The organism is Pseudomonas migulae NBRC 103157, from assembly GCF_002091715.1.
Taxonomy (GTDB): Bacteria; Pseudomonadota; Gammaproteobacteria; order Pseudomonadales; family Pseudomonadaceae; genus Aquipseudomonas; species Aquipseudomonas migulae_A.
Map to the genome: position 1 here is coordinate 398,708 of NZ_BDAG01000001.1, position 56,941 is coordinate 455,648.

Sequence of the window (56,941 nt, forward strand, 5' to 3'; positions counted from 1 at the left end):
GCTTCTCGAGCAACCACTTGCGTTCACCCGGCGTGAACGATGGCATTTCGTCCGCCTGCGCGGTGTTCACGGCTTGCAGAATCTCCATTTCCTTGCCCTTGCGAGCAAAGATCCAGGTGTTGCCCTGGCCGTTCTGTTGCAGCCACATGTTGTCGTTACCACTGCTCATCGACGCGCAATCGCCCGCCAGGCACAGTGCATAGCGATCCGCACCCGGCAGGCCGGTCACCTGGCCGTCGGCCTGGAATTGCACGGTGCTGCCTTCACCGGGGCCGCTGACGACTTTCCAGCTGCCACCCATGTAGGCCGAATACAGCGCGCGTTCGAAGCTCGCGCCCATCGGTGCGCCATCCGGCACGGGAATCAGCGCCCGGTCGAAGACCTGCTCTGGCTCATTCTCGCTGGCAGCCTGGGTCAATTGCTTGCCATCACGCTTCAGCTCGCTGGCAGAACTGCCATAAAAGTCGACTTTCCAGGCGCCGGACGCTTCGCCCAACAGCTTGCCTTCGACATTTTCAAAACCGTTGGTGTAGCGGGCCTGGCCGGCCTTGGTGTTGACGTCCCATTCCAGGTTCGGGCCATAAGCCTGGAGCGCTTCACGCAGGGGGCCGCCTTTGGACGCAGCGTCGATCGCCACCTGATTGATCCAGGTGCCGCTGATGTCACGGTCGGCAGGGTTGCTGGCACATCCGCCCAAGAGTAGGGCGACCAGCGAGAGGGCTAGCGCTTGGCGCATGGTGGAATCCTTTCAAGACAGAATCGGCGCAGCCCTGGGACTGCGCCGGACGTATTACTCGATGACCAGAATGGCATCCATTTCAACCTGCGAACCCTTTGGCAGGGCGGCTACGCCGATGGCGGCGCGGGCAGGGTAGGGTTGGTCAAAGTACTTGCCCATGATCTCGTTGACCTTGGCGAAGTGGCTCAGGTCGGTGAGGAAGATGTTCAGTTTGACGATGTCCTTGAACGAACCGCCAGCGGCTTCGGCCACGGCTTTCAGGTTTTCGAACACCTGAACGGTCTGGGCTTCGAAGCCTTCAACCAGTTCCATGGTTTTTGGGTCCAGAGGAATCTGACCGGACATATAAACGGTGTTACCCGCCTTGATCGCCTGGGAATATGTACCGATGGCGGCCGGGGCTTTGTCGCTGGTGATAACAGTCTTGGTCATGAATGACTCCTTGTAATAGGTTGGCTTAGGCACGCATGCGGGTGATGCGAATCACCCCGGTCAGTGCGCGCAGTTTCTTGATCACGCGGGCCAGATGCACGCGGTCGTGCACGCTGACCACCAGTTGGACCACGCTGATGCGACCGTCGCGTTCGTCCATGCTGATTTTTTCGATATTGCCGTCGGCCGCGTTGACGCTGCTGGCCAACAGAGCGATCAAGCCGCGCTGATGTTCCAGCTCGACGCGCAGCTCGACGTTGAATTCGCCGGTGACATCCTTGGCCCACGAGAGCTGGATGCATTTTTCCGGGTTGTGGCGGATTTCGCTGATGTTGCGGCAGTTGTCCAGGTGCACGACCATGCCTTTACCCGCGGACAAATGACCGACAATCGGGTCGCCCGGGATCGGTGTGCAGCATTTGGCGTAACTGAGGACCAGGCCTTCGGTGCCGCGAATCGCCAACGGCCCTTCCGCGCTTGGCAATTGTTCCCCTTCGCCGAGCAGGCGGCGGGCGACCACGTAAGCCATGCGATTGCCCAGGCCGATGTCTTCGAGCAGGTCTTCGATCAGTTCGAGGCGGTACTCGGTGAGCATCGCCTTGACGCGCTCGGCCGGGACTTTTTCCAGCGAGCTGTCGAAGCCATTCAGCACTTTGTTCAGCAGGCGTTCGCCCAGGCTGATGGATTCGGAGCGGCGTTGCAGTTTCAGCGCATGGCGGATATGGGTCCGCGCCTTGCCGGTGACCACGAAATTGAGCCACGCCGGGTTTGGCCGCGCACCGGGTGCGCTGACGATCTCGACCGTGGAGCCGCTTTGCAGCGGTTCGGACAGCGGTGCGAGGCGACGATTGATCCGACAGGCAATGCAGCTGTTGCCGACGTCTGTGTGGACCGCGTAAGCGAAATCGACCGCCGTGGAGCCTTTGGGCAGCTCCATGATCCGGCCTTTGGGTGTGAACACGTAGACCTCGTCCGGGAACAGGTCGATCTTCACGCTCTCGATGAATTCCAGCGAGTTGCCGGCGCGTTGCTGCATCTCCAGCACGCCTTTGACCCACTGGCGGGCGCGGGCGTGAGTGCCTTTGGGCTGCTCGTCACCGCTGGATTTGTACAGCCAATGGGCGGCGATGCCGTTGTTGGCCATCTCTTCCATTTCGCGGGTGCGGATCTGGATTTCGATCGGAACACCGTGCATGCCGAACAGCGTGGTGTGCAGCGACTGATAGCCGTTGGCCTTGGGGATCGCGATGTAATCCTTGAAGCGACCCGGCAACGGTTTGTACAAATTATGCACAGCACCCAGCACGCGATAGCAGGTATCGACCTTGTCGACGATGATCCGGAACGCGTAGACGTCCATGATCTCGTTGAAGGCCCGACGCTTGCCGCGCATTTTCTTGTAGATGCCGTAGAGGTGTTTCTGACGACCGCTGACCTCGCCCTGAATGCCGTCGATGGCCAGGCAGTGGCTGAGGGACTCTTCGATCTTGTTGACGATTTCCTTGCGGTTGCCCCGGGCGCGCTTGACCGCCTGGTTGATCCGCGCGGAGCGCATCGGGTGCATCGCCTTGAAGCCGAGGTCTTCGAATTCTATGCGGATGGCGTGCATGCCCAGCCGGTTGGCGATGGGCGCATAGATTTCCAGGGTTTCTTTGGCGATCCGTCGGCGTTTTTCGCCAGACAGGACTTCCAGCGTGCGCATGTTGTGCAGGCGGTCGGCGAGCTTGACCAGGATCACGCGAATATCGCGCGCCATGGCCATGGCCATTTTCTGGAAGTTTTCGGCCTGGGCTTCGGCTTTGGTCTCGAAGTTCATCTGGGTCAGCTTGCTGACGCCATCGACCAGTTCGGCCACGGTTTCGCCGAACTGCGCTTGCAGCGCTTCCTTGGCGATACCGGTGTCTTCGATCACGTCATGCAGCATCGCAGCCATCAAGCTCTGATGGTCCATGTGCATGTCGGCAAGAATATTCGCCACCGCAAGAGGATGCGTGACGTACGCCTCACCGCTACGGCGGCGTTGGCCGTCGTGAGCTTGTTCGGCGTAGAAGTACGCTCGGCGGACCAGATTGACCTGGTCCTTGCCGAGGTAGGTCGATAAGCGATCGGCGAGGGCGTCTATGCTCGGCATGATGAAACCTGCCGTTCGCTGTGACCCCGCGCCGTGCTACGTCGACCAGGCATGGCTTAGACGGCCTCGTTGGACTCGTCCTCGAACGCTGCGAACAGCGGTTCGTCTTCGACGATTTCAGCATTGGCGATGAACTCGTAGCTCATCAGGCCTTCAGCGATTTCACGCAGCGCTACGACGGTAGGCTTGTCGTTTTCCCACTGAACCAGGGGCTCTTTGCCGCCGGTGGCCAGTTGACGGGCACGCTTGGTAGAGAGCATGACCAGCTCAAAGCGGTTTTCCACGTGTTCTAGGCAATCTTCAACGGTTACGCGGGCCATGGTATTCCTCGGAGCGAATGCAATATGCGCGCTGCCCGGTTGGGCGAGCGGACTCAACAGTTTAAAAAATCACCAGCGATTAGGGAAGCGCTGATTTTTTGACCAGGCCCTTCAACGCGCTGCAAGTACCAATGTAAAGCCCTTGCAGCGGTTTTGGGAAGAGCTGTTTCAGCCCAGCAATTCAGCCAGCAACATGCCGAAACGCACCTGTTGGCGCTTCTGTTGCAATTGATTGGCACGGAAAATCGCCTTCAGGTCATCCAGTGCGTGGGAGAAATCGTCATTGATGATCAGGTAGTCGTACTCGACATAGTGGCTCATTTCGTTGACGGCTTCACGCATCCGGCCAGCAATGATCTCGTCGCTGTCCTGGCCACGGTGGGTCAGGCGCTGGTGCAAGGCTTGCAGCGATGGCGGCAGAATGAAGATCGAACGCGCCTGAGGCATCAGCTTTCGCACTTGTTCGGCGCCTTGCCAATCGATTTCCAGAATCAGGTCGTGACCTTCGTCCAGCGTTTGCTGCAGATGGCTTTGCGAGGTGCCGTAGAAGTTGCCGAATACTTCGGCGCGTTCCAGAAAATCGCCGTGTTCGCCCATCTTCACAAAGGCTTCGCGGCTCACGAAGTGGTAGTTCACGCCGTCTACTTCACCCGGGCGCATGGCACGGGTGGTGTGGGAAATCGATACGCGGATCTCCGGGTTGGTGTCGGTCAAGGCCTTGACCAGGCTGCTCTTGCCCGCGCCCGAAGGGGCGGAAATGATGTACAGGGTGCCGGTGCTGTGGGTCATGTCGGGTTTGCCTTACTCAATATTCTGCACTTGTTCGCGCATCTGCTCGATCAACACTTTGAGGTTGACCGCTGCCTGTGTGCTGCGCGGGTCGAAGGCTTTGGAGCCCAGTGTGTTGGCTTCGCGGTTGAGTTCCTGCATCAGGAAGTCCAGGCGCCGACCGGCAGCGCCACCGGACTTGAGCACCCGGCGAACTTCGATGATGTGAGTGCTCAGGCGATCCAGTTCTTCGGCGACGTCGCTCTTCTGAGCGAGCATGACCATTTCCTGTTCCAGGCGTTGCGGGTCCATCTCGGCTTTCATGTCGGCGAAGCGGTCGAGGACTTTCTGGCGCTGGGTGGCAAGCATCTGCGGGACCAGTTCGCGCAGGGTCACCACGTCTTCTTCAATGGAGGTCAGGCGATCATCGATCAACCGTGCCAGCTCCGCGCCTTCGCGCTCGCGACCGGCCTTGAGTTCTTTCAGGCCTTCGTTGAACAGTGACAGAGCTTCGGCATTCAAGGCTTGCGGGTCGGTGGCGTCGCCGACCAGTACGCCGGGCCAGGCCAACACTTCCAGCGGGTTCAGCGCCGCCGGATTCTTGATCAGGCTGGCGATGGTCTCGGCGGCTGCAACCAGTTGCGCGGCGCGCTCGCGATCCACTTGCAGGGGTTTGTCGGTGTTTTCTTCGGTGAAGCGCAGGGTGCACTCGAGTTTGCCTCGGGAGATGCCCTGACGCAGTGCCTCGCGGACCGCGCCTTCGAGGTCGCGAAACGACTCGGGCAGGCGCAAGTGCGGTTCCAGGTAGCGGCTGTTGACCGAGCGCAATTCCCAGCTCAGGGTGCCTTGGGCGCCGGCTTTTTCGACGCGGGCGAAGGCGGTCATGCTGTGCACCATGGAGGTACCTCGCAATGCAGGTTCATGCGTTACCAAAGGTTTCGCAGACCCGATCTATATGAATTAAAGCCAAGAGGCAGCAAAGGCGCAGGATTGTAGCGCAGTGGGGCGGATGCGCCCAAACACACGGTGTGACAAAGGGCTGCAGGCCGTCGGTTAGGCGCTGTTCCAGGCTCAAGCCAGGGCCTTCAATCGTCGGGCGGATTTTTTAGAAGTGCCCAGGCTCGACGCGCGGCTCTATAATGCTCGGCAGTTTTCCGTCCCCCGTACAGGTATTCCCTATGAAACGTCCAAGTGGTCGCGCTGCCGATCAGCTCCGCTCGATCCGCATTACCCGCAACTACACCAAACACGCCGAGGGATCCGTACTGGTCGAGTTCGGTGATACCAAAGTCATCTGCACCGTCAGCGTCGAAAACGGCGTACCGCGTTTCCTCAAAGGCCAGGGCCAGGGTTGGTTGACTGCCGAATACGGCATGCTGCCGCGCGCCACCGGCGAGCGTAACCAGCGTGAAGCAAGTCGCGGCAAGCAAGGCGGCCGGACCCTGGAAATCCAGCGTCTGATCGGTCGTTCGCTGCGCGCTTCGCTGGACATGTCCAAGCTGGGCGACGTCACCCTGTACGTCGACTGCGATGTGATCCAGGCAGATGGCGGCACCCGCACCGCGTCCATCACCGGCGCCATGGTTGCGCTGGTCGACGCCTTGAAAGTGATCAAGAAGCGTGGCGGCCTGAAAGGTGGCGACCCGCTCAAGCAAATGATCGCGGCCGTTTCGGTCGGCATGTATCAGGGCGAACCTGTGCTCGACCTCGACTACCTGGAAGACTCGGCTGCCGAGACCGACCTGAACGTGGTCATGACCAGCACCGGTGGCTTCATCGAAGTCCAGGGCACTGCCGAAGGCGCGCCGTTCCAGCCTGAAGAGTTGACCGCTATGCTGGAATTGGCGAAGAAAGGCATGAGCGAAATCTTCGAACTGCAGAAGGCTGCACTGGCCGACTGACCGGAACCAATCCAGGCAAGGAGGACATCATGAGTGACGAGCAAGAGCTGCTTCCCGTCCCGAGCAAAGAAGTTCGGCAGTGGGCGATGTTTTGTCACCTGTCCGCCTTGCTGGGGATATGGATTCCGTTCGGTACGCTGATCGGCCCGCTGATTCTCTGGCAGATGAAGCGCGAGATGGACCCGTTTGTCGATGCGCAGGGCAAGGAGGCGCTGAACTTCCAGATCACCGTCGCCATTGCCTCCGCCATCTGCTTCTTGCTGATGGTGGTGATCATCGGGTTTTTCCTGTTTGGTCTGGTGGCGATTGGTGCGTTGGTGTTGACGATCATTGCGGGCGTGAAAGCCAATGAGGGTGTGCCGTACCGGTATCCGTTCACGTGGCGGTTGATCAAGTAGCGAGCAGTGTGTAACTCGTGTGGGAGCGGGCTTGCTCGCGAAAGCGGTATGTCAGTCGACATCGTCGTCGGATGACACACCGTTTTCGCGAGCAAGCCCGCTCCCACATTGAAGTATCAGTGCGCATGACAATATCGACAGTCATCAGGCTTTGTGCAAAACGCAGTTCACCGAAACTTGTAATTAATTACCCTGCCTTGTAGGAATTTTCTTTTTAAAAGTTAGAACTTTCCCTCGCCCTAAAAGCTGAATGCCTGACAGCCTAAGCCACTGTTCAGATTCTCACTTGTACAATTTTTTCCTACACGTCTAGTCACAACTACACAGCCTCAGCGCGGTGTATGAGCTTGGCAATGAGACTTCGCGGTTGATAAAGTTGCCCCAAGTAATATTCCTTCAGAAATATTTCGATATATTCAGACCATTGAAGGTCCTTGAATTTAAAGCAAGTCAGTGTTGAGAAGATCAACCTGTTCAAGTGGCGTGTCCAGGTAAAAAGTTCGCCCCTGAATACATATCAAAGAACAATGCCTATGATTCAGCTCGATTTTTACGGAACACTTGTGGCCGCCTCGTTAGTGCTGTTACTGGGGCGCGGGCTGGTTGCACGAGTTGGTTTTTTACGTGCCTACAATATCCCTGAGCCAGTAGCCGGTGGTCTTGTCGTCGCCCTGGTTCTCTTGGCGTTGCGGGGGCTGGATATTGAAGTCCGCTTTGATACTTCCCTGCAGACGCCCTTGATGCTGGCTTTTTTTGCCACCATTGGCTTGAGTGCAGATTTCGCAAGTCTGAAGAAGGGCGGACGCGTAGTCGGGATTTTCCTGCTGGCGGTCATCGGGCTTTTGGTGGTTCAGAATGCCATGGGCATTGGGCTGGCGACGGCGTTGGGGCTTGATCCGTTGATGGGCTTGTTGACGGGTTCGATTACATTGTCTGGCGGTCACGGTACAGGCGCTGCGTGGGGATCGACGTTCAGTGAAAAGTACGGTCTGGCTTCCGCCTCTGAACTCGCTCTGGCCTCTGCGACCTTTGGCTTGGTGCTGGGTGGTTTGATTGGTGGTCCGGTCGCTCGCTTGCTAATCAAACGCGTCCAGGCGCCCGGCCTTGAGCAAGACAAGCCGAGGCTGCCGAAGGGCTTTGAACAGCCCAACAAAGAGCGCTCGATCACGCCATTTTCGTTTATCGAGACACTCGCCCTGATCGCCGTCAGTCTGATGGCTGGCTCCCTCTTGAATGGCCAGCTTCACGGAACTGCACTTGAGCTGCCGACGTTCGTTTGCGTCTTGTTCGTGGGGGTGATTTTACGGAACGGGCTTTCAGCGCTTGGCTTGTATCAGGTGTTTGAGCGTGAAGTTTCCGTGTTGGGGAATGTCAGCTTATCGCTGTTTCTGGCGATCGCCCTGATGTCGCTCAAGCTGTGGGATCTGGCAGCTCTGGCTTTGCCGATCTTCATCATCCTGGCTGCGCAAGCGTTGGTCATGGCGCTATTCGCGATTTTCGTGACCTTCAGAATGATGGGCAGCAACTACGACGCGGCGGTTCTGGCGGCAGGGCACTGCGGTTTCGGACTAGGTGCAACACCAACTGCCATTGCCAACATGCAAGCGGTGACACAACGTTACGGACCTTCGCAGATAGCGTTCCTGGTGGTGCCAATGGTGGGTGCTTTCTTCATCGACATCATTAATGTCGTCGTGATCAAGTTGTACCTTGCACTACCGTTTTTCGCAGCTGCTTGAGGGGATAGTCCATAAGAAAAATGCCCGTATCTTGCGATACGGGCATTTTCTTTAACTGACCAGTACAAATTAAATGGTCAGCGTCCAGTCATAATCCACGATCAGCGGAGCATGCTGCGAGAACCGTGGCTGACGTGGCAAGCGCGCACTGCGTACAAAGCGGCGCAGGCCCGGGGTCAGTATCTGGTAATCGAAGCGCCAGCCCAGGTTGAGCATCTCAGCCTGTTCGTTGTCCGGCCACCAGCTGTACTGGTCACCTTCACGGCTCACTTCGCGCAGGGCATCGACATAACCCATGTTACCGACAATCTCGTCCATCCAGGCACGCTCAGGTGCCAGGAAGCCCGGGGATTGCTGGCTGTCGCGCCAGTTCTTGATATCCAGCTTCTGTTGCGCCACGTACAGCGAGCCACAGTAAATGTACTCGCGACGTTTGCGCCGCTGTTTATCCAGATAACGGGCGAAGTCGTCCATTAGCTTGAACTTCTGGTTCAAGTCTTCATCGCCGTTCTGCCCCGAAGGGAGCAGCAAGGTCGCGATGCTGACCTTGTCGAAATCGGCTTGCAGGTAGCGCCCGTAGCGGTCGGCTGTCTCGAAGCCGAGACCGCTGATGACTGCCTTCGGTTGCAGCCGCGAATACAAAGCCACGCCACCTTGGGCGGGAACTTCGGCTTCGCAGGCATAAAGGAAGTAGCCATCCAGTTGGAAAGCTGGATCGTCCAGTTCAAAGGCGGAGGCGCGGGTGTCCTGCAGGCAGATGACGTCGGCATTCTGTGCTTGCAGCCAACTGAGCAAACCTCGCTCCACTGCAGCCTGAATACCATTGACGTTCACACTGATGATCCGCATAAATGGCCCCAAAAATCGCGTGCGTGTATGATACACGGCGTCAACCTAATTAGCTAAATCCGTGGTATTTGGGGTTTTTTTCATGCAAGCGTATCAGCGCGATTTCATTCGTTTTGCCATCGATCGCGGCGTTTTGCGCTTCGGTGAGTTCACCCTGAAGTCCGGGCGCACCAGTCCATACTTCTTCAATGCCGGCCTGTTCAACTCGGGTTCCGCCCTGGCGCAGCTGGGTCGATTCTATGCGGCGGCCATCGTCGAAAGCGGCATTTCGTTCGACGTTCTGTTCGGCCCGGCCTACAAAGGCATTCCGTTGGCGGCGACGACAGCAGTGGCTTTGGCTGAACATCACAACCGTGATTTGCCATGGTGCTTCAACCGTAAAGAGGCCAAGGCCCATGGCGAAGGCGGCAGCCTGGTTGGCGCGCCATTGACCGGCGAAGTGCTGATCATCGATGACGTGATCACCGCTGGCACTGCGATCCGCGAAGTGATGCAGATTATCGCTTCCCAGGAAGGCGCCAAGGCGGCGGGCGTGCTGATCGCCCTGAACCGTCAAGAGCGTGGCAACGGCGAGTTGTCGGCGATCCAGGAAGTGGAGCGTGACTTCGGCATTCCGGTGATCAGCATTGTTTCGCTGAATCAGGTGCTGGAATTCCTGGCTGACGATCCGCAGCTCAAGCAACACCTGCCAGCCGTAGAAGCCTACCGCGCCCAATTCGGCGTATGACCCTGTAGGAGCCGGCTTGCTGGCGATCAATGCCACACGGCATGTCAGGCACAACGAGTTGCGTATAAATAAAAAAGCCCCGTCCGGATCATCCGGGCGGGGCTTTTTTATTTCTGACGCCTGTTCACCGAGGCAGGCAAGTTGACGTAAAAGAGCGTCATGAATGCACTCGTCAGCGGCAGGGCGCAGCCGAACAATACGTTCCGTACGGTTTTGCGGCTGCGTTTCCTGGCCAGTACGCCTGACTTTTTCCCCCGTGGTTACTTGGAAGGCTCGTTCGGGTACGGATCTTCGACGGCGTCACCTTGGCCTGTCAGGATTTTCCAGCCATTGAGGGTGTGGGTGTCTGGTTTGAAGTCCGGGCACGGCGGAAGTGAAGTCTTCGACTGATTGGTGTATTCGCGTCCGCAGTCTGCGCACTCGTAAGTGCCTGCTGATACATCGCTGCCGTAGGGGACGTGGTCTTTTTGCATGGGGATGATCTCCAGTGGATTCACGGAAGATCCTAAGCGGATGGATGCTGGCGGGATGTCGGAAGTTTCGCTTAATCAGGTCAGGCATTTCCTTCGCGCATAAAAAAGATCGCAGGCTTCGTCAGCTCCTACGGAATATTCTTACATCCGTAGGTGCTGCTGAAGGCTGCGATCTTTGACGTTCTTGAATCAGTGACGCTTGCGGTTACTGATCAAAGTACCAACGCCGGTGTCGGTGAAGATTTCCAGCAGAATCGCATTCGGCACCCGACCATCGATGATCAACGAGCTGCCCACGCCGCCCTGAACCGCCTCCAGCGCGCAACGGATCTTGGGCAGCATGCCGCCGTAGATCGTACCGTCGGCAATCAGGTCGTCGACTTGCTGGGTACTCAGGCCGGTCAGGACCGTGCCCGACTTGTCCATCAGGCCGGCGATGTTGGTCAGCAGCATCAGCTTCTCGGCTTTCAGCGCTTCGGCGACCTTGCCGGCCACCAGGTCAGCATTGATGTTGTACGACTCGCCGTTCTCGCCGACGCCGATTGGCGCGATCACCGGGATGAAGTTGCCTTTGACCAGCAGGTTCAGCAGCTCGGTGTTGATCCCGACCACTTCGCCCACCTGACCGATGTCGATGATTTCCGGTTGGGTCATCTCCGGGGTCTGGCGGGTGACGGTCAGTTTTTTCGCACGAATCAGCCCGGCGTCTTTACCGGTCAGGCCGATGGCGCTGCCGCCATGACGGTTGATCAGGTTGACGATGTCCTTGTTCACCTGGCCGCCGAGGACCATTTCCACCACGTCCATGGTCTGTGCGTCAGTCACGCGCATGCCATCGATGAAGTGACTCTCGATCGACAGTCGTTTGAGCAAGTCGCCGATTTGCGGGCCGCCGCCGTGAACCACCACCGGGTTAATCCCGACGGCTTTCATCAGCACGATGTCGCGGGCGAAGCCGGTTTTCAGCTCCTCGCTTTCCATCGCGTTGCCGCCGTATTTGATCACCAGCGTCTTGCCGACATAGCGGCGGATGTAAGGCAGCGCTTCGGACAGGACCTTGGCGGTGTTGGCGGCGGCTTCGCGTTCGAGGGTCATTCAGGGCTCCGGGTGAATCAGAACGGTAGTTGGAGATCAGGTGCAACACGTTTCAACTGGACTTTGAAAACGTCCTTGATGCGCTGCAATTCAGCCTCGTCATCGGCCTCGAAGCGCAGCACCAGCACCGGTGTGGTGTTGGACGCGCGCACCAGGCCCCAGCCTTTGGCATAGTCGACTCGCACGCCGTCGATGGTGGTCAGGTCGGCGCCTTCGCCCCACTTCGCGTCGTGCAATGCATCAATGATGCTGAATTTGCTCTCTTCGGTCACATGGATATTGATTTCCGGCGTAGAAATATCATTCGGGAAGGTCGCAAACAGCTCTTCCGCGGTGGATTTTTCCTTGCTGAGGATTTCCAGCAGCCGTGCGGCGCTGTAAATGCCATCGTCGAAACCGAACCAGCGTTCCTTGAAGAAAATGTGCCCACTCATTTCGCCGGCCAACAGCGCGCCGGTCTGTTTCATTTTCTTTTTGATCAGCGAGTGACCGGTCTTCCACATTAACGGGCGACCGCCGTATTCCTTGATCAGCGGTGTCAGGCGACGGGTGCATTTGACGTCGAAGATGATTTCCGCGTCCGGGTTGCGCGCCACCACGTCACGGGCGAACAGCATCAGCAGGCGGTCCGGATAGACGATGCTGCCGGTGTTGGTCACCACGCCAACGCGGTCGCCGTCGCCGTCAAAGGCCAGGCCGATGTCGGCGTTGGTTTCCTTGACCTTGGCGATCAGGTCGACAAGGTTTTCAGGCTTGCCCGGGTCCGGGTGGTGGTTCGGGAAGTTGCCGTCGACGTCGCAGAACAGCGGGATGACTTCGCAGTTCAGCGCTTCGATCAGTTGTGGGGCGATCACGCCGGCCGCGCCGTTGCCGCAGTCGACCACGACTTTGAGGCGACGAGCGAGTTTGATGTCCTGGACGATTTCTGTGTTGTAGCGGTCAAGGATTTCTACTTTGGTGATGCTGCCCTTGCCACTGCTCAGGTCGTTGGTCTTGAGGCGGTCGTGCAAGGCCTGGATTTGTTCGTTGGCCAAGGTATCGCCGGCGATGACGATCTTGAAACCGTTGTAGTTCGACGGGTTGTGGCTGCCGGTCAGCATCACGCCCGATTTGCCGGCCAGTACGTTCGCGGCGTAATACAGCGCCGGCGTTGGCACCAGGCCCACATCACTGACATGGCAACCGGCGTCGGCCAAGCCTTTGATCAGTTGCTCGACCAGCTCCGGGCCGGACAGGCGGCCGTCGCGGCCAACAGAGACGTTGGGTTCGTCCTGGGCCAGGCTTTGGGCGCCGATGGCGCGACCGAGCCAGTAAGCGGTCTCAGCGTTCAGAAATTCCGGGACGGTACCGCGAATGTCATAGGCGCGGAAAATGCTGTCGGGAAACGTGGGTGCGACTTGGGCTGGGGTGTTCATCTGTAGGAATGCTCCATCTCGAAAGTGGCTGGACCTGCACGCGAAGAACGCTTCGGCGGGTTCGAACTGAAGGGTATGACGGCGTTTTCCACAGAGAGTTCGTGGTGCGAAAAGGCCATGACACCGGTTTCACTTAGCATTTGACGGGCCAATGCCTTGTTTTCCAGTAGTAAACCTTCCAGATGACGGCTGTGCAATTTGTCGCGAGAGCGCTTGGCTCCCGCTTTCCCTGCAGGAGCTGCCGAAGGCTGCGATCTTTTGATTTTCGATTCCAAGATCAAAAGATCGCAGCCTTCGGCAGCTCCTGCAGGGAGGACATCTATCGGATCAATGGCTGCCGGAGTGGCCGAAACCGCCCGTGCCGCGTTGGGTTTCAACGAATTCTTCGACCATCTCGAAGTGCGCTTGAACCACGGGAACCAAAATCAGTTGGGCCAAACGCTCGCCGACCACCATGTTGAAATCGGTCTGGCCACGGTTCCAGCACGACACCATCAGCGGACCCTGGTAATCGGAGTCGATCAGGCCGACCAGGTTGCCCAGCACGATGCCGTGCTTATGACCCAGGCCGGAGCGCGGCAGAATCAGCGCGGCCAAACCTGGATCGCCGATGTAAACGGACAGACCGGTCGGGATCAGCACGGTTTCACCCGGCTTGATCACGGTGTCTTTTTCCAGCATGGCGCGCAGGTCGAGGCCGGCGGAGCCTGGCGTGGCGTACTGCGGCAGCGGAAATTCGGTACCGATGCGGGGGTCGAGGATCTTGGCTTGCAAAGCGTGCATGTAAATTAAACCTGGTTCAGACGTTCGGCGATAAAAGTGATCAGCTGGCGAGCAATCTTGCTCTTGCTGGTCTGGGCGAAAAGTGTGGCGTGTAGCTCGCGATCGATCACGCTGCAGGCGTTTTCTTCGCTGTTGAAGCCAATGCTCGGGTTGGCGACGTCGTTGGCGACGATCAAATCGAGGTTCTTGTCTTTCAACTTGCGCGCAGCGTAGTCGAGCAGGTGTTCGGTTTCGGCGGCGAAACCGACACTGAACGGACGGTCGGGGCGTGTGGCAATGGTGGCCAGGATGTCTGGGTTGCGCACCATTTGTAGCAACAAGCCGTCGCCGTTCGTAGGGTCTTTCTTGAGTTTCTGTGGGGCAACGACTTCCGGGCGGTAGTCCGCGACCGCTGCGGAGGCAATGAACAGGTCGCAAGGGATCGCGGCTTCGCAGGCAGCCAGCATGTCGCGGGCGCTGACCACGTCGATGCGCGTGACGCGATCCGGGGTCGGCAGGTGCACCGGGCCGGTGATCAGGGTGACACGGGCGCCGGCTTCAACCGCCGCTTCGGCCAGGGCAAAGCCCATTTTTCCGGAGCTGTGGTTGGTGATGTAGCGCACCGGGTCGATGTTTTCCTGGGTCGGGCCGGCGGTGATCAGCACGTGTTTGCCGGTCAGTGCCTTACGCTGGAAGCAGTCTGCCGCGCACTGGGCCAGTTCGACGGCTTCGAGCATGCGGCCCAGGCCAACGTCACCGCAGGCCTGGCTGCCGGAGGCCGGGCCAAAGGCTTTGATGCCGCGGCTTTCAAGGGTTTGCAGGTTGGCTTGGGTCGCCGGATCGCGCCACATGGCCTGGTTCATTGCCGGGGCAACGGCAACCACGGCGTCGGTGGCCAGCACCAGCGTGGTCAGCAGATCGTCGGCAATGCCTTGGGCCAGACGAGCGATCAGGTCCGCAGTGGCGGGGGCGATCAGCACCATGTCGGCCCACTTGGCCAGTTCGATGTGGCCCATTGCGGCTTCGGCTGCCGGGTCCAGCAGGTCCAGATGAACCGGGTGGCCGGACAACGCCTGCATGGTCAGCGGGGTGATGAACTCTGCGCCGCCACGGGTCATGACCACGCGCACTTCGGCGCCCTGGTCGATCAGGCGGCGAACCAGATCGGCGCTCTTGTAGGCAGCAATGCCGCCGCCGACGCCCAGAACGATGCGTTTCCGATACAGCCGCTGCATAGGTCTGCCTTTCATTTCGTTGATGACTGCGTAGCGAACCCCCCTCCCCAGGAGTGAAATCGCCCGCAAAAAAGATGGGCTACGATATCACAGCGACCGCTACGGAACAGCGGCGCCCACAGACCAGGGAGGTGTTATGAGTATTCGGGATTGGCCGGCGGCCGAGCGGCCGCGGGAGAGGTTATTGGAGTTGGGCTCGGCCAGCCTTTCGGACGCAGAGCTGCTGGCGATATTTTTACGCACCGGGGTGGCCGGCAAAAGTGCGGTGGATCTGGCGCGGCATTTATTGAGTCAATTTGGCAGCCTGCGCTCGCTGCTGGAAGCCGATCAAGCAACATTCAGCAGGCAATTAGGGCTCGGCCCGGCGAAATTCGCTCAGTTGCAGGCGGTGTTGGAAATGGCCCGTCGGCATCTGGCTGAACGCTTGCGCCACAGTTCAGTGTTGGAGAATCCGCTGGTTGTGCGTGATTACCTCAAGTCGATGCTGCGACACGAGCCTCATGAGGTATTTGGCTGCCTGTTTCTGGACTCGAAGCATCGAGTTCTGGCGTTTGAATCACTGTTTCGTGGATCTATCGACTGCACCAGCGTTTATCCGCGTCAGGTGGTCAAGCGCGCTTTGGCCCATAACGCCGCAGCTTTGATCCTTTGCCATAATCATCCGTCAGGCAATCCCGACCCCAGCCAAGCTGATCGAAAATTGACCAAACGCCTCCAGGATGCGCTGGACCTGATCGATGTGCGAATACTCGACCACTTCATCATCGGCGACGGAGATCCGCTGTCGATGGCTGAATATGGGTGGATGTGACGGGATAAACGCTCACTCTGTAGGAGCCGGCTTGCTGGCGATCCGGACAACGCGGTGTGGCTGATTAACCGCGGTGACGCCATCGCCAGCAAGCCGGCTCCTACAGGGTTTTGTGGTGAGGCAGCTACTTGAGGTTGACCTTGGAATAGTCCTGACGACCGAAGGGGCTCACCGCGTAGCCCTCGACTTCTTTGCGCATCAGCGCGAAGGCGGTCGGGTGGGCCAGCGGCAACCACAGCGCCTGCTGCTGAATCTGCGCCTGAGCCTGTTCATAAAGCTTGGTGCGTACACCCTGCTCGGACGTGGTCTTGCCGGCGCTGATCAGCTTGTCCAGATCCTGGTTGCAGTAACGGGCGAAGTTGGTGCCCGGCTTGACCGCGGCACAGGAAAACTGCGGTGTGAGGAAGTTGTCCGGATCGCCATTGTCGCCGGCCCAGCCCATGAACAGCAGGTCATGTTCACCGGCCTTGGCGCGACGGATCACTTCGCCCCATTCGATCACGCGTATCTCGGCTTGAATGCCGATCTCTGCGAGATCCGATTGCAGCATCTGCGCGCCGAGGCTTGGATTCGGGTTCAGCAGGCTGCCGGTAGGACGGGTCCAGATAGTGGTCTGGAAACCGTCCTTGAGTCCGGCTTTAGCCATGAGTGCCTTGGCCTTTTCAACGTCGTACGTATAACCGGGCAAGCCTTTGGCGTAACTCCAGGTATTAGGCGGGTATGGGCCGTTGGCAGGTTCGGCGGTGTCTTCGAACACGGCTTTGACATAGCTGGCCTTGTCAAACGCGAGATTGATGGCTTGCCGCACCTCAGGCTTGTCCAGCGGTGGATGCTGGCTGTTGATGGCGACGAACGCAGTCATGAACGCGTCGGTCTTTTCCACTTTCAACGTCGGTTCTTTCAGTGCGGCTTGTACGTCCAGTGGCTTGGGCGACAGAGCGATCTGACACTCGTTGCGGCGCAGTTTCTGCAAGCGCACGTTGGCGTCCGGGGTGATGGCGAAGATCAGCGGGTCCACCGAAGGCTTGCCGCGGAAGTAGTCCGGGTTGGCCTTGTAGCGAATCGAAGCGTCTTTCTGGAATCGCGTGAACACAAAGGGCCCGGTACCGATCGGCTGGCTGTTGAGCTTCTCCGGGGTGCCGGCCTTCAGCAGTTTGTCGGTGTATTCGGCGGAGTAGATCGAGGCGAAGCCCATGCTCAGGGTCGGCAGGAACGTCGAGTCCGGGTGATCGAGGGTGAAGCGCACGGTCAGCGGGTCGAGCGCGTCGATCTTCTTGATCAGCGCCGGCAACTGCATCGATTGCGCGTGCGGGAAGCCGCTCTGCGCCACTTTGTGCCAAGGGTTGGCCGGGTCGAGCATGCGGTCGAAGCTGAATTTCACGTCTTCGGCGGTCAGGTTGCGCGTCGGGCTGAAATATTCGGTGTGGTGAAATTTCACCTGCGGATGCAGCTTGAACACGTAGGTCAGGCCGTCAGGGGTGACTTCCCAGCTGTCCGCGAGGCCGGCGACCACTTTGCCGCTGGCCGTGTCGAAGTCCACCAAACGGTTCATCAGCACGTCGGCCGAGGCGTTGGTGGTGGTCAGCGAGTTGTATTGCACCACGTCGAACCCTTCCGGGCTGGCCTCGGTGCAGACGCTCAGGGCGGCAGCATGGGCGAGCGGGCTCAGTAGAAGCGGGGCGAGCAACAGCGGTAGGGCAGCGAGGCGCATGGTCGGATTCCTTTACAGAACGAAGGCCCATCTGCAAGTGCAGTCTGGAAAAGGCTTACCCTAGTGGGCTCTTTTGCAAATGACTATCCCCTTTTTCAATTTAAGAGGACTATGTGCGATCGTTTTCGGTGAACGCTGCCTGCGGAAAACCCTGAATTGGCCGGTTGGCCGATTTTCTGCGACGAGTGGTCTTTATCGACGATAGCCTTTATCCAAGGCACTCGGAGCCAGAAAAGCAGGGTTTTTATCAAGCCTGTGCACACGGAATGTTGTTGCTCTCTAGTCTTTCTGGTATAAAGCAGCGCTCTTTTCTAGGGGCCCGGTTCCTTCACTGTAGGTGTAGCCGGTAAGACCTCTAAAGAAACGCGGCGCCTGGCGCCAAATGACTGAGAGATTAAGCGGCCAACCCATGCCGGGTTGGGCATGTGGTTTTAGAGGGCTGAGGCATGTCGAGAGTATGTCAAGTTACCGGTAAGGGTCCGGTGACTGGGAATAACATTTCCCACGCAAACAACAAAACCCGTCGTCGTTTCCTGCCGAACCTGCAGCATCACCGCTTCTGGGTTGAAGAAGAGAAACGTTTCGTGCGTCTGCGCGTATCTGCCAAAGGCATGCGTATCATCGACAAGCGTGGCATCACTGTCGTGCTGGCCGAAATCCGCGCCGCTGGCAAGATCTAAGGGAGCTAATCATGCGTGAATTGATTCGTTTGATTTCGAGCGCCGGTACTGGTCACTTCTACACTACCGACAAGAACAAGCGCACTACTCCGGACAAAATCGAGATCAAGAAATTTGATCCGGTTGTTCGCAAGCACGTGATCTACAAGGAAGGCAAAATCAAGTAATTGATTTTTCCCTCTTACGAAAAAGGCCCGTATCGCGAGATACGGGCCTTTTTTGTTGCCTGCGGGTTATGTGTTGCCTGTTAGTGCCCCTTCGCGAGCAAGCCCGCTCCCACATTGGATCGCGGTCTAATGTGGGAGCGGGCTTGCTCGCGAAAGCGTCGGCCCAGACAACAAAAATCCTCAAGCCTTCTGTTCAAACGCCACATAAATCTTGCGGCACGTTTCCAGCACTTCCCAAGTGCCGCGGAACCCGGCCGGGATCACGAAGCGATCACCTGCACGCACAGTTTTGCTGTTGCCATCGTTATCACGCAGCACTGAAACGCCCTGGACGATTTCGCAGTATTCGTGCTCTGTGAAATTCACATGCCACTGCCCGACGGCGCCTTCCCAAACGCCTGCATTCAATTGGCCGCACGGGCTGTTGTAGTGGTTGTAAACCACCTGCTCCGGGTCGCCCTTCAGGATTTTCGCCTGGTCCGGTCTGTAGCGCTCGGGCTCGGTAGTGGCCTGGCTGAAGTCGACGATGTTCTGGATGCTCATTGTTGTAATCCCCCGTGATTGTGGCGCGAGTGGCTGGAAAGGTGCAGAAAAGCCCAAAGTCTATGTTTATTAAAATGAACACCGCAAGGCCGTTTACCGACCTTATGTCAAATATATTGAAACAACCCCGGCCACTGGTTTAGGGTGGCGGTTGCCTTCGGCCGAATTGCAGGCTGGCCGGGCAGAATTCCTGGGGACGTCCGCGAAGAACGCGGGGCGCTCGTATTCAATAAGAGGAGGACACTCGAATGACTACCCTGACTCGTGCCGATTGGGAACAACGGGCTCGCGATCTGAAGATCGAAGGCCGTGCCTACATCAATGGCGAATACACCGATGCCGTCTCCAGCGAGACCTTCGAGTGCATCAGTCCGGTCGATGGCCGTCTGCTGGGCAAGATCGCCAGCTGTGACGCCGCCGATGCCCAGCGCGCTGTTGAAAATGCTCGCGCCACGTTCAATTCCGGCGTCTGGTCGCGCCTGGCGCCGACCAAACGCAAAGCCACCATGATCCGTTTTGCCGGCCTGCTGAAACAGCACGCCGAAGAGCTGGCCCTGCTTGAAACCCTCGACATGGGCAAGCCCATCAGCGATTCCCTGTACATCGACGTTCCCGGTGCGGCGCAAGCCTTGAGCTGGAGCGGCGAAGCCATCGACAAGATCTACGACGAAGTGGCCGCGACCCCGCATGATCAGCTGGGTCTGGTGACCCGCGAGCCGGTCGGCGTTGTCGGCGCCATCGTGCCGTGGAACTTCCCGTTGATGATGGCCTGCTGGAAACTCGGCCCGGCGCTGTCTACCGGTAACTCGGTGATCCTCAAACCGTCCGAAAAATCGCCGCTGACCGCCATCCGCATTGCTGCGCTGGCCGTTGAAGCCGGCATTCCGAAAGGCGTGCTGAACGTGTTACCGGGCTACGGTCACACCGTCGGCAAGGCGCTGGCCCTGCACAATGACGTGGATACCCTGGTGTTCACCGGTTCGACCAAGATCGCTAAGCAACTGCTGATCTACTCCGGTGAGTCGAACATGAAACGCGTCTGGCTCGAAGCCGGCGGCAAGAGCCCGAACATCGTGTTCGCCGATGCCCCGGACCTGCAAGCCGCAGCCGAAGCGGCAGCCGGTGCCATCGCCTTCAACCAGGGTGAAGTTTGCACCGCGGGTTCGCGTCTGCTGGTCGAGCGTTCGATCAAGGACACCTTCCTGCCGCTGGTGATCGAGGCCCTGAAAACCTGGAAGCCGGGCAATCCGCTGGACCCGGCGACCAACGTCGGCGCGCTGGTCGATACCCAGCAGATGAACACCGTGCTGTCCTACATCGAGTCCGGCCACGCCGATGGCGCCAAACTGGTCGCTGGCGGCAAGCGCACGCTGCAGGAAACCGGGGGTACTTACGTTGAACCGACGATTTTCGACGGCGTCAGCAACGCGATGAAAATCGCCCAGGAAGAAATCTTTGGCCCAGTGTTGTCGGTCATCGCTTTCGATACCGCCGAAGAAGCCATCGCGATTGCCAACGACACGCCGTACGGCTTGGCCGCTGCGGTGTGGACCAAGGACATCTCGAAGGCTCACCTGACCGCCCGTGCGCTGCGCGCCGGTAGCGTGTGGGTCAACCAGTACGACGGCGGCGACATGACCGCGCCGTTTGGTGGCTTCAAGCAGTCGGGCAACGGTCGCGACAAATCGCTGCATGCGTTCGACAAGTACACCGAGCTGAAGGCGACCTGGATCAAGTTGTAAGCCAGTGAAGGAGCCCGTTGGTAATCCGGGCTCCTGAACGACGCAGATCCCTTGTGGGAGCGGGCTTGCTCGCGAAGGCGCCGTAACAGCCAACGATGATGTTGGATGTGATGGCCTCTTCGCGAGCAAGCCCGCTCCCACATTTGTTTTGTGTTGTCTGAAAAATAATATCCACAGGAGCGTGGAACATGCGTTGGGCGACTTATTTCGCCGTGTTGGCGTCTGTCTTGAGTGTCGGCCTGGCCCTGGGCGTCAGCATGCCGCTGGTATCGTTTCGCCTGGAAGGCTGGGGCTACGGTTCGTTTGCCATTGGCGTAATGGCGGCGATGCCGGCGATTGGTGTGTTGCTGGGTGCGAAAATCTCCAGCCATCTGGCGGCGCGTCTCGGCACGGCCAATCTGATGCGCCTGTGCTTGTGGGCCGGGGCGGTATCCATCGGGTTGCTGGCGCTGTTGCCGAGCTATCCGGTGTGGCTGGTGCTGCGATTGATGATTGGTGTGATCCTCACACTGGTCTTCATTCTTGGCGAAAGCTGGATCAATCAGCTGGTGGTCGAGCAATGGCGTGGGCGCCTGGTGGCGCTGTATGGCAGCAGCTATGCGCTGAGTCAGTTGGCCGGGCCGCTGCTGCTGGGGGTTCTGGGCACTGAACATGATTATGGGTTCTGGGTCGGCGTCGGGCTGCTCACGGCGGCGCCGTTTCTGCTGCTGGGCCGCAGCGGCGCGCCAACCAGTGAAGCTTGCAGCGTGACCTTCAGCGACTTGTGGGGCTTCTGTCGAGGACTGCCGGCGATTGCCTGGGGCGTGGCGCTGTTCGCCGCGTTTGAAGCGATGATCCTGACCTTGCTGCCGGTCTATTGTCTGCGTCAGGGCTTTACCACGGAAATCGCCTTGGCGATGGTCAGCACGGTGGTGGTCGGTGATGCCCTGCTGCAACTGCCGATCGGCGCGCTGGCGGATCGCTTGTCGCGACGTACGTTGTTCACCGGTTGCGCTGTGGTGCTGATGCTTTCGAGCCTGGCGATTCCGTTGTTGATCGACACGTTGCTGATCTGGCCGTTGTGGGTACTGTTTGGCGCCAGTGCCGGGGGGTTGTTCACCTTGTCACTGATCCTGATCGGTGAACGTTATCGCGACGACGCGCTGGTGCGCGCCAATGCGCATATCGCGCAGCTGTGGGGCATTGGTTGTCTGGTCGGGCCGTTGGCTGCCGGGGCTGGCAGTCAGTGGATCAGCGGGCATGCGTTGCCGTTGCTGATGGCGGCCGGCGCGTTCGGGTTGGTGATTTTGCTGTCACGCCAAGGTGCATTCGGTACGGTCGCCGAGCCGGCTTGACGCCGAGGGGCCAGCCAACCAGACCCCCTGTGGGAGCGGGCTTGCTCGCGAAAGCGGTGTGCCAGTCGCCATCATCGTCGGATGACACACCACTTTCGCGAGCAAGCCCGCTCCCACAGCGGAGGGTGTTGTCTGTCAGAGCATCCGCTCCAGGCCCACTGCGGTACTCATCCACGCATTGAAATGGCGCCACCAGCTTCCCGGCTCCTCGGTCAGCGTGTGCATTTTGCCGTCGTCCTCAGTCACCCAGACGATCCGGTCGTTTTCCAGCTTCACCTGATAACTCAGGGGCGGCGCCATACCTTCCAGCGCCGCTTTGCGCACATAGACAGCGAGTTCCGGACTGTCCACCAGCACCCCGACTTCGGTGTTCCACAACACCGAGCGCGGGTCGAAGTTGAACGAGCCGATGAATGATTTCTGCTGGTCGAAGATCATCGCTTTGCTGTGCAGGCTCGAATCGGAGCCTCGATAGGACTTGCTGTAGAAAATATGCGGTCCGCTGCCGCCGCCTTCACCGGGTTGGCGGCGTAATTCGTACAACTTCACGCCATGTTCCAGTAGCGCCCGGCGATAGGGCGCGTAACCGCCATGCACCGCCGGGACGTCGGTGGCTTCCAGCGAGTTGGTCAGCAGGCTGACGGAGACCCCGGCATCGGCGCGGCCGGTGAGGTAAACCAGCCCCGGCTGCCCCGGCACGAAGTACGCCGAGATCATGATCAGCTCTTTGCTGACCCCGGAGAGCTCAGGCGCCAATTGCGTGGTCAGCAGCAATTGCGGATCTGGCTCGCCGTCCGACAAGACCTTGCTCGGTGCGTCCCACAAGGCCTGGTTCCAGGCCCAGATCAGCTCCCGGCGCCAGATGTCCATGCGCGGGTTTGTGGTGTACGTCATCAATTGTTGATACAGCGCGTGATTCTGTTTTCGCGTGTCTTCCAGCGATTCTTCCAGGCGCGTGCGGGTATTTTGCAGGTCCTTTTGCGACGGTTTGCTCGACAGAAATTCATCGATCGGCTTGCTCAGCGCACTGTTCCAGTACTGGTCGAAACTGTGGCCAAGCTGCTCGGCGACCGGCCCGACGCCGAGCATGTCGATGTCGGTGAAATTCAGGTTGGGCTCGGCATCGAAATATTCGTCCCCCAGGTTGCGGCCGCCGACGATGGCAGCGCTATTGTCGGCCAGCCACAATTTGTTGTGCATGCGTCGGTGTTGCAGCGACAGGTTCAACAGTCGGCCCATGGTCCGGGTCGCGCCAGTGCTGCGACCCAGGTGCAACGGGTTGAACAGGCGGATCTGGATCTGCGGGTGTGCCGCCAGCGTGGCGATGATCCAGTCGAGGCCGTCGCTGGTGGTGTCGTCGAGCAGGATTCTTACGCGCACGCCACGGTCGGCCGCCTTGAGCAGTTCGTCCACCAGCATGCGCGTGCTGATGCCGTCATGGACGATGTAGTACTGCAAGTCGAGGCTGCTCTGGGCGTTGCGGATCAACTCGGCGCGGGCCATGAAGGCTTCGCCGCTATTGGACAGCAGGCGAAAACCGGACTTGCCCTCATGGGGCGCGGCCTGGGCCTGGATCGAGCGACCGAATGCCGAATCACTGGCGGGCAGCGCCTGGCTCGGTTCGCGCCGAACGTCGAAGCCGGCGCAACCACCCAGGAGCGAGGAGAGTAGCAGAAGAACGAGCAGGGGCTGTCTGACTCTCACGTAGGATCGTTCCGATTGGCGGCAGGTGTCGGCATATGGACGCTGAAATCCCGTTAAAAGTCAGTCGCAGAGGCTGTCATTTTCCGCCAGCAGTTTGATTGCCGCGGCGCCGACCTTGCGCACCGCGTCTTCGATCTGTGGTGTTGGCTTGGCAGCGTAGTTCATTCGCAGGCAATTGCGGTACTTGCCTGAGGGAGAAAAGATGCTGCCGACGGCAATCTGTACGCCTTGGTCGTGTAAGGCGCGATTCAGTTTCAGGGTGTCGAAACCATCCGGCAGTTCGACCCAAAGCATGAAACTGCCTTGCGGCCGACTGGCGCGGGTGCCGGCGGGGAAATAGCGGGTGACCCAATCGATCATCAGGTCGCGATTGCGCTGGTATTGCGTACGCACCCGCCGCAAATGCGGCTCGAAGTGACCGGCCTTGAGGAATTCGGCGATGGCAATCTGCGGTTGCGGCGCAGTGGAGCCGGTGCTGATGTATTTCATGTGCAGCACCCGCTCCAGGTACCGGCCCGGTGCAACCCAACCGATGCGCAAACCCGGCGCGAGCGTCTTGGAAAATGAACTGCAGAGCAGGACGCGGCCGTCTTCGTCGAAGGATTTTATCGTGCGTGGTCGCGGGTAGTTGTAGGCCAGTTCGCCATACACATCGTCTTCGATGATCGCCACGTCAAAACGCTGTGCGAGCGTCAACAACGCACGCTTGCGCGATTCCGGCATGATGTAGCCCAGCGGGTTGTTGCAGTTGGGCGTCAACTGTATGGCCTTGATTGGCCATTGTTCCAGGGCCAGTTCCAGCGCATCGAGGCTGATCCCGGTCAGCGGGTCGGTGGGGATTTCCAGAGCCTTCATGTTCAGGCCCTTGAGCGTCTGCATCGCGCCGTGAAAGCTCGGCGAGTCCACGGCGACGATGTCGCCCGGCTCGCAGATCGAGCGAATGCTGGTGGAGAGCGCTTCGTGGCAGCCGGTGGTGATCACCAGGTCGTTGGCGGTCAGTTGGCATCCGGAATCCAGCATCAAGCGCGCGACCTGCTCACGCAGTTCCAGGGTGCCATGAATGTTGTCGTAATACAGACCGGGCATGTCCTGCCGCCGGCTGATGCGGGCGAGGTTGCGCAGCAACGGTTTCATGGTCGGCGTGGTGATGTCCGGCATGCCGCGGCCCAGTTGCACCACGTCCTTGCGCGGCACAGCGCGAATCAGCTCCAGCACCTGGTCCCACTGCGAAATATCCACCGGACGTTGGGCCGGGCGACCGATCGCGGGCAATTCCGGCAGTTCACGACTGACCGGAACGAAGTAGCCGGACTTGGGTTTCGGCATGGCCAGGCCGCTGTCTTCAAGCACCCGATAGGCTTGTTGAACCGTACTCAGACTGACGCCGTGCTCGACGCTCAATGCCCGCACTGACGGCAGCCGGTCGCCGGGGCGATAGAAGCCCTGTTCAATCCGCGTACCGAGCAATTCGGCGAGGTTGACGTAGAGGGTCATGGCGCAGTCTCGATGTGGATGATTCGGTTGACCAGTACAGATGAGGCAAAAAATTGTGATTCAGAGGTTAAAATGCGAAATCTGTATGGAATTAATACTGACAAGTTGAATCTGTAATGCTTTTCGCCGCCCACGCATCATGAAAGCTCTGGCTACCCAAGTAAACAGGAGCAATCAAAATGAACGGCTTGAGCGATGTGCGGCTGACGTTACGCAGTCAGGAACTGGCGGCAGGGCAAAAAAACGGTGCGCGGGAAGCGGTCATGCGCAATGCGCCGTCCGGCCTGGGTCGTTGGGATCTGTTCTGGCATCGTCTGCACACGCGCAAGGCGTTACTGGAGCTGACGCCGGAGCAGTTGAAGGATGTCGGGTTGAGTCTTGACCAGGCGCGGGAGGAGGGGCTTAAGCCTTTCTGGCGGGTCTGAGTTTTGGGGTGTTCTTTAGATCCATTCGCGAGCAAGCCCGCTCCCACATTTGATCGTCGTCGAACACCCAATCTGTGTTCGCTGAAGACCTAATGTGGGAGCGGGCTTGCTCGCGAAGGCGTCCGCAAGAGCGCCAAAAATTCTTCAGACCAACTCTTTCATCCGATGCCACAACATCCCCAACGCCAACAACGGCGAGCGCAAATGCTTCCCGCCGGGGAAGGTGATATGCGGCACTTTGGCAAACAGATCGAACCCACCACTCTGCTGCCCAGTGATCGCCTCGGCCAGCAACTTGCCCGCCAGGTGCGTGGCATTCACCCCGTGACCTGAATAAGCCTGGGCGTAATACACGTTCGGCTGATCCTTGAGCCGGCCGATCTGCGGCAGGCGGTTAGCACCAATGCCAATCATCCCGCCCCATTGATAATCGATTTTCACCCCACTCAGTTGCGGAAAAACATCCAGCATTTTCGGCCGCATGTACGCAGCGATGTCCTTCGGGTCGCGACCCGAATAGTGGCAAGCGCCACCGAACAGCAAGCGTCGATCCGCCGAGAGCCGGTAGTAATCCAGCGCCACTCGTTGATCACACACCGCCATGTTCTGCGGCAGCAGTTCGTGCGCCTGTTCTTCGCTCAAGGGTTCGGTAGCAATGATATAGCTGCCGGCGGGCAACACCTTGCCGCTGAGCTCCGGGTTGAGCTGGTTGAGGTAGGCATTGCAACCGAGCACCAAAGTCTTTGCGCGCACCGAACCCTGAGACGTATGGACCTTCACCTCCGGGCCGTAGTCGATGCGGGTCACTGCCGACTGTTCGAACAGCTTGACGCCCAATTGCTGCGCAGCGGCGGCTTCGCCCAGTGCCAGATTCAGTGGGTGCAAATGGCCCGAACCCATGTCGATCAGGCCGCCGACGTAGCGGTCGGAACCCACCACTGAGTGCATTTCGTGGGCTTGCAACAAGCGGGTTTCGTATCGGTAGCCGAGGCTGCGCAGTTCTTCGGCGTCTTCGGCGAAGCCTTCCAGGTCGCGGGGTTTGTTGGCGAGATCGCAGTAGCCCCACGTCAGGTCGCAAGGGATCTGAAAACGCTCGACGCGCTGTCGGACGATTTCCACCGCTTCCAGGCCCATGAGTTTCATCTGACGCACACCGTCTGCACCGATCACGCTGGCGAACTGATCGAGACCATGGCCGACGCCACGAATCAGCTGCCCGCCATTTCGGCCACTGGCACCCCAACCCATCTTGTGCGCCTCGAGCAGCACCACGCTGAAGCCGCGTTCGGCCAGCTCAAGCGCCGTGTTCAGCCCGGAAAACCCGCCGCCGACCACGCACACATCGGCCGCCAGATCCTCAGTAAGCACCGGATGATCAGGCTGCGGCAGGCTGCTGGCCGCGTAATAGGAGGCAATGTGTTGGGCGCGGGCATTCATGCGCATCATCCTGATTTTTGTGTCTGGAAAATTTGACGGAGCATAAGCCGGACCTTTCGGCGCGGGCAACACTGGTCGGTTGTGGCTGTCTGGATCGGCGTTTTTGCTGCAGAATCCCGCTTTATTCCGCTTTGGGTCACCGTTTCGATGAGCTGCAACAGTCAGAAAATCCGCACGCTGCGACAGCAGATTCCCTCGTTCGAGTGCGTGCCCGGCTGCCACGACTGCTGTGGGCCGGTGACCACCTCACCCGAAGAAATGTCCCGCCTGCCGCGCAAGACCCGCGCCGAGCAGGATGCGGCGATGGATGAGCTCAACTGTGTGCACCTTGGGCCGAACGGCTGCACGGTGTATGACGAGCGGCCGCTGATTTGCCGGTTGTTTGGCACGACCAAGACGCTGCCTTGCCCGAATGGGCGGGGGCCGGTGGAGCTGATTCATCCGCGGGTGGAGAAGCAGATTCATGAGTACATGGCTTCTACACGGCAGGTCCTCGTCTAAGTCGAGACCGAGTCGCTTTCATTCGCGAGCAAGCCCGTTCCCACATTGGAAAGCATTTCAACCTGTGGGAGCGGGCTTGCTCGCGAAGGCGTACGAACAGACGGCAACTGTTTCAATCCGGAATCGGCAAACTCAAACTCTCCTTCACCTCTTCCATCACGATATAGCTCTTGGATTCGCGCACATGCGGCAGCTTGAGCAGGATGTCGCCCAGCAACTTGCGGTACGAGGCCATCTCGGAAATCCGTGCCTTCACCAGATAGTCGAAATCCCCTGATACCAAATGACATTCCAGCACATGGGGCAGTTTCAGCACCGCACGTCGGAACTCTTCGAAAGTATCGCCGGATTTGTAGTCGAGGCTGATCTCGACGAACACCAGCAGACTACCCTTGAGGTGCTGCGGATTCAGTCGGGCGTTGTAGCCCATGATGATCCCTTCGCGCTCCAGGCGCCGAACCCGCTCAGTGCAGGGCGTGGTCGAGAGCCCGACCTTTTCCCCAAGCTCGGTGAAGGATATACGCCCGTCTGCTTGCAGGATCCGCAGGATGTTGCGGTCGATCTTGTCCAGCTCACGTTTGGTCTGAGTGTTGGTACGCATAGGGGATGCGCCTCCGTGAAAAGCGTTTTTGCCGAGAATTGTCGCCAAATATAGGTGCTTATATAGTGAAAAGCACTGGCTAATCTTTTTTAAACTGCCCACATCTACGGTCTGAACTACAAACGTCAGCGGCACGCCGCGATGAGGGATATGAAAATGCGCGTTATGGTCTTGGGTAGCGGCGTCATCGGTACCACCAGTGCTTATTATCTGGCGCGTGCCGGGTTCGAAGTGGTGGTGGTGGACCGTCAGCCGGCTGCGGCCATGGAGACCAGTTTCGCCAACGCCGGGCAGGTATCGCCGGGTTATGCCTCGCCGTGGGCCGCGCCGGGTGTGCCGCTCAAGGCCATCAAGTGGCTGCTGCAGCGCCACGCACCGCTGGCGATCAAGGCCACCGCCGACATCGACCAATACCTGTGGATGGCGCAGATGCTGCGCAACTGCACCGCCAGCCGTTATGCGGTGAACAAGGAGCGCATGGTCCGTCTGTCCGAGTACAGCCGTGACTGCCTCGACGAATTGCGCGCTGAAACCGGTATTGCCTACGAAGGCCGTAGTCTCGGCACGACCCAATTGTTCCGCACCCAGGCTCAACTGGATGGCGCCGCGAAAGACATCGCCGTGCTGAAAGAGTCCGGCGTGCCGTTCGAACTGCTCGACCGCGCCGGCATTGCCCGCGTTGAGCCGGCCCTGGCCAGCGTCACCGACATCCTTGCCGGTGCCTTGCGTCTGCCGAACGACCAGACGGGCGACTGCCAGATGTTCACCACCAAGCTTGCAGAAATGGCCGTGAAGCTGGGCGTGGAGTTCCGTTTTGGCCAAGACATTCAGAAGCTCGACTTCGCCGGTGACCGCATCAACGGCGTATGGATCGACGGCAAGCTGGAAACCGCAGACCGCTACGTTCTGGCACTCGGTAGCTACTCGCCGCAACTGCTCAAGCCGCTGGGCATCAAGGCGCCGGTTTATCCGCTCAAGGGTTATTCCCTGACTGTGCCGATCACAAACCCGGCGATGGCTCCGACCTCGACCATTCTCGACGAGACCTACAAGGTCGCGATCACCCGTTTCGACAACCGCATCCGCGTCGGCGGCATGGCGGAAATAGCCGGTTTTGACCTGTCGCTGAACCCGCGTCGGCGCGAAACCCTGGAGATGATCGTCAACGACCTCTATCCTCAGGGCGGCGATCTGGCCCAGGCCAGTTTCTGGACCGGTCTGCGTCCGACTACCCCGGATGGCACGCCAATCGTGGGTGCCACCCCGTTCAAGAATCTGTTCCTGAACACCGGTCACGGCACGCTCGGCTGGACCATGGCATGCGGTTCCGGTCGCTTGCTGGCTGACCTGATGGCGAAGAAAACGCCGCAGATCAGCGCCGAAGGCCTCGATATCTCTCGTTATGGAAGTAAAACCCAGGAGTCCGCAAAACATGTCAATCCAGCGCCAGCTCACCAATGAGCGCATGAGCCAGATCGTTGCCCACAGCGGCACCGTCTATCTGGCAGGGCAAGTCGGCGACGACATGAGTGCCGGGATTGAACAGCAGACCCGTGAAACCCTTGCCAACATCGAGCGTTTGCTGGATCTGGCGGGCACCGACAAGCATCACTTGCTGTCGGTGACAATTTACCTGAAAGACATTGATGCGCACTTCGAAGGCATGAACGCGGTGTGGGACAAGTGGCTGCCAAAAGGCGTCGCCCCGGCCCGTGCGACGGTTGAATCGAAGCTGTGTGAACCGGAAATCCTGGTGGAGCTGTCAGTTGTAGCCGCTCTGCCATAAGCCTGTCAGAAAGATCCCTCTCCCGGTGCCGTTGGCGGTCAACGCCGTCAGCCAGCGCCGGTTTTTATTCCCATGACTGTCTAGAAGCCTGCCGCCATGCGTCCAGCCCGTGCCCTGATCGACCTTCAAGCCCTGCGCCACAACTACCAAATCGCCCGTGAAGTCACGGGTGCCAAGGCCCTCGCGGTGATCAAGGCCGATGCCTACGGGCACGGCGCGGTGCGTTGCGCCCAGGCGCTGGAAGCCCAGGCGGATGGTTTCGCCGTGGCGTGCATTGAAGAAGCACTGGAGCTTCGGGCTGCGGGCATTCGTGCGCCGGTGTTGTTGCTGGAAGGCTTTTTCGAAGCTGATGAGTTGGCGCTGATCGTCGAGCATGACTTCTGGTGCGTGGTGCATTCGCTGTGGCAGCTTGAAGCCATCGAGAAAGCCGCGCTGAGCAAGCCGATCACGGTGTGGCTCAAACTTGACTCAGGCATGCACCGGGTTGGTCTGCATCCAAAGGATTACCAAGCGGCCTATCAACGGCTGCTGGCCAGCGGCAAGGTGGCGAAGATCGTGCTGATGAGCCACTTCGCCCGTGCCGACGAGCTGCACAGCCAGGCCAGCACCGAGCAGGTGGCGGTTTTTGAAGCGGCACGCCAGGGCCTGTCCGCCGAGATCAGCCTGCGCAACTCACCGGCAGTGCTCGGTTGGCCGCAGATTCCAAGCGACTGGGTTCGCCCGGGCATCATGCTCTACGGTGCCACGCCGTTCGAAGAAGCCAACGCCGTAGCATCCCGCCTGCAACCGGTGATGACCCTGGAATCGAAAGTGATCTGCGTGCGTGAGCTGCCGGCTGGCGAGCCGATCGGTTACGGCGCGAAATTCATCACCCAGAAGCCAATGCGCGTTGGCGTGGTGGCGATGGGTTATGCCGATGGCTATCCGCGTCACGCGCCGACCGGTACGCCGGTGCTGGTTGCCGGGCAGCGCAGCCAATTGATTGGCCGGGTGTCGATGGACATGCTTTGTGTTGATTTGACCGATGTGCCGCAAGCGGGCCTCGGCTCGACCGTCGAGTTGTGGGGCAAAAATGTGCTCGCCAGTACGGTTGCGGAAGCGGCTGACACTATTCCTTACCAGATCTTCTGCAACCTGCGCCGGGTGCCGCTGCTCTATTCCGGGGCTTAGGCCCAGGCACTGCGCACCGGAAGTCGGCTCGCCGAACAGGATTCAGGCCAAAGTGTTGTAAATACTGAACGCTGTCGCCATGATAACGCTCAATATTCCTACAACCTGAATCCTGGAGGCGCAAGCTTGGACGTCGGTGAACGACTGCAATCCATCCGTAAGCTCAAAGGTCTTTCGCAGCGTGAGCTCGCCAAACGCGCGGGCGTCACCAACAGCACCATTTCGATGATCGAGAAGAACAGCGTCAGTCCCTCGATCAGCTCGCTGCGCAAGGTTCTGGGCGGGATTCCCATGTCCATGGTCGAGTTCTTTTCCGAAGAGATCCTGCAGGAAAAACCGACTCAGATCGTCTACAAGGCTAACGAGCTGATCGATATTTCCGATGGCGCAGTGACCATGAAACTGGTCGGTCGGGCGCACCCGAGCCGCGCCATTGCCTTCCTCAATGAAATCTACCCGCCAGGCGCCGACACCGGTGACGAGATGCTCACCCATGAGGGCGAGGAAACCGGGATTCTGGTGGAAGGTCGGCTGGAGCTGGTGGTCGGGCTGGAAACTTTTGTGCTTGAAGCGGGTGATAGCTACTACTTTGAAAGTACCAAGCCACACCGTTTCCGTAATCCGTTCGATGCGCCGGCGCGACTAATCAGCGCAGCCACGCCAGCGAATTTCTAAGAGACGAGGCGTCCTGCCAGCACGGCAGCGACACTCGAAGGGTTTTTCCGCGGCGCAACAAGACCCCTTCGACTTTGGGGTTGTTTCAGTGCGGCGGGCTTACCGCTATACTTGCGCCCGCCTGCGAACCGTGGCCGTAGGCGTGACTAGCCACCATTGAGGGTGAACGCGTGAACCTAATTATGAAAATGCTGGCTGCACCAGCAACCGTATTGGCCCTATGGGCTGTCAGCGCTCAAGCTGCGACTAACGACGATATTGCCAAACGCCTTGAGCCAGTTGGCCAAGTCTGTGTGACGGGTCAAGAGTGCAAGGGGATGGAAGTCGCTGCCGCTACTGGCGGTGGTGGTGCCAAGGCACCTAAAGATGTGATTGCAAAACATTGCAATGCTTGCCACGGCACTGGCTTGCTGGGCGCGCCGAAAATCGGCGACAAGGCTGCCTGGAAAGAGCGCGCCGATCATCAGGGCGGCCTCGACGGCATCCTGGCCAAGGCCATTACCGGTATCAATGCGATGCCGCCTAAAGGTACCTGCGCCGACTGCTCCGACGATGAGCTGAAAGGCGCGATCAAAGAGATGTCCGGCCTGTAACACGCCCGCATCTTTCGCGAAAAGCCGCTTTCGAGCGGCTTTTTTGTGCCTGTCGTTCACGGACCTGTCGGCGCCGGCTTGCTGGCGATGAACGATCACACGGTTTAGCTGGTTAACCGCGGCGCCTGGATCGCCAGCAAGCCGGCTCCTACAGGTTTTGGGCAAATCACCGCCCGAGGCTGTTCATTGCAGCAAAGACCCGGCAAGCTCGGTCCAACCCCAATTCACGGAACGTAAGGGAGGATCAGATGGTGCAGCTGTGTTCTATCGAACAGGCGGTCGATGATGTGTTGGCGCGGTTGCCGGCGCACATCCACATGGGCCTGCCCCTCGGCCTGGGCAAACCCAACCACTTCGTCAACGCGCTGTATCAACGCGTTGCGCAACTGCCCGAGCGGCAGCTGACGATCTACACAGCGCTGTGCCTGGGTCGTCCTTCTCTGGGTGACGGTTTGCAAAAGCGCTTCCTTGAACCCTTCATCGAACGGGTTTTTGGCGACTATCCGGAACTGGATTTTCTCGCGGGCCTGCACAAGGACAACCTGCCGCCCAACATCCACGTTCATCAGTTTTTCATGCAGCCAGGCAGCCTGCTGCATAGCGCATCCGCTCAGCAGGATTACGTCAGCAGCAACTACAGCCACGCCGCGCGGGACATCAATGCCGCCGGTTTGAACCTGGTCGCGCAGCTGGTGGCCAGCCACAGCGAGCATCCCGATCGGCTAAGCCTGAGCTGTAACCCGGACATCACCCTCGACCTGTTCCCGATGATCGAGAAACGCCGGGCAGCGGGGGAGACGATCCTGCTCGTGGGCCAGGTGCACAACGACTTGCCGTACATGCCCGGCGACGCCGAAGTCGGCATCGACGCCTTCGACCTGCTGATCGACGAGAAAGACAACACCACATTGTTCTCCACCCCGAATATGCCCGTGGGTTTCCAGGACCACTTCATCGGCCTGCACGCCAGCACGCTGGTGCGCGATGGCGGCACGTTGCAGATCGGCATCGGTGCCATGGGTGACGCGCTGACGTCGGCGTTGCTGGCGCGGCAGGCTGACAACGAGGGTTACAAAGCACTGCTGGCGGACGTGAATCTCAGCCAGTGGGCACAGTTGATCGACCGTGAAGGCGGAATCGAACCCTTCGCCAAGGGCCTTTACGGTTGCAGCGAAATGTTCGTCAACGGCTTGTTGGTGCTGGCCGACGCCGGGATCGTGCGGCGCAAGGTCTACCCGGACGTGCCAACCCAGCAACAGGCGAATGCTGGCATGCTGGATGAGGCCGCGCAGACTGACGGCATTTCAGTGCATGGCGGATTTTTTCTCGGGCCACGCAGCTTTTACGAACGTCTTCGAGAGCTGCCCCAGAGCAAGCGGCTCGAATTCAACATGACCCGTATCAGCTACATCAACGAGCTCTACGGTCAGGAAGAGCTCAAACGCTTGCAACGACTGGATGCGCGCTTTATCAACACCGTGTTCACCATGACGTTGCTCGGTGCCGGCGTGGCCGATCAGCTCGAAAACGGGCGGGTGCTCAGCGGGGTTGGCGGGCAGTACAACTTCGTCGCACAGGGCCATGCGCTGGAGGGCGCGCGTTCGATTCTGTTGCTGCGCAGCTGGCGCGAGGCGGGCGGGGAGGTCAGTTCCAACATCGTCTGGGAATACGGTCATTGCACGATCCCGCGGCATCTGCGGGATATCGTGGTCACTGAGTACGGCATCGCCGATTTGCGCGGCAAGACCGATGCGGCAGTGATCGAGGCGTTGCTGAACATCAGCGACTCTCGGTTCCAGTCGGGGTTGATCGAGCAAGCGCAGAGCGTGGGCAAATTGCCGAAGAATTTCCGCCTCGATCCGCGTTTTGCGGACAACAGTCCGCAGCGATTGCAGGCGATTCAGGCGCGGCATCCGCAGTTGTTTCCGGAGTATCCGCTGGGGTGTGATTTCACGGCGCAAGAGCGGGACTTGTTGCGGGCGCTGAACTGGCTGAAGAGCAAGTTCAAGCTGACGGAGATTCTGGAGTTGGGCAAGGCGGCGCTGGATGCGCCGGAACCGGCAGCGTTTCCCGAGCATCTGGAGCGCATGCAGCTGACCAACCCGGAAGGGTTGAAAGAGGACCTGTTTCAGCGACTGCTGCTCACCGGCCTCAAGGCCACCGCGCAATAACAGCCAGCCCAAAACAACTGTAGGAGTCGGCTTGCTGGCGATAGCGGGGGATCAGTCAATATCGATGTTGGCTGATACCGCTATCGCCAGCAAGCCGGCTCCTGCAGTAGGAAGTTGTGTCAGCAAATTATTCGATAAAGGTCACAACGCCATCGGCCAGCGACTTGACGCGAGCCAACGACTCAACCCGATAACCCTGCGCATCCAGTTCCGCACGTCCGCCCTGGAACGACTTCTCGATCACAATCCCCAAACCGGCCACGGTCGCGCCGGCCTGTTTGATGATCGAGATCAGCGCTTGCGACGCCTTACCGTTGGCCAGAAAGTCATCGATGATCAGCACGCGGTCGCTGCTGGTCAGGTGGCGCGGGGAGATCGCCACGGTGCTTTCGGTCTGTTTGGTGAACGAGTAGACGGTCGCCGACAGCAGGTTTTCGGTCAGGGTCAGGGACTGGTGCTTGCGGGCGAAAATCACCGGCACGCCCAGATTCAGACCCGTCATGATCGCCGGGGCGATGCCCGAGGCTTCGATGGTGACGATCTTGGTGATGCCCGAGTCCTTGAACAGTGCAGCGAACTCGTCGCCGATCAGCTTCATCAGGGCCGGGTCGATCTGGTGGTTCAAAAAGGCGTCGACCTTCAGGACCTGATCGGAAAGCACGATGCCTTGTTCGCGAATTTTCTGGTGCAGTGCTTCCATGAAGCGTTCCTCTACTGGCGCCGTGTGCGCCTAGCTTGTCAAAAATGCTTGATTAAAAAGTATTCGGTTAAAAAGTGCTCAATTCTAGCGCTTTAACATCGCCCGTATATCAGCCAATGCGGTATTGCCGCGAACGGCTTTGACTTCGACGGGTGTGTCGTCGGTGCCTTCCCAGGCCAGGTCGTCCGGCGGCAATTCATCGAGGAAGCGGCTCGGCGCGCAATCGATGATCTCACCGTATTGCTTGCGCTTGGCCGCGAAGGTGAAGGCCAGCGTCTGACGTGCGCGGGTAATTCCGACGTAGGCCAGACGGCGTTCTTCTTCGATGGTGTCGGCTTCGATGCTGGAGCGGTGCGGGAGGATTTCCTCTTCCATGCCCATGATGAACACGTAAGGAAATTCCAGTCCCTTGGAGGCGTGCAAGGTCATCATCTGCACGCCTTCGGCACCGTCTTCCTCTTCCTGCTGACGTTCCAGCATGTCGCGCAGGACGAGTTTGCCGATGGCGTCCTCGACGGTCATCTCGCCTTCTTCGTCTTTCTCCAGGGTGTTTTTCAACGCCTCGATCAGGAACCAGACGTTACCCATGCGGTAGTCGGCGGCCTTGTCGCTGGAGCTGTTGGTGCGCAGCCAGTTCTCGTAGTCGATGTCCATGACCATGCTGCGCAGCGCCGAGATCGGATCTTCACCGGCACACTGCTCGCGGACCTTGTCCATGAAACGCTTGAAGCGCGACAGGCGATCGGTGAAGCGCGTGTCCAGATGCTCGCCCAGGCCGATCTCGTCGGTGGCGGCGTACATCGAGATTTTGCGTTCGGTGGCGTAGTTGCCGAGCTTTTCCAGGGTGGTCGAACCGATCTCCCGGCGTGGGACGTTGATCACTCGCAGGAAGGCGTTGTCGTCATCCGGGTTAACGATCAGGCGGAAGTAGGCCATCAGGTCTTTCACTTCCTGACGTCCGAAAAAGCTGTTGCCGCCGGACAGGCGATACGGAATCTGGTGGTGCTGCAGCTTCAGCTCGATCAGCTTGGCCTGGTAGTTACCGCGATACAGGATCGCGAAATCGCTGTATGGCCGGTCGGTGCGCAAGTGCAGGGTCAGCAGTTCCACGGCCACGCGCTCGGCTTCGGCGTCTTCGTTGCGGCAACGGATGACGCGGATCTCGTCGCCATGGCCCATCTCGCTCCACAGCTGCTTTTCGAATTCGTGCGGGTTGTTCGAGATCAGCACGTTGGCGCAACGCAGGATGCGGCTGGTGGAGCGGTAGTTCTGCTCCAGCATGACGACTTTCAGGGACGGGTAATCGTCCTTGAGCAGCATCAGGTTTTCCGGACGGGCGCCGCGCCAGGCGTAGATCGACTGGTCATCGTCGCCCACCACGGTGAACTGGTTGCGCGTGCCGATCAGCAACTTCACCAGCAAATACTGGCTGGCGTTGGTGTCCTGGTATTCGTCCACCAGCAGGTAGCGGACTTTGTTCTGCCACTTTTCAAGAATGTCGGCGTGTTCCTGGAACAGCTTCACCGGCAGCAGGATCAGGTCGTCGAAGTCCACCGCGTTGAACGCCTTGAGCGTGCGCTGATAGTGGGTGTAGACGATGGCGGCGGTCTGCTCCTTGGGGTTGCGCGCGTTTTCCAGGGCTTCGGCCGGCAGGATCAGGTCGTTTTTCCACGAGCCGATCATGTTCTTGATCTCGTCGACGCCGTCGTCGCCGGCGTATTCCTTCTGCATGATGTCGGTCATCAGGGCTTTGACGTCGGTCTCGTCGAAGATCGAGAAGCCCGGTTTGTAGCCCAGCCGCACGTGTTCCTTGCGGATGATGTTCAGGCCCAGGTTGTGGAAGGTGCACACTGTCAGGCCACGGCCTTCGCCGCCCTTGAGCAGGGTGCCGACGCGTTCCTTCATCTCGCGCGCGGCCTTGTTGGTAAAGGTCATGGCGACGATGTACTGGGCGCGGATGCCGCAGTTCTGGATCAAGTGCGCGATCTTGCGCGTGATCACGCTGGTCTTGCCGGAGCCTGCGCCGGCGAGCACCAAAAGAGGGCCGCCGACGTAGCTCACGGCTTCTTGCTGCCGGGGATTGAGTCGGGACATACGTAAATTCAGGAGTCAGTCACGAAATGGGCCGGCATTTTAACAGGCTCAGCGAATTGTGCTGCTCTCTCCGACTTGTGACGCAACACGCTATCTATATTTGCCGGTTTTGTTACTTTCACGCAGGATGCGCGATGAATTTGCGTCTAATGTTCGTAATTCCGGATACAAAGACCTCGTTTGATAACTGATGTCATTTGGTCATTGGTTATCGGCACGGCATAATGCCCGCCGCCTACATCATTGCAGAGTCTAGGGAGCTAGCTTGTCTACGCCTGTCGAACCCTTGCGTTTGCTGCTATTGGCCAATGAGCCAGATTGGGCAGCGTTGTTGCGCGAGTGTCTGGCTCCGATGGGGAGCTCGGCCGTGCTCATCAGCGCTCCGAGCTGGGAATCGGTCAGCACTCTGTTCGATGACAACCGCAGCGCGGTGTTGTTGACGATCCCGGCCCTTCAGCCGGCGCCGGGCCGTTGCAATTTGCCGACAGTGTTGCTGCTCGAACACGAGCCGCTGTTGCCGCCCGATGGCGTGAGCGACTGGTTGGTGCGCGAGCATCTCGACCCGGGCATGCTGCGCCGTTGCCTGCGGCATGTGCGTGAGCGCGGCGTGCTGGAGAACACTCTGCAGCGCCTGGCCGAGCAAGACCCGCTGACCGGCATCGCCAACCGCCAGGGTTTCCAGACCCTGCTGGCTGCGCGACTGGCAGAAAACGAAGGGCGCGGCCTGGCCCTCGGTCACCTTGACCTCGACAACTTCCGCCACGCCAACGACGCCCTCGGCCATCAGGCTGGCGACCGGTTGATACTGCAAGTGGTTGCGCGGCTGAAAAGCCAGCTCGAGGCTGGCGATCAATTGGCGCGGCTGGGCAGCGATGAGTTCGCCCTGCTGATCGACACCCGCCGTGCGCCACAACGCGCCGAGTGGATGGCCGAAAGAATCACCGAGGCGCTGGCCGAACCCTATTGGGTCGACGGCGAAAGCCTGTTGATCGGTTCCAGTCTGGGCATCGCCCACGCCCGCGCCCAGGCCGGCGCCGATCCGTTGATGTGGCATGCGCACATCGCCATGCAGCAGGCCAAGAGCACTCAAGGCTGCACCTTTCACATCTTCAACGAACGCATCAACCGTAATGCCCGCAGCATGGCCGATCTCGAAAGCGAGCTGCGCCGGGCGTTGCGTCGCGATGAGCTGGAGCTGCATTACCAGCCACGCCTGAATCTCGAAGACGGCCAGATTGTCGGCCTCGAAGCCCTGGTGCGCTGGCGTCATGCCGAGCGTGGCTTGCTGCCGCCGAGCGAGTTTGTGCCACTGGCCGAGCAAAGCGGTTTGATCGTACCGCTCGGTTACTGGGTTATTTCCCGCGCGTTGCGCGACATGCAGGCGCTGCGTGAGCGCGGTTTGCCGGCGTTGCACATGGCGATCAACCTGTCATTCCGGCAGTTTCAGGACAGCCAGTTGCTCTCGACCCTGAGCCGGCTGATTGCCGAACGGGGCGTCGAGGCGCAATGGCTGGAATTCGAACTGACCGAAACCGCCGTCATGCGTCGCAGCGATCTGGTGAAGCAAACCATGGATGCCCTCGGGCGTCTGGGCGTGCGCTTCTCCCTCGACGACTTTGGCACCGGTTTTTCTTCGTTCGTGCACCTCAACAGCCTGCCGATTGCCTTGCTGAAGGTCGACAAGAGCTTCGTCGGCGGGATGGAAGGGCGCGAAGAGAACCGCAAGCTGGTCCACGCCATGATCAACCTGGCGCACAACCTCAACCTTGAAGTGGTCGCCGAGGGCGTGGAAACGCCCGAGCAGCTGGATCTGTTGCGCGGGTTTGGATGTGATCAGGTGCAAGGGTATCTGATCAGCAAGCCGTTGCCGTTGGTGGAACTGGTGGATTATCTGACGTTTGGCAGCAGCCAGCAGCCGATGATGGAAATCGTGAGCTGACCCCGCACAAATGTGGGAGCGGGCTTGCTCGCGAAGACGGTGTGTCAGTCAACGTTGATATCAACTGACGCGGCCCCTTCACGAGCAAGCCCGCTCCTACAGGGATCTTCAGTCTGGCTGGGCGACCTCGAAACGCTGTGAAGATGGCTCCCGCCGAATCATCCGCTTCATCTTCCACTCAAACGCCAGTGTCAGGCTTACCGCCGCGCATGCCAGTCCCAGCGCCAACCCCCACCAGACGCCCGTCGGCCCCCAGTTCAAATGGAAGGCCATCCACCATGCGGCAGGCGCGCCAATCAGCCAGTAGCAGCCCAGACCGACCAGAAACGTGGTCTTGGCGTCCTTGAGTCCGCGAATGCAGCCCATGGCGATGGTTTGTGTACCGTCGAACAGTTCGAACCACGCCGCCACCGCCAGCAGGCTCACAGCCAGTTCGATGACGGGCCGGAAGGCCGGGTCGTTGTGGTCCAGGAACAGGCCGATCAACTGATTGGGTAGCAGCCAGAAGACCATCGCGAACCCGAGCATCGCCGCCGCGCCGAACGCGATCCCGACCCGTCCGGCCAGTCGTGCATCCAACAGCTGCCCGGCGCCGTAATGCTGGCCGATGCGCATGGTGATCGCGTAGGAAAGCCCCGCCGGAATCATGAACGCCACCGAGACGATCTGCAGCGCAATCTGGTGCGCGCCCAGTTGCGTACTGCCCATGGTGCCCATGCACAACGCGGCGAAGGCAAACAGTCCGACTTCCACGGCATAGGTGCCGCCAATTGGCAGGCCCAGGCGCCACAACTCTTTCAGATACTGCCGGTTAGGCCGCGACAGGCCCTGGCGCAGCGGATACGCGTCGTACGCCGGATGCCGCCGAATGTGCAGCGCCAACGCCAGAGCCATGAGATTAGCGACAATCGCCGTGACCAGACCGATGCCCACCAGGCCCATTTTCGGCAGGCCGAACATTCCGGTAATCAACGCATAGTTGAGTACGAAGTTGGCCACCGTACCGCCGAGACTGATGACCATCACCGGCGTCGCACGGCCGATGGCGCTGGTGAAACCGCGCAGGGCCATGAAGCTCAGGTAGCCGGGCAGGGCGAACGGCAGGATCAACAGGAACTGACCGGCCGCCTGGACGTTGGTTTCGGTCTGGCCGAACAGCAACAATACCGGTTTGAGGTTCCACAGCAGCAAACCGGCGACCAGCGCCATCAGCCACGCCAGCCACAATCCGGCCTGGGTCAGCCGCGCCGCGCCGACGATATCGCCCGCGCCCTGACGGATCGCCACCAGTGTGCCGACCGCCGCGATGACGCCGATGCAAAAGATCGACACGAATGAATAGGTCGCCGCGCCGAGACCGCCGCCAGCCAATGCTTCGGGACTCAGGCGCGCCATCATCAAGGTGTCGGTGAGAACCATCAGCATGTGCGCCAACTGCGAGGCAATCAACGGCCCCGCCAGCCGCAGGATGGCCCAGAGTTCAATACGCGCTGGATGCTGCATGGTCATCACGCTCGATGGTCAAAGAGAACAGGAAAGCGTCGATTCTCGGCGCTCTGCGGGGTTTGCACAAAGGGATAAAAAGGATGGGTAGCATGATTAAAACTCATCCTGGGGAGATTCTGATAAGTTGACGCCATTGCGCTATAGGAGCTTTCCGCATGTCTCGTCGTCTTCCTCCCCTGTATGCCCTTCGTGCATTCGAAGCGGCGGCGCGGCATAGCTCGTTCACCCGTGCGGCCGAAGAGTTGTCGATTACGCAGAGTGCGGTCAGTCGACACATTCGTACGCTCGAAGAGCACTTTGCCTGTCGGCTGTTTCATCGCAGCGGGCGCAATCTGCAACTGACCGAGTCGGCGCGCCTGATCCTGCCGGGCATCCGCGAAGGCTTCACGGCACTTGAACGCGCCTGCAATACCTTGCGCGCCGAAGATGACATCCTGCGCATGAAAGCCCCGTCGACCCTGACCATGCGCTGGTTGCTGGCGCGGCTCAGCCGTTTCCGCCATTTGCAACCGGGCAACGAAGTGCAACTGACCAGCGCCTGGATGGACGTCGACTCGGTGGACTTCAACCATGAGCCGTTCGACTGCGCCGTAATCCTCAGCAACGGGCATTTTCCGCCGGACTGGGAGGCGAGTTTCCTTTTCCCCGAGGAGCTGATTCCGGTGGGCGCGCCGAATCTTCTGAAGGATCAACCGTGGGATGTCGCACGCCTGGCCAATGCCGAGCTCCTGCACCCGACGCCGGACCGGCGTGACTGGCGCAACTGGCTGGAGCGCATGGGGTTGACCGATCAGGTGTCGCTCAAGGGCGGGCAGGTGTTCGATACGCTTGAACTGGGGATGATTGCTGCCGCCCGGGGTTATGGCGTGTCGATGGGCGATCTTTTGATGGTGGCCGAGGATGTGGCGCAGGGCCGTCTGAGTTTGCCGTGGCCGACTGCCGTCGCCAGCGGTGAGAATTATTACCTCGTCTGGCCGAAAACACGCCCCGGAGGTGAACGTTTGCGCCGCCTCAGCGATTTCCTCCAGGGCGAAGCCCTTGCGATGAAATTGCCGGATGTCGAGCACCTGAGCTGAATCGTTAGAGCCATCGGGATAGAGGCTTTGTGCTATATCCCGGTTGATTACTCAAGTATTCAGGTTTGCCGCCGAAAATCTGCAGATGGAACCTTCGTGCAGGTTCGACGCAATTCCCATTATTAGAAAATTTGCCGAGCAGCCGATCAATGAAGATCCGGTCACTTGGCCAGGAGCTGTCATGTCTCAACCTCGTGCCCGGATTGCCTCACAGCTTGGTCTTGCACTCGCCGTCATTCTGGCGATTGTCATCAGCGGCAGCACCGTGTTTGCCTTGCGCTCGCTGGACTCGGCCAACCTCGCTACCCGCGAGGAGCACCTGGCCAGCGAAGCTCGTTTGCTGGCCGACCAGTTGAGTACGTTTCACGGCACGTTGCGTGAAAGTACCCAGCGTCTGGCCGGCCTGTTCGAGAAGCGCTTCAGCGCGGGTCTGAGCGTGCACCCGGACGAGCCGGTGGCCGTGGCGGGCACGCAGACCCCGGGCTTGCACCTGGGCAGTGAAGTGCTGAACAACAACTTCAAGGAAGTGGACGAGTTCAAGCAAATGACCGCAGGCGTTGCGACGGTGTTCGTGCGCAGTGGTGATGAGTTCATTCGAGTCAGTACGAACGTAACTAAACAAGACGGCAGCCGCGCCATTGGCACGTTGCTCGATCACGCGAACCCGGCTTACGCGCGCCTGTTGGCGGGGCAAAACTACGTGGGCCGAGCTTTGCTGTTCGAACGCTTCTACATGTCGCAGTACACGCCTGTACGTGACAGCAGCGGTAAGGTCATTGCCGTGTTGTACGTAGGATTCGATTACACCGACGCTCAGAACGCACAGTTTGCCAACCTCACACGCTTCCGCATCGGGCAGACCGGTTCTTTGGCATTGCTCGATGAGCAGAACAAATGGCTGGTACCCATTGCGGGGGTGCAAGCACCGGAGCAAGCGGTCAAGCCGATCAACAGCCTGGTCAAGACGCCGGGTAAAGGTGAATTCTGGAGCGACAAGTCCGAAGATTTCTACAGCATTGCCGTGCCATTTGAAGGCGGGCCGTGGTCGGTCGTGGCGAGCATGCCGAAAAGCGAAATCCGTGCTGTAACCTGGGCTGTCGGCATTCAATTGGCCATTGGCAGCCTGCTGGCGATGTTGATCGCTGTGGGCTCCGCTGTCTGGTTGCTTCGCAGTAAGCTCGCGCCGCTGGGCGATCTGGTGCGTCAGGCCGAAGCCCTGGGGGCTGGTGATCTGAGCGTGCGTCTGGACGTGTCGAGCAACGACGAAATCGGTCAGCTGGCCCGCGCTTTCAACCAGATGAGCCAGGCGCTGTCGACAATGGTCGAGCACATCCGCAAGGCCTCGCAAGAGGTCAACAGCCGTGCCCAGGCGCTGTCGGGTCTGTCGGGTGGCGCCTATGAAGGCATGGAGCAGCAGTCCGGCGAAATCACCAGCATGGCCGGCGCCGTGGAAGAGTTCAGCGCCACGTCGCTGAATATTGCCGACAACATGGGCAACACCCAACGCCTGGCTCAGGAAAATGCACAACAAACCCAGATCGGTCGTACATCGATGGACGAAGCGTCCTCGTCCCTGGAGCAGATTGCCGGTGCACTGAACAGCACTGCCACGGTGATCAACACCTTGGGTCAGCGTTCTCAGGAAATCGGCGGGATTGTCGGGGTGATCACTTCGATTGCCGAGCAGACCAACTTGCTGGCGCTCAACGCCGCCATCGAAGCGGCGCGTGCCGGTGAGCAGGGTCGTGGGTTTGCGGTGGTGGCTGACGAGGTGCGCAACCTGGCTTCGCGTACTCGCCAGGCGACCGACGAGATTTCCGGGATGATCCAAAGCATCCAGCAAGAAACCGGCAACGCCATCAGCACCATGGAGCAGGGCAATGTGCTGATGCAGGAAGGCCTGTCGCGTAACGCCAACGTCGCTTCCGCGCTGGCGCGGATCGATGAGCAAAGCCGTTCTGCTGGCGAGCAGTTCGCAGCGATCACCACGGCGACCCAGGAGCAGAGCAGCACTGCGACATTGCTCAGCAGCAATTTGCAGAGCATTGCGCTGGCGAACAGTGAGCAGCGGGAAGTGGTGTCGAACCTGGCGGTGACGGCCAAAGAGCTGGAGAGCCTGGCGGCGGATTTGCGCCAGGAGGTTGACCGCTTTCGTTGAGGTGCCTTTGAAATAGCTATCGCGAGCAGGCTTGCTCCGACAGGTTTGGCGTCGTTCACAAAAACGTGGAACGCCACATCTCCTGTAGGAGCAAGCTTGCTCGCGATAGCCTCACCGCAATATTCAGATCAGCCAATCAATCACACTTGGCGTTGCTCGACACTTCCTTGCTCGCCAGTTTCAACTGCTTGGCCAGTTCTGCCGCGTTGGTGCTGTTGTAAACCCGGCCACCGGTGTTTTCAGCAATGCAGCGTGACGGGCCACCGGCACCGATTTTCACCACGTTGACCCGAAGGCGTGGTTGTTCCCTGGCGATTTGGCGGGACACCGCGCAAGCGTCTTTCTGGCAACCGTCCTCACCGTCGACAAACATCACGATCACGGCATCATTATTACGCCCGTCGACGGTGCTTGCAGCGTAAGCCAGGCTGTCGGCCAGCGGTGTGCCGTCGTTGGGCACCAGGCCCTGAATCCCGTTGATCAGCCGTGGCCGGTCGCCAAACTTGAACACGCCCTGGTCCGGTGTGCGTTCGCAGCCGGCGAAGGTGATGAGGCGCGTGTCGATTTTCGGGTCCAGCCCGTTGATCATGCCGGCCAGCGAGTCCTTGGCGACGTCCATGCGGCTGGGTTTGGCGAAAATCTGCATGGTGCGGTTCGGGTCCAGATACTTGTTCATCTCATTGCCGAAGAACCAGTCCTCATCGGCTTTCACGGACTTGATGTTCAAATCCATTGAACCCGAGGTGTCGAGCACCACCACGAACTGCGGTATCTCTGCGTTGGGCGCTTTTTTGCGGCACGCGAAGTTGTCCAGCGTCGGTGCCGGCGGTGGCGGTGGCGGTGGCGGCGGGGCGGCCACCACAGGTTTTGGCGGCGGGACCGGTTTGGGGGCGGGCACTGGTTCTGGCTCCGGAACCGGTACGGGTTCCGGTTTTGGTTCCACTACAGGCTCCGGCTCCACTACAGGCTCGGGAACGGGCTCAACCGGTTTCTCGATCGGTGTCACCACCGGGGCGACCGGTTCGACCGGGACAACTTTTTCCCGGTGCATAAACCACCAGTAAGCCCAGAGCGCCAGGAGCAACAACAGCAGTGCCAGCAACGCGGCGGCGATCCACCATCCACGGCGCGAAGGCGCCACGGCGGCCACCGGCGCCAGCGGAACCACTGGCGGCACCACCGGTTTTGGCGGACGCTGGTTCCAGCGCACCACCAAAGGCTCACCGTTGAGGCTGTAGAGTTTGTCCAGCTCGGGAGCGCCGAGCAGGCTGCGCAGGTCATCCGCTTCCGTGGGCTGACCGCGTTTTTGCAGTTCGTCCGCCAACTGTCCAAGGGACGTCTGACGCACTTCATAGGTTTCCAGCAATCGCCGTTGAGCGTCCTCGTCGAGGTCGGCATAGGGCGTGGGTTGGCCACCTAGTTCGGTCCACCATTCCAGCACCTCGCCGCTGCCCATTCGCGGTATGGCGAAGAGGCTGGAGACGGTCGGCGGAAAGTGTTTCTGGATGAGGGCGACTTTGGCTTGCAGCGCACTCATCCCCTCTGGTGTGGCTTGCGCATCCCTGATGACCCGCTGCATGACGTCGATTCCTGAAAAGGCTGCAGGCCTCCGGCGGGAGGCCTGCGGGTGAAAAGTTACTCTTCGTAACCGAGGCTGAATTGCAGTTGATTGACCTTTTTCTGCAGCGCCTTCAGTTGTTCCTGCTTGGCGGCCAGGGCCGCCTTTGAAGGCTTGGCCACCGGTGCAGTCTGCGAGTCCTTGAGCTGCTGTTCGAGCCCGGCGATCTGCTTCTGCACCTGGCTTTCGTTGCCACGGCGCGCCTTCAGCGAGGTCAGCAACTTGCCCAGCGACTGGTTCAGTTCAGCCTGGGATTTCTGCTGGCTGGCCAAATCGGTTTTGGTGCTCAGCTGCTGGGCCTGAATGTTCTCGTACACCTGACGGAACATCGCGTTTTGCTGACGGGACTCGGCCAGGGCCTGTTCCTTTTGTTTGACCTGATCGCTGTAACCACCAGAGTAGTCGCAGTTCATCTTGGTCAGCATGCTGCTGTCGCGATTGGTCGCGTCGCATTCGCCCGGCTGAGTTGCGCAACCGCTCAAGGCGAGGACGGCGGTCAGGACCGCCAGCTGTCGTAGCGTCATGTGATTAACCCAGAGTGATTGCGGAGCGCTGGCTGTAGAGACCGTCGACTTCCTTCTGCAAGGCAGCGACTTTCTGGTTCATTTTCAGGATGCTCACATCCACCTGCTTCATCTCGGCGCTGGAGCCTTGGGCGCGTTCGGCATCGGCCACTTTGCTGTACTCGGTGACTTTGTTGCGCATGTTGCTGAGGTCTTTGCGCAAGATTGCGATGTTGTTGTCGATCTCGGCGATTTGCATCTGGGCTTTGGTCTTGTCGACCTTTTTGCTGGCGATGTCCTGTTTGATCTTGGCGATACGTGCCTGGTCATCCTTGATCACTTGCTGAGCGGTCTCGGTGCGGGCAATCACGTTGCGTGTGTCTTGCTCGACGTCGCTGTTCATCTTCGCCAGACGGGTGGAAGTGTCGGCGTATTCGCTGCGACGTTGATCCAGATAGTAGTTCGCGCCCATGGCCACGCCACACGCGGTAATACCAGCGGCGATGGCGCAGACGGCCTTGTTGCTGCTGTTGGACAGCGCGCAGCCGAGGATGCCGACACCAGCGCCGACGGCGCAGGCCTGGTAACCGGACTTGCTGAAGAACTCCGCGTCATTGCCCTGGGTCAGGCGCGGGTCTGCTCCGTCGCTGCCACCCAACATCGAACTGCCGGTGTTGGCGCAACCGGTCAGCAACAGGCTGCCGGCAACGACGAATGCGATCTGTAGCTTGAAGCGAGTCCAAAGGCTGCGCGACATGGTGAAACTCCTCGATGACGGTGTTGACGTGTTGTTATTGAGTGACGGTCTTGCAACTGGTCAGCCAGGCGTCAGTGTCGATCTTCTGTTTTTGCAGGAAGGTCTTCTGATTCGCCCAGTGCGTGCGCAAGTAGGGTTTGAGGTCTTGAAGCTGTTTGTTGCGGGTAATGATTTCTTCCATCACCGGAACCTGTGCCTCGAGCAGCGGCTGACCGTACAACGTCGCCGACTCCACCAGGCTGCTGGCGTAGTAACGGCTGAGTTTGTGCAGGCGATCCTTCTGCTCGTCGAGTTTGCCCTTGCGCATGTCGCAACTGGCATCTTTGTCGGCGGCTTCGCAATTGAGCTTGTAGTTTTTCTGCAGGAAATCCACGTACTGGCCGTCGTCGAGCATCTTGGTGCACAGGAACGCACCCAGATTGAGGCTGGCGCGAATCGCCTGGTCGCGGGTTTCTTCCTGCTGCTGGTTGCTGGCGCGCAGCTGGTTTTCCAGGGCCTGGAGCTTTTCCTTCAGCGCTTTGTCTTCAACACCCGAGGCCAGCGTGTTCAGCGACTGAACCGTGCCTTTGTCGGCGGATTCGGTTTCCTTGCTGCCGGTGCCGAGTTTCTTCCAGCTGTTTTCGATGCTGGCTACGCGTTCGCGAGAGGTCAGGGTCGGCGAGACCAATACCAGGCGCAGGCCGGTGGTTTTGTTTTTTACCTGGCCTTCGGCGTTGTAGTACGGCTCTTCCTTGCGCAACGCGGTACGCAGGTCGGCCTGGGCCGTCAGGTAGTTGCCACCGCGTACGACATAGCCGCCGGCCTGGCCGTGCTGGCGATCGAGCTTATTCAGGCGAAACGGCTCGAACATCATCTCGTCGACGTTGCCAAGCATGTCGTGCAGGCCCAGCGGGTTGGGTTTTTGCAGGCCGGACAATTGCAGTTTGCCGTTGGACGACTGCGCCCCGGCGAACCACTCGTAAGCGTTGATGCCGTCGGGCATCGGGTAGCGTGTATCGCGGAATTCCGCCGCACCGACTTCCAGGCCACCGCGTGCGGCGAACTCCCACTCGACTTCCGTCGGCAAACGCAGGAAGCCCAGGGCGCCGTCTTCTTTCGGCAGCTTGCCGGCGGCATTCTTGCGCAGCCACAAGTTGTATTTGTCAGCCGCTTCGACCGCTTGCACCCAGCTCACGGACACTTGCGGGAGGCGCATCTTGGTCGCGGCGGTGGGGCAGGTTTCGTCGGTCAGGGCGGCATACTGCAACTGACTCATCTCGTACTTGGCCATCAGGTAGTAGCGGGATTTGTCGTTCTTGGCGCCGGTGAAACTGCCGGCGATAAACGTCGGTCGAGTCTGTTCGACATAGCCGTATTCCGCGCCGTCCTGACCGATGTTGATCGGGTAGTCGTCGAGCGGCCCGGCGACCGGGATGAACACTTTGCGAAACACCATCGAGCCTTCGCACGGCATCGGCAACACGACGTCGCTGGCTTCGGGCATCGGGTTGTAATACTTCTCTTCCCAGCCCGCCGCCGAGGCGTCGAGCAAGTAGCCCAGGCTCAGGGGCAACAGCAAGCCAAAACGTTTATAGCTCACGCAGACTCTCCGCAGGTTGGATGCTGATGGCGCGCACGGCGCCGATCACGGCCACCAGTGCAGCGACCAGAAAGGTCAGGAGCAGGGCGGCGAGGCCATGCCAGATTGTGATGTGGCAAACAAAGGTGCCGGTGGCCTGGCTGCTGCCGAGCAAGTAATCGAACAGATGACTGCCGACCGCATAAAACCCCAATCCGCCGAGGTACCCGGCGAGGCTCAGCAGCAGTGCTTGCAGGACCACGAAACCGCCGACCGCCGTGCGCTTGAAACCCAGCAGGCGCAAGACCGCAAGGCTTTTGCGCTTGCGGTCGATGTTGGCCAGGAAGGCGCCGACCATCGACGCCACGCAACCGATCAATGCCGCCAGGGCGATCACCCCGAAAATCAGTCCCAGCACATGGTTGATGGCTTTGACGTTGTCGATGTCCGCTAGACGGCTCGAGGTTTCGATGTGTTGTTCGTTGAGCCAGCGCTCCAGCGGCGCCACTTGGTCGATGTCGTGTGCATAGACGCGAGCGCGGGCATACAGCGGTTGCAGATCACCCAGAGGCTTGCCGGTGGTGATGCCGAACGCACTGACCTGATAGCCATCGCGAAAGCGCTCCAGGTCCAGCAGCAACGGCGGGGCGACAAACCCGGCGGCGCGGCCGAAACGGGCGCCATCGAGAATCGCCAGCACGGTCAATGTCATTTCGCCGCGCTCATTCACGCCTTCCAGACGGCGCAGCACGCGCAGTTGCACGCGATCGCCGACCTTGGCCTGCAAGCGTTGCGCGGCGCGGGCACTGAGGATCACTTGATCGCCGGTGGGGTTGAGTTGTGGCAGGTTCAGTTGCGGGTCGCCGGGTTCGGTGGCGATGATTTCCGCGCCTTCGACGAAGCGTTGCATGCCGATCAGCAAATCCGCCTGGGTGTTGAGCGAGCGGGTCTGGCCGAGGGCAAAACCGGTCTCGGGACGCTGGCGCAGACGCTCGATCCAGGCACTGTCGTAGTTACCATTGCTGAGCATCTTCACTTCGAGGTTACGCGGGTCGCGCAGCAGTTCGTCCTGCAACTGGCTGACCACCCCGTGCTTGAGGCCGAACAGCAGCAGCAACGGCGCGATCACCGCCACCAATGACGCGGCGATGCACAGTGACACCTTGCGGTCATGCCACAGGTCTTGCAGGGCCAGCGTGCCCAGCAAGTGCAGTCGATCAGTCCATCGGTTCAAACAGAGTCTCCCCCTGACGGCTGATAGCGCCGAGTCGCGGCAAGCCGAAATCCTTCAACAAGGCCCAGTCATGGGACACCACGAGCGCACTCAGGCCCATGCTCGACACCAGGCTCAGCAGCAATTCAAACAGGCGCCGGGCGCTGTGCGGGTCGAGCGCGGCGGTCGGTTCGTCAGCCAACAGCAGCAGCGGTTCATGGGCAATGGCGCGAACGCAGGCCACGCGCTGACGCTCACCGATCGACAACGCCTGCGGGTGTTTATCCAGCAATCCTTGCAGCCGTAAGACTTCAACCGCGTGGTCGACGTGCGCACTGTGCGCCGGCATGCCGAGCAAGCGGCGTGGCAGGCTGATGTTGTCGCGCACACTGAGAAACGGCAGCAGGCCGCCGTTTTGCAAAATGAACCCCAGGTGCCGCGAGCGGACTGCAGCCAAGGCTGGTTGATTATCCGTGGCTAGCAATTGGGCGATGTCTTGACCCTGTGCTGCGCCCAGGCGAAAGCGTCCAAGCTCGACCGGCGCCAGCAGCAGGCCGATGGCCTCAAGCAATGTGCTTTTGCCGCTACCGCTCTCGCCGGTAATGGCGAGGATTTCCCCGCCGCCGACCTGCAAGTGCGGCAGGCGCACGTGATGGGCCAGCGCGCCTTCACCACGGCGCACCAGCAGGTTCCTGATATCGAGCATGGGCGTCTCGTTAAGGCATCATTTCCAGAGGCACCGGGTACACGTTGTCCCGCGCATCGCTGTCCTTGGCTAACGCCACCCAGCGGTCGACGTCAGCGTTGTAACGCTGGTAGTGCCGCAGTTTGGTGTTGAGCGTACGGATGAATTTCTCCTGCGCCAGGCCGTCCCAACTCTTCCAGGTCTCTTCATCCAGGTTCAGCACTTCGCTCTGGTACGGCAGGTCTTCGATGTACTCGCCGAGCACACCCATGTCTGCCAGTTTCGCGTTGCCGTTCTGCTTGAGCTGGTTCGGATCGGCGCCCATGGTCGCGGCCACCGAGCGCAAGCGGTCGAACATTTCCGTCGGCGAAATCAGGCCTTCGTTGGCGGCGTCGAGAATCTTCTTCATCACGTCGCTCAAGTCGCTGAGCTGGGATTTGGTCAGCAGCACCCGCACGTCGGTGGTCGGGATGTTCTGCTTGATCAGGTCACGGTCGGTGATCCACGCCTTGAACACCGGCGGGGCCTTGCTGTTGGTCTTCTCGCCCAGGTAGGCCAGTTGCATGGCGTGGCCGATCAGTGCGGCGTCCTCGAGCATTTTCTTCTCGGCCGGGTCCTGCTTGGCGTTCACCGCGCTGCCGATGGCGTCTTCACCCATGTAGGCGGCTTTCACCTGCGTCGTGATCGCGGCGGCCAGTGTGTCGACCTTGCGCCCGAACTCCTGCACATCACCCGCATTCACCGGGTAGTACAGCGAGGTGTTGGTGCCCGGGTAAGTCGACAGGTTCTGGTACTGCGCCTCGGCCTTGGCGTGATCCTTGATGCCGGCCGGGGTCTTCAGGTGCAAGGTGTAAATCGCCACGCCCGGGTTGGCCGCTTCAATGCGCACCTGTGCAGCGCTCAAACCGGTCTTCGACAGTTTGTCGTCACCTTCGATGGCGCCGGCGTCGGTGATCAACACCACGTAGCGCGCCCCGAACTGGCTCCAGTCGACCTTGTCGATGCTCTCCATGACGCCGGCAAAGGCATCCTCATCGAAGCTGCTGCTCGACACTTTGGCCTGTTTGAGGTCGGCAATCTTGGCGAAAAAGTCGGCGCTGTCTTTCACCTTGGTAGGGTCGGCGTACATCTTGGTGGTGTATTCCAGGCCCGGTACCGCCTGGGTATTGGAACGGAAAGCCACCATGCCGAACTTGACCTGCTTGCCAAGGTTCTGCGATTCGATCTGCTGATAAACCTTGCGGATCGCTTCGCGGGTACGGTCGATGTACGGGTCCATCGAAATCGTCGAGTCAATGACAAACACCACCGCCGCGCTGAATTCCTTCAGTTGGCTGGCGGCCTTGTCTTCGGCCTCTTTGCCGCCAGACGCATTTTTGCCGGTCGCGCCCTTGGTGTCTTTTTCGTCGGGCTTGCTGACCGATGCGACATTGAGCAGGCGCGTGCGGAAACCGGCTTCGGTCATGACTTCTTCGCCGCTGAGCACGGGCAGCAGGTAGAACTGCTTTTGCAGGTCGACGAAGTATTCCGGTTCTTCGGCCAGTACGCCGGGTGCTGGCTTGCCCTTTTTCAGCGTGGCGCGCAGTGGGGCGACTTTGCTCACCGGGTCCGGCGCATCGAGAATGCCTTCGACCGTGGCGCGTTCCTTGAAGAACAGCAGTCGGTCACGGTTGGCTGGGTTGGTGAACGCCAGGGTCAGCTGCATTTTCCAGTCGGTGGTGCAGCTCGCAGGCAGCCAGCCAATGGTTTTGCCGTAACTGTCGGGGCCGACTTTCAGCCACTCGGCGTTCGCCGCCTGGGCGCGTTCGTACACGTAGAAACGGCTGAACACCGGTTGCTCCTCGCCTGCCGCACCACCCGCCGTCGAGCTGATCTTGCAGCCCGGGGTGGTCAGCACGCGTTGGAACAAGGTCTTTTTACCGGCCTGGATCAGCGGTTTGTCATCAGCCTGGGACAACGGGCTGATGCACAGCGCCAACAGCGCGGCGCTGCTCAGCAGGAAACGACTCACGGGCGAACGCATCACTTCTGCAACTCCTCGAAACGCTGCTTGGCTTCGGCGTTGTTCGGGTCCTGGGTGAGGATCGTTTCGTACCAGTAGGCGGCGGTGGCGTTGTCCGCGACCGGGAAGCACTTGCTGGCCTTCAGGTATTTCGGGTCGTATTCGCGGGCATAGGCATTGGCAATCAGCGCGTCACCGGCCTGGGCACGGTTGGCGTACAGACGCTGGGCGACGCCGCAGTGTTCGCCGGCCTTGGCTTCGTTGATGATTTCCAGCAGCTTGGCGCTGTCGGGTGCCGCCTTGATGCAGGTCTGGACGAAGGTCAGCTCGGGCAGGCTGTTCATGCTTTCCAGAGTGCAGGCTTGTGCGTCGGCACCGGCCGGTGCGGCCGCCGCGACCGTCGGGGCAGGCGCCGGCGTGCGTTTGTAGAACCAGAACCCGGCCGCTGCCGCCAGTAGCAATACCAGCACAAGTGCGAGACCCAGCAGGCCTTTGTTGCTCTTCTTCGCCGGTGGCGGAGCAGGTGTGTATTCGCGTTCGTTGGGCACCGATTCCAGTTCGATTTCTGGCTCGGCGGTGGGCAAGGTCAATTCCGGCAGTTCCGGGATTTCCGGGATCTCAGGTGCCGGTGCAGCTGGTGCGGTCAAATCTGCGCCGCCATACGTCGAGCGCGTCTGGCCACCCGCCGTGGACGGCAACAGCCCGACGCCTGGCCGGACCACGCCTTTGTCGGCATGTCCCAGGCTTTGTTCGCGCAGTTCGATCTGGAATTGCGAGTTGGCGCTGCCTTCCAGCAGCGGGTCGACCACTTCCGGGCCTACCTGGGCTTCAAGGGCATCGCCACTGGCGGCGAGATTGAAGCGCGAAACCTTGAACCAGAACGGGTTGTTGCTCCAGGCCTGTTGGTCCTGGAGGTAGAAACCGTCCTGGTTACGTTGAATGGAGAATTCCAGCTGTTCTTCACCACCCTGCCATTTCTTCACGGTAAGGCAGGCCCGGCCAGGCACATTGGGCTCTAAGGCGAGCAGGTCGACACGAATTGGCATTGCTTATCTCGCTGCGAAGGCTGTGAGCACGTGGCCCAGCCGTTCGTTCTGTTCAGGGGTGATTTCGCGACCGGCACCATGGCCGGCGTTGTCCTGCGTGATACAGGCCAGGCCCGAAAGCCAGTCGCCGAGATACCGTTGCGCCTGGTTCGCCGGCTGCGGCGGCAGCTCCGGCACCTCCGGCACCTGTCCCGGACCGATGTCGGTATAGAACGAGAACAAGGGCGCTTTGGCACCGGTCCGGCTAGGTGGGCGCTCGCTCACGGGTTTCTGGAGGTAGCCGAACCAGGACACGAAATCGCGCAGCACGCGTTGTACTTCCAGTACTTGGCGCTCGACCAGTTGATCGCGACGGGCACCGCTCTGGGCACGCTTGAGGACGGCGCGGCTCAGTTGCCCCGGCAAGTCCTGGCGATAACCGGCAGTGATCAGCTCGTCGACCACCGCTTCGAGCAAGGCTTTTTCAAGCCCCAGCAGGTTGAGCAGGCTTTGCCGGGTGGTCAGTTCGCGCAAGTGCGCGACCCAGGCCTTGAAGGCCGCTTTGGCAAAACGGTGTTCGTTGCTTTGCAGTTCCGGGACCGGCGTGTGGGGCTTGCTGCTGGCCGGTGTGCTGTCGGGGCTGGCGTCATCGCCGAAATCGAAATCAAAACCGGCGTCGTTGCCGTACAGGCTCTGGCTCGGTGTCAGGGCGACCGGTTCATCGCTGATCGCTGGCTCGTCATCGGTTTCGTACACGCCGCTGAGGTACAGGTCACGCACCTCTTCGCTCGGCATGTCGAGCTGATCGATGAGTTCGCCCAGCACCGCCGGACGTCGGCCCAGCCCCGTCAGAATCATCTGCGCCTGGGCTTTCTTGGCAGCGGCGGCGCCGTCACCGTCGGCGTGATACCAGGTGCTCAGACCATGCGTGGTCAGGCCTTCAAGGCATTCGTCCAACTGCTCGCGGATGCGCTGCAGTTTGAATTCGATATTGGCCACGCCCTTGAAACTGCCGCTGAAGTGACTGATGCCACCGTCATCGTTGCGCAGCATTTCTTTCCAGGTATTGGCGGGATTGTTGACGTGTTTGCACACCAGCGCGTTGCTCGCAAAGCTGGTGCCCAGGGCATCGACGCGTTCCTGGTAACTGGCGTTGATCCCGGTTTCGGCGCCGCTGGCGTCCTGGACGATGAACGCCGCGTCCATGCGCGGTTTGCGCACCAGGAAGGTGTTCTGGAACGGCGTGCCGGCCCAGTCGTTCATCCAGCTCAGGCTGCCGAAACGCTCCAGCATGGTCAGCTTGACCATGCCGTTCCAGCTCTCGTCGTACTGATCGGGCGTCAGGCTCAGGGAGTTGGTGATGCGCAAGTCGAGCATGGTCAATGCCCAGATCAGACCGGTGTCGCGTTTGCTGCGAGCGGCCGCGTCGGCACCCTGGGTTTTTTCGATCCAGCGCGTCAGCACCGGGCCAACGTCGTTGACGTCGCTTTGTTTGGTCGAGCCGGTGCACACCACCAGCGCGTTCATTTCCTGGTTGTCGGTGTAGCGTTCAAACAGGTACGCAACCTTGCCGCGCAGAATCAGCTGCGAGACGGAGTTGTCCTTGGTGGCGGACTCTGGGTCGCTGGAGTTGGCGATCTCGTGCAGCTTCTTGCGTCCGCGATAGCCGGGGAAATCGAGCAGGTCGACCTGGTTGACGATATCGTCCGCCGGGGCCTCGATCAGGCAGAACGTCATTTCAGCCGTGAGTGCCGCCAGTTGCGCGACGGGAATCCCCTGGCTGTTTTGCAGGCGTCCGTCGACCCATGGCCGCACGTCGATCGGCAAGTCCCGCGGGCTGCCGAAGCGCTCGAGGATGTCGACGTTCATGATGCTGTCGCGCTGGCTGTAAGTGTCGTTTTCGAAACTCACCAAGGCCGTCAATGGCGCGAATACAGTTTCGGGCAGTCCCAGCTTGTGCAGCGCGCCGGCCAATTGTTGATACACGCGCGTCAGCTCGCTTTGCTCACCCCAAAGAATGGCGAACAGCTCGGCACGTTCCTGGAAGTTCAGGCGTGGCGCGAGCTGCAAGGCTTTCGGCCAATACAGGTGCTCGAGTTTTTTCACCGAATTACGGAAGTTGTCACGCAGGTAGTCCCACAGCGACACCAGGTCGTCGGCGCTGACACCCGGCTGCATCGGCCCGGTCTCGCGGCCTTCGAACGGCTTGAGGGCTCGCTGGATGCGTTCTTCGTCAATCTCGTAGGAGATCCGTTCAAGGTCGAAATCCTTGAACCAGGAGTTGGCGAGAATCTTCGCCAGCTCGATTTCCTTGAACAGCGTCAGTTCCACCGGGAAATCCGGGTCCTGGCTCGGTGTGGCCCGCCGGCTGAAGCGCGTCACCAGGCCGGTGGCTTCCTTGCCGCCACCCACCGGGTTGATGTGCTTGATGAAGTCCAGGCGCTGGCCGCCGAAATCGGTTTCCAGTTTGCCGTTCTTCCCGGCCGCGAGGGCCGAGATCAGGTAGGACTTGCCCGCCTGGGACAAACCGAAAAAGCCGATGGTCATCGGCGTGCAGGCCACGCGACCGAGGCTGTGGGCCAGGTTGCGGGCGCGATGCAGGCGGATGTTCAGGTTGTCGGCTTCGCTGTCCAGACGTGGCGCGTTGACACGGGTCTGGCCAATCCATTCCAGCGCCTGACCGGCACCTTCATAAACAGCGGCCCAACGGGTAGAGAGCTGATGTTGATCGGGGGTCAGGTCATTCATTTGCGTTTCACACTTCCACTGTCGAGCCAGTACTTGGTCTCGCTCAGGCCGGCGTCGAGCATGGTGTTGAGTTCCAGCTCGAGGTCGCTGCGCGGGTTGAAGTTGACGTTGCTGCAGTTGGATTCGATGTCGCGTACCGAGAGGCGGTCGCTGACCAGATCCTGCTTGCGTGTGTACTTGTCCGCCGGTTTGACCTCGAAGCGCACCTTGAGCAGCGGCGCGCTGCCGTTTTCACCGATCGCACGGGAGAACTTCTCCCGACCGGCCTTGGTGAAACGCAAGGTGTACAGCGGCGAAGCGGCCCAGCGGTCGGCGGCCAACTGACGGAAACCGAGGCGCAGATCGCCGCGCATTTCCAGCTGAGGCGTGTCGGCGTCGTCGCCCGTGCCGATTTCCGGCAGTTTGATCTTGTAGTCTTCGGACTGAATGTCGCGGTACAGCACGTCGGCATCCTTGATCACGTTGTTCAGGTCGATAACGCCGATGTTTTTGACCGTCGAATACGGTTTGAGTGCCGAAGAGCGGAAGTAGAAGTTCGGCACACTGTGGTTGGCGCACAACAGGCACAGCATCGCGCCGACCGAAGCGGTGCTTTTCGGGTCGTCGATGCGGCCGTTCTTGTGGAACGGGTACCAGCCGCCGGTGCGGTAATTCTGCAACGCCAGGATGCGCCCCGGTGGCAGCGGCAAGACCTTGCGGATGAACGCCTGGATGCCGGGCAGGCGCGAAGGGCGGCCGGTCAGCAGCAGGACGTCGCACGGGTAGTGCGCGACCACTTCACACAGCGCACCGAGGATCTTGGTGATGTTGATCTGATCGTTGAGGAATGC

50 protein-coding genes and 1 pseudogene (2 of these 51 cut by a window edge) are annotated in these 56,941 nt (G+C 59.9%); 20 read left to right on the top strand and 31 right to left on the bottom strand.

Annotated features, from left to right (window positions below):
* From PMI01S_RS01890 to PMI01S_RS01915, 6 genes are all read right to left on the bottom strand, one after another.
* Positions 1-736, bottom strand: the 5' portion of a protein-coding gene (locus PMI01S_RS01890) for a hypothetical protein (protein WP_084317761.1). It extends 5 nt beyond the left edge of the window; the window shows 736 of its 741 coding nt (coding positions 1-736); it begins with the start codon at positions 734-736; its stop codon lies beyond the left edge, outside the window.
* Between the two features lie 54 nt (positions 737-790).
* Entirely contained in the window at positions 791-1,171 is a 381-nt protein-coding gene (gene ridA / locus PMI01S_RS01895) for a deaminase RidA (protein ID WP_003229509.1), read from the bottom strand.
* 25 nt (positions 1,172-1,196) lie between these two features.
* Positions 1,197-3,302: a bifunctional GTP diphosphokinase/guanosine-3',5'-bis pyrophosphate 3'-pyrophosphohydrolase gene (gene spoT, locus PMI01S_RS01900; protein ID WP_084317762.1), complete on the bottom strand. Its 2,106-nt coding sequence runs from the start codon at positions 3,300-3,302 to the stop codon at positions 1,197-1,199.
* A 56-nt stretch (positions 3,303-3,358) separates the two neighbouring features.
* Positions 3,359-3,622, bottom strand: a complete 264-nt coding sequence (rpoZ, locus tag PMI01S_RS01905; protein ID WP_003177259.1) for a DNA-directed RNA polymerase subunit omega — start codon at positions 3,620-3,622, stop codon at positions 3,359-3,361.
* A 168-nt stretch (positions 3,623-3,790) separates the two neighbouring features.
* A complete protein-coding gene (gmk, locus tag PMI01S_RS01910; RefSeq protein WP_017341488.1) occupies positions 3,791-4,411 on the bottom strand; it encodes a guanylate kinase in 621 nt (206 codons plus the stop codon).
* 12 nt (positions 4,412-4,423) lie between these two features.
* The gene (locus PMI01S_RS01915; RefSeq protein WP_084317763.1) at positions 4,424-5,287 is read right to left on the bottom strand and encodes a YicC/YloC family endoribonuclease; all 864 of its coding nucleotides are present in this window, start codon (positions 5,285-5,287) and stop codon (positions 4,424-4,426) included.
* Between the two features lie 281 nt (positions 5,288-5,568).
* Between PMI01S_RS01915 and rph the strand changes: the two genes are divergently transcribed.
* The 3 genes from rph to gltS all read left to right on the top strand — a co-directional run bounded on the left by rph (position 5,569) and on the right by gltS (position 8,428).
* Complete coding sequence (gene rph, locus PMI01S_RS01920; protein ID WP_084317764.1) at positions 5,569-6,291, top strand: ribonuclease PH; 723 nt, start codon at positions 5,569-5,571, stop codon at positions 6,289-6,291.
* 29 nt (positions 6,292-6,320) lie between these two features.
* Complete coding sequence (locus tag PMI01S_RS01925) at positions 6,321-6,689, top strand: DUF4870 domain-containing protein (protein ID WP_084317765.1); 369 nt, start codon at positions 6,321-6,323, stop codon at positions 6,687-6,689.
* Positions 6,690-7,222: 533 nt separating this feature from the next.
* Complete coding sequence (gene gltS / locus PMI01S_RS01930; protein WP_084317766.1) at positions 7,223-8,428, top strand: sodium/glutamate symporter; 1,206 nt, start codon at positions 7,223-7,225, stop codon at positions 8,426-8,428.
* Between the two features lie 69 nt (positions 8,429-8,497).
* Here the strand turns inward: gltS and crc are convergent, their stop codons facing one another.
* Positions 8,498-9,277: a catabolite repression control protein Crc gene (crc, locus tag PMI01S_RS01935; protein ID WP_008030595.1), complete on the bottom strand. Its 780-nt coding sequence runs from the start codon at positions 9,275-9,277 to the stop codon at positions 8,498-8,500.
* 82 nt (positions 9,278-9,359) lie between these two features.
* On the opposite strand from crc, the gene pyrE reads away from it, so the two are divergent.
* The gene (gene pyrE / locus PMI01S_RS01940; RefSeq protein WP_084317767.1) at positions 9,360-10,004 is read left to right on the top strand and encodes an orotate phosphoribosyltransferase; all 645 of its coding nucleotides are present in this window, start codon (positions 9,360-9,362) and stop codon (positions 10,002-10,004) included.
* Between the two features lie 260 nt (positions 10,005-10,264).
* Here pyrE and PMI01S_RS01945 read toward each other — a convergent pair whose 3' ends face one another.
* From PMI01S_RS01945 to coaBC, 5 genes and pseudogenes are all read right to left on the bottom strand, one after another.
* Positions 10,265-10,477, bottom strand: a complete 213-nt coding sequence (locus PMI01S_RS01945) for a hypothetical protein (RefSeq protein ID WP_084317768.1) — start codon at positions 10,475-10,477, stop codon at positions 10,265-10,267.
* A 189-nt stretch (positions 10,478-10,666) separates the two neighbouring features.
* Positions 10,667-11,572: an acetylglutamate kinase gene (gene argB, locus PMI01S_RS01950; RefSeq protein WP_084317769.1), complete on the bottom strand. Its 906-nt coding sequence runs from the start codon at positions 11,570-11,572 to the stop codon at positions 10,667-10,669.
* 17 nt (positions 11,573-11,589) lie between these two features.
* A pseudogene (locus tag PMI01S_RS01955) lies at positions 11,590-12,966 on the bottom strand (phosphomannomutase/phosphoglucomutase); the annotation flags it as partial.
* A gap of 348 nt (positions 12,967-13,314) precedes the next feature.
* On the bottom strand, positions 13,315-13,770 hold the full coding sequence (dut, locus tag PMI01S_RS01965; RefSeq protein ID WP_084317771.1) for a dUTP diphosphatase: 456 nt from the start codon (positions 13,768-13,770) through the stop codon (positions 13,315-13,317).
* A gap of 5 nt (positions 13,771-13,775) precedes the next feature.
* Complete coding sequence (coaBC, locus tag PMI01S_RS01970) at positions 13,776-14,984, bottom strand: bifunctional phosphopantothenoylcysteine decarboxylase/phosphopantothenate--cysteine ligase CoaBC (RefSeq protein ID WP_084317772.1); 1,209 nt, start codon at positions 14,982-14,984, stop codon at positions 13,776-13,778.
* A gap of 136 nt (positions 14,985-15,120) precedes the next feature.
* Between coaBC and radC the strand changes: the two genes are divergently transcribed.
* Complete coding sequence (gene radC / locus PMI01S_RS01975; RefSeq protein WP_084317773.1) at positions 15,121-15,795, top strand: RadC family protein; 675 nt, start codon at positions 15,121-15,123, stop codon at positions 15,793-15,795.
* A 124-nt stretch (positions 15,796-15,919) separates the two neighbouring features.
* Here the strand turns inward: radC and PMI01S_RS01980 are convergent, their stop codons facing one another.
* Positions 15,920-17,506, bottom strand: a complete 1,587-nt coding sequence (locus tag PMI01S_RS01980) for an ABC transporter substrate-binding protein (RefSeq protein ID WP_084317774.1) — start codon at positions 17,504-17,506, stop codon at positions 15,920-15,922.
* Between the two features lie 446 nt (positions 17,507-17,952).
* On the opposite strand from PMI01S_RS01980, the gene rpmB reads away from it, so the two are divergent.
* Positions 17,953-18,186, top strand: coding sequence for a 50S ribosomal protein L28 (gene rpmB, locus PMI01S_RS01985; RefSeq protein ID WP_003176907.1), 234 nt, complete (start codon positions 17,953-17,955; stop codon positions 18,184-18,186).
* Positions 18,187-18,197: 11 nt separating this feature from the next.
* Positions 18,198-18,353, top strand: coding sequence for a 50S ribosomal protein L33 (rpmG, locus tag PMI01S_RS01990; protein WP_007894709.1), 156 nt, complete (start codon positions 18,198-18,200; stop codon positions 18,351-18,353).
* A 180-nt stretch (positions 18,354-18,533) separates the two neighbouring features.
* Here rpmG and PMI01S_RS01995 read toward each other — a convergent pair whose 3' ends face one another.
* Positions 18,534-18,896: a cupin domain-containing protein gene (locus PMI01S_RS01995; RefSeq protein ID WP_084317775.1), complete on the bottom strand. Its 363-nt coding sequence runs from the start codon at positions 18,894-18,896 to the stop codon at positions 18,534-18,536.
* A 248-nt stretch (positions 18,897-19,144) separates the two neighbouring features.
* On the opposite strand from PMI01S_RS01995, the gene PMI01S_RS02000 reads away from it, so the two are divergent.
* Together PMI01S_RS02000 and PMI01S_RS02005 are read left to right on the top strand one after the other, a co-directional pair.
* A complete protein-coding gene (locus PMI01S_RS02000; protein WP_084317776.1) occupies positions 19,145-20,638 on the top strand; it encodes an aldehyde dehydrogenase in 1,494 nt (497 codons plus the stop codon).
* A gap of 188 nt (positions 20,639-20,826) precedes the next feature.
* Complete coding sequence (locus PMI01S_RS02005) at positions 20,827-21,972, top strand: MFS transporter (protein WP_084317777.1); 1,146 nt, start codon at positions 20,827-20,829, stop codon at positions 21,970-21,972.
* A 135-nt stretch (positions 21,973-22,107) separates the two neighbouring features.
* Here the strand turns inward: PMI01S_RS02005 and PMI01S_RS02010 are convergent, their stop codons facing one another.
* Both PMI01S_RS02010 and PMI01S_RS02015 read right to left on the bottom strand, forming a co-directional pair.
* On the bottom strand, positions 22,108-23,676 hold the full coding sequence (locus PMI01S_RS02010) for a phospholipase D family protein (protein WP_084317778.1): 1,569 nt from the start codon (positions 23,674-23,676) through the stop codon (positions 22,108-22,110).
* 60 nt (positions 23,677-23,736) lie between these two features.
* Positions 23,737-25,170 carry an aminotransferase-like domain-containing protein gene (locus PMI01S_RS02015; RefSeq protein ID WP_084317779.1) on the bottom strand — a complete coding sequence of 478 codons (1,434 nt, stop codon included), beginning with the start codon at positions 25,168-25,170 and terminating at the stop codon, positions 23,737-23,739.
* A gap of 179 nt (positions 25,171-25,349) precedes the next feature.
* On the opposite strand from PMI01S_RS02015, the gene PMI01S_RS02020 reads away from it, so the two are divergent.
* Entirely contained in the window at positions 25,350-25,595 is a 246-nt protein-coding gene (locus PMI01S_RS02020) for a DUF1127 domain-containing protein (protein WP_084317780.1), read from the top strand.
* A 144-nt stretch (positions 25,596-25,739) separates the two neighbouring features.
* On the opposite strand, the gene PMI01S_RS02025 is transcribed toward PMI01S_RS02020, so the two are convergent.
* Positions 25,740-27,032 carry an NAD(P)/FAD-dependent oxidoreductase gene (locus tag PMI01S_RS02025; RefSeq protein WP_084317781.1) on the bottom strand — a complete coding sequence of 431 codons (1,293 nt, stop codon included), beginning with the start codon at positions 27,030-27,032 and terminating at the stop codon, positions 25,740-25,742.
* Positions 27,033-27,179: 147 nt separating this feature from the next.
* Here PMI01S_RS02025 and PMI01S_RS02030 point away from each other — a divergent pair, with 147 nt between their 5' ends.
* Complete coding sequence (locus PMI01S_RS02030; protein ID WP_007947437.1) at positions 27,180-27,533, top strand: YkgJ family cysteine cluster protein; 354 nt, start codon at positions 27,180-27,182, stop codon at positions 27,531-27,533.
* Between the two features lie 112 nt (positions 27,534-27,645).
* Here the strand turns inward: PMI01S_RS02030 and PMI01S_RS02035 are convergent, their stop codons facing one another.
* Positions 27,646-28,134, bottom strand: coding sequence for an Lrp/AsnC ligand binding domain-containing protein (locus PMI01S_RS02035; RefSeq protein WP_003177284.1), 489 nt, complete (start codon positions 28,132-28,134; stop codon positions 27,646-27,648).
* Positions 28,135-28,290: 156 nt separating this feature from the next.
* Here PMI01S_RS02035 and dadA point away from each other — a divergent pair, with 156 nt between their 5' ends.
* From dadA to PMI01S_RS02065, 6 genes are all read left to right on the top strand, one after another.
* Positions 28,291-29,595: a D-amino acid dehydrogenase gene (gene dadA, locus PMI01S_RS02040; protein WP_084317816.1), complete on the top strand. Its 1,305-nt coding sequence runs from the start codon at positions 28,291-28,293 to the stop codon at positions 29,593-29,595.
* Positions 29,567-29,920, top strand: coding sequence for a RidA family protein (locus tag PMI01S_RS02045; RefSeq protein WP_084317782.1), 354 nt, complete (start codon positions 29,567-29,569; stop codon positions 29,918-29,920). Before dadA ends, PMI01S_RS02045 begins: the two co-directional genes overlap by 29 nt.
* Before the next feature lie 96 nt (positions 29,921-30,016).
* Positions 30,017-31,090: an alanine racemase gene (gene alr, locus PMI01S_RS02050; protein ID WP_084317783.1), complete on the top strand. Its 1,074-nt coding sequence runs from the start codon at positions 30,017-30,019 to the stop codon at positions 31,088-31,090.
* A gap of 126 nt (positions 31,091-31,216) precedes the next feature.
* On the top strand, positions 31,217-31,765 hold the full coding sequence (locus PMI01S_RS02055; protein WP_007947433.1) for a cupin domain-containing protein: 549 nt from the start codon (positions 31,217-31,219) through the stop codon (positions 31,763-31,765).
* A 182-nt stretch (positions 31,766-31,947) separates the two neighbouring features.
* Positions 31,948-32,358 (top strand): c-type cytochrome, encoded by a 411-nt coding sequence (locus PMI01S_RS02060; RefSeq protein WP_084317784.1) that lies wholly within the window; start codon positions 31,948-31,950, stop codon positions 32,356-32,358.
* A gap of 248 nt (positions 32,359-32,606) precedes the next feature.
* Complete coding sequence (locus PMI01S_RS02065; RefSeq protein ID WP_084317785.1) at positions 32,607-34,529, top strand: acetyl-CoA hydrolase/transferase C-terminal domain-containing protein; 1,923 nt, start codon at positions 32,607-32,609, stop codon at positions 34,527-34,529.
* 127 nt (positions 34,530-34,656) lie between these two features.
* Here PMI01S_RS02065 and PMI01S_RS02070 read toward each other — a convergent pair whose 3' ends face one another.
* Positions 34,657-35,229: a xanthine phosphoribosyltransferase gene (locus tag PMI01S_RS02070; protein WP_084317786.1), complete on the bottom strand. Its 573-nt coding sequence runs from the start codon at positions 35,227-35,229 to the stop codon at positions 34,657-34,659.
* An 84-nt stretch (positions 35,230-35,313) separates the two neighbouring features.
* Positions 35,314-37,323, bottom strand: coding sequence for a DNA helicase Rep (gene rep / locus PMI01S_RS02075; protein ID WP_017341457.1), 2,010 nt, complete (start codon positions 37,321-37,323; stop codon positions 35,314-35,316).
* A gap of 265 nt (positions 37,324-37,588) precedes the next feature.
* Here rep and PMI01S_RS02080 point away from each other — a divergent pair, with 265 nt between their 5' ends.
* Entirely contained in the window at positions 37,589-39,262 is a 1,674-nt protein-coding gene (locus PMI01S_RS02080) for a putative bifunctional diguanylate cyclase/phosphodiesterase (RefSeq protein ID WP_084317787.1), read from the top strand.
* A 108-nt stretch (positions 39,263-39,370) separates the two neighbouring features.
* Here the strand turns inward: PMI01S_RS02080 and PMI01S_RS02085 are convergent, their stop codons facing one another.
* Positions 39,371-40,765, bottom strand: coding sequence for a NorM family multidrug efflux MATE transporter (locus PMI01S_RS02085; RefSeq protein ID WP_084317788.1), 1,395 nt, complete (start codon positions 40,763-40,765; stop codon positions 39,371-39,373).
* 158 nt (positions 40,766-40,923) lie between these two features.
* Here PMI01S_RS02085 and PMI01S_RS02090 point away from each other — a divergent pair, with 158 nt between their 5' ends.
* Positions 40,924-41,844, top strand: a complete 921-nt coding sequence (locus tag PMI01S_RS02090) for a LysR substrate-binding domain-containing protein (protein ID WP_084317789.1) — start codon at positions 40,924-40,926, stop codon at positions 41,842-41,844.
* A gap of 181 nt (positions 41,845-42,025) precedes the next feature.
* A complete protein-coding gene (locus tag PMI01S_RS02100; protein WP_084317790.1) occupies positions 42,026-44,002 on the top strand; it encodes a methyl-accepting chemotaxis protein in 1,977 nt (658 codons plus the stop codon).
* 136 nt (positions 44,003-44,138) lie between these two features.
* Here PMI01S_RS02100 and PMI01S_RS02105 read toward each other — a convergent pair whose 3' ends face one another.
* The 10 genes in view from PMI01S_RS02105 to PMI01S_RS02150 are tightly spaced (at most 56 nt apart) and all read right to left on the bottom strand, a layout consistent with a single transcriptional unit that may run on beyond the window.
* The gene (locus tag PMI01S_RS02105; RefSeq protein WP_084317791.1) at positions 44,139-45,581 is read right to left on the bottom strand and encodes a vWA domain-containing protein; all 1,443 of its coding nucleotides are present in this window, start codon (positions 45,579-45,581) and stop codon (positions 44,139-44,141) included.
* A gap of 56 nt (positions 45,582-45,637) precedes the next feature.
* The gene (locus PMI01S_RS02110) at positions 45,638-46,144 is read right to left on the bottom strand and encodes a hypothetical protein (RefSeq protein ID WP_084317792.1); all 507 of its coding nucleotides are present in this window, start codon (positions 46,142-46,144) and stop codon (positions 45,638-45,640) included.
* A 4-nt stretch (positions 46,145-46,148) separates the two neighbouring features.
* Entirely contained in the window at positions 46,149-46,880 is a 732-nt protein-coding gene (locus PMI01S_RS02115) for a hypothetical protein (RefSeq protein WP_084317793.1), read from the bottom strand.
* Between the two features lie 34 nt (positions 46,881-46,914).
* Positions 46,915-48,459: a formylglycine-generating enzyme family protein gene (locus PMI01S_RS02120; protein ID WP_084317794.1), complete on the bottom strand. Its 1,545-nt coding sequence runs from the start codon at positions 48,457-48,459 to the stop codon at positions 46,915-46,917.
* Positions 48,449-49,672, bottom strand: a complete 1,224-nt coding sequence (locus tag PMI01S_RS02125) for an ABC transporter permease (protein ID WP_084317795.1) — start codon at positions 49,670-49,672, stop codon at positions 48,449-48,451. Before PMI01S_RS02125 ends, PMI01S_RS02120 begins: the two co-directional genes overlap by 11 nt.
* The gene (locus tag PMI01S_RS02130; protein WP_084317796.1) at positions 49,656-50,357 is read right to left on the bottom strand and encodes an ABC transporter ATP-binding protein; all 702 of its coding nucleotides are present in this window, start codon (positions 50,355-50,357) and stop codon (positions 49,656-49,658) included. The genes PMI01S_RS02125 and PMI01S_RS02130 overlap by 17 nt, the downstream gene beginning before the upstream one ends.
* 10 nt (positions 50,358-50,367) lie before the next feature.
* Complete coding sequence (locus tag PMI01S_RS02135; protein WP_084317797.1) at positions 50,368-52,359, bottom strand: vWA domain-containing protein; 1,992 nt, start codon at positions 52,357-52,359, stop codon at positions 50,368-50,370.
* Positions 52,359-53,384 carry a hypothetical protein gene (locus tag PMI01S_RS02140; RefSeq protein ID WP_084317798.1) on the bottom strand — a complete coding sequence of 342 codons (1,026 nt, stop codon included), beginning with the start codon at positions 53,382-53,384 and terminating at the stop codon, positions 52,359-52,361. Before PMI01S_RS02140 ends, PMI01S_RS02135 begins: the two co-directional genes overlap by 1 nt.
* A gap of 3 nt (positions 53,385-53,387) precedes the next feature.
* On the bottom strand, positions 53,388-56,111 hold the full coding sequence (locus PMI01S_RS02145) for a putative virulence factor (protein WP_084317799.1): 2,724 nt from the start codon (positions 56,109-56,111) through the stop codon (positions 53,388-53,390).
* Positions 56,108-56,941, bottom strand: partial view of a virulence factor SrfB gene (locus PMI01S_RS02150; RefSeq protein ID WP_084317800.1) — the 3' end only. It continues 2,232 nt past the right edge of the window; only the last 834 of its 3,066 coding nucleotides appear in the window; the start codon falls outside the window, past its right edge; the stop codon is at positions 56,108-56,110. The genes PMI01S_RS02145 and PMI01S_RS02150 overlap by 4 nt, the downstream gene beginning before the upstream one ends.

Bases quoted from the DNA above. Each gene is read 5' to 3' on its own strand.
- ridA (WP_003229509.1), bottom strand. From the start codon at position 1,171: ATGACCAAGACTGTTATCACCAGCGACAAAGCCCCGGCCGCCATCGGT.
- spoT (WP_084317762.1), bottom strand. From the start codon at position 3,302: ATGCCGAGCATAGACGCCCTCGCCGATCGCTTATCGACCTACCTCGGC.
- rpoZ (WP_003177259.1), bottom strand. From the start codon at position 3,622: ATGGCCCGCGTAACCGTTGAAGATTGCCTAGAACACGTGGAAAACCGC.
- gmk (WP_017341488.1), bottom strand. From the start codon at position 4,411: ATGACCCACAGCACCGGCACCCTGTACATCATTTCCGCCCCTTCGGGC.
- PMI01S_RS01915 (WP_084317763.1), bottom strand. From the start codon at position 5,287: ATGGTGCACAGCATGACCGCCTTCGCCCGCGTCGAAAAAGCCGGCGCC.
- rph (WP_084317764.1), top strand. From the start codon at position 5,569: ATGAAACGTCCAAGTGGTCGCGCTGCCGATCAGCTCCGCTCGATCCGC.
- PMI01S_RS01925 (WP_084317765.1), top strand. From the start codon at position 6,321: ATGAGTGACGAGCAAGAGCTGCTTCCCGTCCCGAGCAAAGAAGTTCGG.
- gltS (WP_084317766.1), top strand. From the start codon at position 7,223: ATGATTCAGCTCGATTTTTACGGAACACTTGTGGCCGCCTCGTTAGTG.
- crc (WP_008030595.1), bottom strand. From the start codon at position 9,277: ATGCGGATCATCAGTGTGAACGTCAATGGTATTCAGGCTGCAGTGGAG.
- pyrE (WP_084317767.1), top strand. From the start codon at position 9,360: ATGCAAGCGTATCAGCGCGATTTCATTCGTTTTGCCATCGATCGCGGC.
- PMI01S_RS01945 (WP_084317768.1), bottom strand. From the start codon at position 10,477: ATGCAAAAAGACCACGTCCCCTACGGCAGCGATGTATCAGCAGGCACT.
- argB (WP_084317769.1), bottom strand. From the start codon at position 11,572: ATGACCCTCGAACGCGAAGCCGCCGCCAACACCGCCAAGGTCCTGTCC.
- dut (WP_084317771.1), bottom strand. From the start codon at position 13,770: ATGCACGCTTTGCAAGCCAAGATCCTCGACCCCCGCATCGGTACCGAA.
- coaBC (WP_084317772.1), bottom strand. From the start codon at position 14,984: ATGCAGCGGCTGTATCGGAAACGCATCGTTCTGGGCGTCGGCGGCGGC.
- radC (WP_084317773.1), top strand. From the start codon at position 15,121: ATGAGTATTCGGGATTGGCCGGCGGCCGAGCGGCCGCGGGAGAGGTTA.
- PMI01S_RS01980 (WP_084317774.1), bottom strand. From the start codon at position 17,506: ATGCGCCTCGCTGCCCTACCGCTGTTGCTCGCCCCGCTTCTACTGAGC.
- rpmB (WP_003176907.1), top strand. From the start codon at position 17,953: ATGTCGAGAGTATGTCAAGTTACCGGTAAGGGTCCGGTGACTGGGAAT.
- rpmG (WP_007894709.1), top strand. From the start codon at position 18,198: ATGCGTGAATTGATTCGTTTGATTTCGAGCGCCGGTACTGGTCACTTC.
- PMI01S_RS01995 (WP_084317775.1), bottom strand. From the start codon at position 18,896: ATGAGCATCCAGAACATCGTCGACTTCAGCCAGGCCACTACCGAGCCC.
- PMI01S_RS02000 (WP_084317776.1), top strand. From the start codon at position 19,145: ATGACTACCCTGACTCGTGCCGATTGGGAACAACGGGCTCGCGATCTG.
- PMI01S_RS02005 (WP_084317777.1), top strand. From the start codon at position 20,827: ATGCGTTGGGCGACTTATTTCGCCGTGTTGGCGTCTGTCTTGAGTGTC.
- PMI01S_RS02015 (WP_084317779.1), bottom strand. From the start codon at position 25,170: ATGACCCTCTACGTCAACCTCGCCGAATTGCTCGGTACGCGGATTGAA.
- PMI01S_RS02020 (WP_084317780.1), top strand. From the start codon at position 25,350: ATGAACGGCTTGAGCGATGTGCGGCTGACGTTACGCAGTCAGGAACTG.
- PMI01S_RS02025 (WP_084317781.1), bottom strand. From the start codon at position 27,032: ATGAATGCCCGCGCCCAACACATTGCCTCCTATTACGCGGCCAGCAGC.
- PMI01S_RS02030 (WP_007947437.1), top strand. From the start codon at position 27,180: ATGAGCTGCAACAGTCAGAAAATCCGCACGCTGCGACAGCAGATTCCC.
- PMI01S_RS02035 (WP_003177284.1), bottom strand. From the start codon at position 28,134: ATGCGTACCAACACTCAGACCAAACGTGAGCTGGACAAGATCGACCGC.
- dadA (WP_084317816.1), top strand. From the start codon at position 28,291: ATGCGCGTTATGGTCTTGGGTAGCGGCGTCATCGGTACCACCAGTGCT.
- PMI01S_RS02045 (WP_084317782.1), top strand. From the start codon at position 29,567: ATGTCAATCCAGCGCCAGCTCACCAATGAGCGCATGAGCCAGATCGTT.
- alr (WP_084317783.1), top strand. From the start codon at position 30,017: ATGCGTCCAGCCCGTGCCCTGATCGACCTTCAAGCCCTGCGCCACAAC.
- PMI01S_RS02060 (WP_084317784.1), top strand. From the start codon at position 31,948: ATGAAAATGCTGGCTGCACCAGCAACCGTATTGGCCCTATGGGCTGTC.
- PMI01S_RS02065 (WP_084317785.1), top strand. From the start codon at position 32,607: ATGGTGCAGCTGTGTTCTATCGAACAGGCGGTCGATGATGTGTTGGCG.
- PMI01S_RS02070 (WP_084317786.1), bottom strand. From the start codon at position 35,229: ATGGAAGCACTGCACCAGAAAATTCGCGAACAAGGCATCGTGCTTTCC.
- rep (WP_017341457.1), bottom strand. From the start codon at position 37,323: ATGTCCCGACTCAATCCCCGGCAGCAAGAAGCCGTGAGCTACGTCGGC.
- PMI01S_RS02085 (WP_084317788.1), bottom strand. From the start codon at position 40,765: ATGCAGCATCCAGCGCGTATTGAACTCTGGGCCATCCTGCGGCTGGCG.
- PMI01S_RS02090 (WP_084317789.1), top strand. From the start codon at position 40,924: ATGTCTCGTCGTCTTCCTCCCCTGTATGCCCTTCGTGCATTCGAAGCG.
- PMI01S_RS02100 (WP_084317790.1), top strand. From the start codon at position 42,026: ATGTCTCAACCTCGTGCCCGGATTGCCTCACAGCTTGGTCTTGCACTC.
- PMI01S_RS02105 (WP_084317791.1), bottom strand. From the start codon at position 45,581: ATGCAGCGGGTCATCAGGGATGCGCAAGCCACACCAGAGGGGATGAGT.
- PMI01S_RS02110 (WP_084317792.1), bottom strand. From the start codon at position 46,144: ATGACGCTACGACAGCTGGCGGTCCTGACCGCCGTCCTCGCCTTGAGC.
- PMI01S_RS02115 (WP_084317793.1), bottom strand. From the start codon at position 46,880: ATGTCGCGCAGCCTTTGGACTCGCTTCAAGCTACAGATCGCATTCGTC.
- PMI01S_RS02130 (WP_084317796.1), bottom strand. From the start codon at position 50,357: ATGCTCGATATCAGGAACCTGCTGGTGCGCCGTGGTGAAGGCGCGCTG.
- PMI01S_RS02135 (WP_084317797.1), bottom strand. From the start codon at position 52,359: ATGCGTTCGCCCGTGAGTCGTTTCCTGCTGAGCAGCGCCGCGCTGTTG.
- PMI01S_RS02140 (WP_084317798.1), bottom strand. From the start codon at position 53,384: ATGCCAATTCGTGTCGACCTGCTCGCCTTAGAGCCCAATGTGCCTGGC.
- PMI01S_RS02145 (WP_084317799.1), bottom strand. From the start codon at position 56,111: ATGAATGACCTGACCCCCGATCAACATCAGCTCTCTACCCGTTGGGCC.